At 38.5% G+C, this 57,671-nt stretch carries 53 protein-coding genes (1 of these 53 cut by a window edge); 24 read left to right on the top strand and 29 right to left on the bottom strand.

Annotation, left to right across the window (positions count from 1 at the left end):
• Positions 1 to 71: 71 nt before the first annotated feature.
• Positions 72 to 794, bottom strand: coding sequence for a class I SAM-dependent methyltransferase (locus ACQKL6_RS13905; protein WP_427651292.1), 723 nt, complete (start codon positions 792 to 794; stop codon positions 72 to 74).
• Between the two features lie 293 nt (positions 795 to 1,087).
• Here ACQKL6_RS13905 and ACQKL6_RS13900 point away from each other — a divergent pair, with 293 nt between their 5' ends.
• Positions 1,088 to 3,043 carry a GTP-binding protein gene (locus ACQKL6_RS13900; protein WP_403080086.1) on the top strand — a complete coding sequence of 652 codons (1,956 nt, stop codon included), beginning with the start codon at positions 1,088 to 1,090 and terminating at the stop codon, positions 3,041 to 3,043.
• A gap of 53 nt (positions 3,044 to 3,096) precedes the next feature.
• On the opposite strand, the gene ACQKL6_RS13895 is transcribed toward ACQKL6_RS13900, so the two are convergent.
• The gene (locus tag ACQKL6_RS13895) at positions 3,097 to 3,762 is read right to left on the bottom strand and encodes a lysozyme family protein (RefSeq protein ID WP_402872907.1); all 666 of its coding nucleotides are present in this window, start codon (positions 3,760 to 3,762) and stop codon (positions 3,097 to 3,099) included.
• A gap of 324 nt (positions 3,763 to 4,086) precedes the next feature.
• Between ACQKL6_RS13895 and map the strand changes: the two genes are divergently transcribed.
• From map to ACQKL6_RS13865, 6 genes are all read left to right on the top strand, one after another.
• The gene (gene map / locus ACQKL6_RS13890) at positions 4,087 to 4,833 is read left to right on the top strand and encodes a type I methionyl aminopeptidase (RefSeq protein ID WP_402872909.1); all 747 of its coding nucleotides are present in this window, start codon (positions 4,087 to 4,089) and stop codon (positions 4,831 to 4,833) included.
• A 244-nt stretch (positions 4,834 to 5,077) separates the two neighbouring features.
• On the top strand, positions 5,078 to 5,830 hold the full coding sequence (locus ACQKL6_RS13885) for a helix-turn-helix transcriptional regulator (RefSeq protein ID WP_402872911.1): 753 nt from the start codon (positions 5,078 to 5,080) through the stop codon (positions 5,828 to 5,830).
• A 141-nt stretch (positions 5,831 to 5,971) separates the two neighbouring features.
• The gene (locus tag ACQKL6_RS13880) at positions 5,972 to 7,219 is read left to right on the top strand and encodes a GTPase family protein (RefSeq protein ID WP_427651290.1); all 1,248 of its coding nucleotides are present in this window, start codon (positions 5,972 to 5,974) and stop codon (positions 7,217 to 7,219) included.
• 124 nt (positions 7,220 to 7,343) lie between these two features.
• Complete coding sequence (locus ACQKL6_RS13875) at positions 7,344 to 8,489, top strand: acyl-CoA dehydrogenase family protein (RefSeq protein WP_427651303.1); 1,146 nt, start codon at positions 7,344 to 7,346, stop codon at positions 8,487 to 8,489.
• Between the two features lie 389 nt (positions 8,490 to 8,878).
• Entirely contained in the window at positions 8,879 to 10,867 is a 1,989-nt protein-coding gene (locus tag ACQKL6_RS13870; RefSeq protein ID WP_427651289.1) for an acetoacetate--CoA ligase, read from the top strand.
• A gap of 471 nt (positions 10,868 to 11,338) precedes the next feature.
• Entirely contained in the window at positions 11,339 to 11,809 is a 471-nt protein-coding gene (locus ACQKL6_RS13865; RefSeq protein WP_427651288.1) for a hypothetical protein, read from the top strand.
• A gap of 122 nt (positions 11,810 to 11,931) precedes the next feature.
• On the opposite strand, the gene ACQKL6_RS13860 is transcribed toward ACQKL6_RS13865, so the two are convergent.
• Entirely contained in the window at positions 11,932 to 13,191 is a 1,260-nt protein-coding gene (locus ACQKL6_RS13860; RefSeq protein WP_427651287.1) for a cytochrome P450 family protein, read from the bottom strand.
• Between the two features lie 1,853 nt (positions 13,192 to 15,044).
• Here ACQKL6_RS13860 and ACQKL6_RS13855 point away from each other — a divergent pair.
• Both ACQKL6_RS13855 and ACQKL6_RS13850 read left to right on the top strand, forming a co-directional pair.
• Entirely contained in the window at positions 15,045 to 15,254 is a 210-nt protein-coding gene (locus tag ACQKL6_RS13855) for a hypothetical protein (protein ID WP_402991712.1), read from the top strand.
• A 122-nt stretch (positions 15,255 to 15,376) separates the two neighbouring features.
• Positions 15,377 to 15,511 (top strand): hypothetical protein, encoded by a 135-nt coding sequence (locus ACQKL6_RS13850; protein WP_427651286.1) that lies wholly within the window; start codon positions 15,377 to 15,379, stop codon positions 15,509 to 15,511.
• Positions 15,512 to 15,781: 270 nt separating this feature from the next.
• Here ACQKL6_RS13850 and ACQKL6_RS13845 read toward each other — a convergent pair whose 3' ends face one another.
• The 3 genes from ACQKL6_RS13845 to ACQKL6_RS13835 all read right to left on the bottom strand — a co-directional run bounded on the left by ACQKL6_RS13845 (position 15,782) and on the right by ACQKL6_RS13835 (position 18,907).
• Positions 15,782 to 16,039: a hypothetical protein gene (locus ACQKL6_RS13845; protein ID WP_402959434.1), complete on the bottom strand. Its 258-nt coding sequence runs from the start codon at positions 16,037 to 16,039 to the stop codon at positions 15,782 to 15,784.
• 497 nt (positions 16,040 to 16,536) lie between these two features.
• Complete coding sequence (locus tag ACQKL6_RS13840) at positions 16,537 to 17,514, bottom strand: bile acid:sodium symporter family protein (protein WP_402991718.1); 978 nt, start codon at positions 17,512 to 17,514, stop codon at positions 16,537 to 16,539.
• A gap of 4 nt (positions 17,515 to 17,518) precedes the next feature.
• The gene (locus ACQKL6_RS13835) at positions 17,519 to 18,907 is read right to left on the bottom strand and encodes an FAD-binding oxidoreductase (protein WP_427651285.1); all 1,389 of its coding nucleotides are present in this window, start codon (positions 18,905 to 18,907) and stop codon (positions 17,519 to 17,521) included.
• A gap of 396 nt (positions 18,908 to 19,303) precedes the next feature.
• Here ACQKL6_RS13835 and ACQKL6_RS13830 point away from each other — a divergent pair, with 396 nt between their 5' ends.
• Positions 19,304 to 20,056 (top strand): FadR/GntR family transcriptional regulator, encoded by a 753-nt coding sequence (locus ACQKL6_RS13830; protein ID WP_402991724.1) that lies wholly within the window; start codon positions 19,304 to 19,306, stop codon positions 20,054 to 20,056.
• Between the two features lie 85 nt (positions 20,057 to 20,141).
• Here ACQKL6_RS13830 and ACQKL6_RS13825 read toward each other — a convergent pair whose 3' ends face one another.
• Complete coding sequence (locus ACQKL6_RS13825) at positions 20,142 to 20,438, bottom strand: hypothetical protein (RefSeq protein ID WP_402991727.1); 297 nt, start codon at positions 20,436 to 20,438, stop codon at positions 20,142 to 20,144.
• 343 nt (positions 20,439 to 20,781) lie between these two features.
• Between ACQKL6_RS13825 and ACQKL6_RS13820 the strand changes: the two genes are divergently transcribed.
• The gene (locus ACQKL6_RS13820; protein WP_402991730.1) at positions 20,782 to 21,051 is read left to right on the top strand and encodes a Parvovirus coat protein VP1-like protein; all 270 of its coding nucleotides are present in this window, start codon (positions 20,782 to 20,784) and stop codon (positions 21,049 to 21,051) included.
• 460 nt (positions 21,052 to 21,511) lie between these two features.
• Here the strand turns inward: ACQKL6_RS13820 and ACQKL6_RS13815 are convergent, their stop codons facing one another.
• From ACQKL6_RS13815 to ACQKL6_RS13770, 10 genes are all read right to left on the bottom strand, one after another.
• Positions 21,512 to 21,982, bottom strand: a complete 471-nt coding sequence (locus tag ACQKL6_RS13815; protein WP_402872986.1) for a hypothetical protein — start codon at positions 21,980 to 21,982, stop codon at positions 21,512 to 21,514.
• 47 nt (positions 21,983 to 22,029) lie between these two features.
• Entirely contained in the window at positions 22,030 to 22,512 is a 483-nt protein-coding gene (locus tag ACQKL6_RS13810) for a (2Fe-2S)-binding protein (RefSeq protein WP_402872989.1), read from the bottom strand.
• Positions 22,505 to 23,347 (bottom strand): FAD binding domain-containing protein, encoded by an 843-nt coding sequence (locus ACQKL6_RS13805; RefSeq protein ID WP_402872992.1) that lies wholly within the window; start codon positions 23,345 to 23,347, stop codon positions 22,505 to 22,507. The genes ACQKL6_RS13810 and ACQKL6_RS13805 overlap by 8 nt, the downstream gene beginning before the upstream one ends.
• A complete protein-coding gene (locus ACQKL6_RS13800) occupies positions 23,347 to 25,671 on the bottom strand; it encodes a xanthine dehydrogenase family protein molybdopterin-binding subunit (RefSeq protein WP_402872995.1) in 2,325 nt (774 codons plus the stop codon). The genes ACQKL6_RS13805 and ACQKL6_RS13800 overlap by 1 nt, the downstream gene beginning before the upstream one ends.
• Before the next feature lie 13 nt (positions 25,672 to 25,684).
• Entirely contained in the window at positions 25,685 to 26,290 is a 606-nt protein-coding gene (locus ACQKL6_RS13795) for a nucleotidyltransferase family protein (protein ID WP_402872998.1), read from the bottom strand.
• Positions 26,287 to 27,210 (bottom strand): XdhC family protein, encoded by a 924-nt coding sequence (locus ACQKL6_RS13790; protein WP_402873224.1) that lies wholly within the window; start codon positions 27,208 to 27,210, stop codon positions 26,287 to 26,289. Before ACQKL6_RS13790 ends, ACQKL6_RS13795 begins: the two co-directional genes overlap by 4 nt.
• A gap of 289 nt (positions 27,211 to 27,499) precedes the next feature.
• Entirely contained in the window at positions 27,500 to 27,946 is a 447-nt protein-coding gene (locus ACQKL6_RS13785; RefSeq protein WP_402873001.1) for a HEAT repeat domain-containing protein, read from the bottom strand.
• 273 nt (positions 27,947 to 28,219) lie between these two features.
• Positions 28,220 to 29,950, bottom strand: a complete 1,731-nt coding sequence (locus tag ACQKL6_RS13780; RefSeq protein WP_427651284.1) for a glycine betaine ABC transporter substrate-binding protein — start codon at positions 29,948 to 29,950, stop codon at positions 28,220 to 28,222.
• Entirely contained in the window at positions 29,947 to 31,158 is a 1,212-nt protein-coding gene (locus ACQKL6_RS13775) for a quaternary amine ABC transporter ATP-binding protein (RefSeq protein WP_402873005.1), read from the bottom strand. The genes ACQKL6_RS13780 and ACQKL6_RS13775 overlap by 4 nt, the downstream gene beginning before the upstream one ends.
• Positions 31,159 to 31,412: 254 nt before the next feature.
• Positions 31,413 to 32,552, bottom strand: a complete 1,140-nt coding sequence (locus tag ACQKL6_RS13770; RefSeq protein WP_427651283.1) for a glycerate kinase — start codon at positions 32,550 to 32,552, stop codon at positions 31,413 to 31,415.
• A gap of 203 nt (positions 32,553 to 32,755) precedes the next feature.
• Here ACQKL6_RS13770 and ACQKL6_RS13765 point away from each other — a divergent pair, with 203 nt between their 5' ends.
• Positions 32,756 to 34,360 (top strand): FMN-binding glutamate synthase family protein, encoded by a 1,605-nt coding sequence (locus ACQKL6_RS13765; RefSeq protein WP_427651282.1) that lies wholly within the window; start codon positions 32,756 to 32,758, stop codon positions 34,358 to 34,360.
• 77 nt (positions 34,361 to 34,437) lie between these two features.
• On the opposite strand, the gene ACQKL6_RS13760 is transcribed toward ACQKL6_RS13765, so the two are convergent.
• The 4 genes from ACQKL6_RS13760 to ACQKL6_RS13745 form a co-directional block, all read right to left on the bottom strand.
• Positions 34,438 to 35,673 carry an MFS transporter gene (locus tag ACQKL6_RS13760; protein WP_427651281.1) on the bottom strand — a complete coding sequence of 412 codons (1,236 nt, stop codon included), beginning with the start codon at positions 35,671 to 35,673 and terminating at the stop codon, positions 34,438 to 34,440.
• A 172-nt stretch (positions 35,674 to 35,845) separates the two neighbouring features.
• Positions 35,846 to 36,118: a hypothetical protein gene (locus ACQKL6_RS13755; RefSeq protein WP_402873015.1), complete on the bottom strand. Its 273-nt coding sequence runs from the start codon at positions 36,116 to 36,118 to the stop codon at positions 35,846 to 35,848.
• Between the two features lie 177 nt (positions 36,119 to 36,295).
• Complete coding sequence (locus ACQKL6_RS13750) at positions 36,296 to 37,234, bottom strand: MBL fold metallo-hydrolase (protein ID WP_402959404.1); 939 nt, start codon at positions 37,232 to 37,234, stop codon at positions 36,296 to 36,298.
• Positions 37,235 to 37,422: 188 nt separating this feature from the next.
• Positions 37,423 to 38,016, bottom strand: coding sequence for a branched-chain amino acid aminotransferase (locus ACQKL6_RS13745; RefSeq protein ID WP_427651279.1), 594 nt, complete (start codon positions 38,014 to 38,016; stop codon positions 37,423 to 37,425).
• A gap of 176 nt (positions 38,017 to 38,192) precedes the next feature.
• On the opposite strand from ACQKL6_RS13745, the gene ACQKL6_RS13740 reads away from it, so the two are divergent.
• Positions 38,193 to 39,308: an NAD(P)/FAD-dependent oxidoreductase gene (locus tag ACQKL6_RS13740; protein WP_427651278.1), complete on the top strand. Its 1,116-nt coding sequence runs from the start codon at positions 38,193 to 38,195 to the stop codon at positions 39,306 to 39,308.
• Positions 39,309 to 39,472: 164 nt separating this feature from the next.
• Here ACQKL6_RS13740 and ACQKL6_RS13735 read toward each other — a convergent pair whose 3' ends face one another.
• The 3 genes from ACQKL6_RS13735 to ACQKL6_RS13725 form a co-directional block, all read right to left on the bottom strand.
• Complete coding sequence (locus ACQKL6_RS13735) at positions 39,473 to 40,831, bottom strand: IS1182 family transposase (protein ID WP_427651301.1); 1,359 nt, start codon at positions 40,829 to 40,831, stop codon at positions 39,473 to 39,475.
• A gap of 217 nt (positions 40,832 to 41,048) precedes the next feature.
• Positions 41,049 to 42,062, bottom strand: coding sequence for a FecCD family ABC transporter permease (locus ACQKL6_RS13730; protein WP_402872616.1), 1,014 nt, complete (start codon positions 42,060 to 42,062; stop codon positions 41,049 to 41,051).
• On the bottom strand, positions 42,062 to 43,102 hold the full coding sequence (locus ACQKL6_RS13725) for a FecCD family ABC transporter permease (RefSeq protein WP_402872618.1): 1,041 nt from the start codon (positions 43,100 to 43,102) through the stop codon (positions 42,062 to 42,064). The genes ACQKL6_RS13730 and ACQKL6_RS13725 overlap by 1 nt, the downstream gene beginning before the upstream one ends.
• Before the next feature lie 118 nt (positions 43,103 to 43,220).
• On the opposite strand from ACQKL6_RS13725, the gene ACQKL6_RS13720 reads away from it, so the two are divergent.
• The 6 genes from ACQKL6_RS13720 (at position 43,221) to ACQKL6_RS13695 (ending at position 49,611) form a co-directional block, all read left to right on the top strand.
• The gene (locus ACQKL6_RS13720; protein WP_402959140.1) at positions 43,221 to 44,213 is read left to right on the top strand and encodes an ABC transporter substrate-binding protein; all 993 of its coding nucleotides are present in this window, start codon (positions 43,221 to 43,223) and stop codon (positions 44,211 to 44,213) included.
• Between the two features lie 113 nt (positions 44,214 to 44,326).
• Positions 44,327 to 45,118 (top strand): ABC transporter ATP-binding protein, encoded by a 792-nt coding sequence (locus tag ACQKL6_RS13715; RefSeq protein WP_402873187.1) that lies wholly within the window; start codon positions 44,327 to 44,329, stop codon positions 45,116 to 45,118.
• 9 nt (positions 45,119 to 45,127) lie between these two features.
• A complete protein-coding gene (locus ACQKL6_RS13710) occupies positions 45,128 to 46,849 on the top strand; it encodes an ABC transporter ATP-binding protein (protein ID WP_402872621.1) in 1,722 nt (573 codons plus the stop codon).
• A gap of 235 nt (positions 46,850 to 47,084) precedes the next feature.
• A complete protein-coding gene (locus ACQKL6_RS13705) occupies positions 47,085 to 47,867 on the top strand; it encodes an ABC transporter ATP-binding protein (protein WP_402872623.1) in 783 nt (260 codons plus the stop codon).
• Between the two features lie 14 nt (positions 47,868 to 47,881).
• The gene (locus ACQKL6_RS13700) at positions 47,882 to 48,838 is read left to right on the top strand and encodes an ABC transporter substrate-binding protein (protein ID WP_402989515.1); all 957 of its coding nucleotides are present in this window, start codon (positions 47,882 to 47,884) and stop codon (positions 48,836 to 48,838) included.
• A gap of 8 nt (positions 48,839 to 48,846) precedes the next feature.
• Complete coding sequence (locus ACQKL6_RS13695) at positions 48,847 to 49,611, top strand: ABC transporter permease (protein WP_427651300.1); 765 nt, start codon at positions 48,847 to 48,849, stop codon at positions 49,609 to 49,611.
• An 81-nt stretch (positions 49,612 to 49,692) separates the two neighbouring features.
• Here ACQKL6_RS13695 and ACQKL6_RS13690 read toward each other — a convergent pair whose 3' ends face one another.
• Both ACQKL6_RS13690 and ACQKL6_RS13685 read right to left on the bottom strand, forming a co-directional pair.
• Positions 49,693 to 50,127, bottom strand: coding sequence for a hypothetical protein (locus ACQKL6_RS13690; protein ID WP_427651276.1), 435 nt, complete (start codon positions 50,125 to 50,127; stop codon positions 49,693 to 49,695).
• Between the two features lie 156 nt (positions 50,128 to 50,283).
• Positions 50,284 to 52,242, bottom strand: coding sequence for a primary-amine oxidase (locus tag ACQKL6_RS13685; RefSeq protein WP_402959134.1), 1,959 nt, complete (start codon positions 52,240 to 52,242; stop codon positions 50,284 to 50,286).
• Positions 52,243 to 52,419: 177 nt separating this feature from the next.
• On the opposite strand from ACQKL6_RS13685, the gene ACQKL6_RS13680 reads away from it, so the two are divergent.
• Positions 52,420 to 52,638, top strand: a complete 219-nt coding sequence (locus ACQKL6_RS13680) for a hypothetical protein (protein WP_427651275.1) — start codon at positions 52,420 to 52,422, stop codon at positions 52,636 to 52,638.
• Between the two features lie 817 nt (positions 52,639 to 53,455).
• Here the strand turns inward: ACQKL6_RS13680 and ACQKL6_RS13675 are convergent.
• Positions 53,456 to 53,896 (bottom strand): winged helix-turn-helix transcriptional regulator, encoded by a 441-nt coding sequence (locus ACQKL6_RS13675; RefSeq protein WP_402872632.1) that lies wholly within the window; start codon positions 53,894 to 53,896, stop codon positions 53,456 to 53,458.
• Positions 53,897 to 54,030: 134 nt separating this feature from the next.
• Here ACQKL6_RS13675 and ACQKL6_RS13670 point away from each other — a divergent pair, with 134 nt between their 5' ends.
• The 3 genes from ACQKL6_RS13670 to ACQKL6_RS13660 all read left to right on the top strand — a co-directional run bounded on the left by ACQKL6_RS13670 (position 54,031) and on the right by ACQKL6_RS13660 (position 56,862).
• Positions 54,031 to 54,567, top strand: a complete 537-nt coding sequence (locus ACQKL6_RS13670) for a DUF4242 domain-containing protein (RefSeq protein WP_402989506.1) — start codon at positions 54,031 to 54,033, stop codon at positions 54,565 to 54,567.
• A gap of 282 nt (positions 54,568 to 54,849) precedes the next feature.
• Complete coding sequence (locus ACQKL6_RS13665) at positions 54,850 to 55,908, top strand: acyl-CoA dehydrogenase family protein (protein ID WP_402872636.1); 1,059 nt, start codon at positions 54,850 to 54,852, stop codon at positions 55,906 to 55,908.
• 213 nt (positions 55,909 to 56,121) lie between these two features.
• Complete coding sequence (locus tag ACQKL6_RS13660; protein WP_402872638.1) at positions 56,122 to 56,862, top strand: hypothetical protein; 741 nt, start codon at positions 56,122 to 56,124, stop codon at positions 56,860 to 56,862.
• Positions 56,863 to 56,923: 61 nt separating this feature from the next.
• Here ACQKL6_RS13660 and ACQKL6_RS13655 read toward each other — a convergent pair whose 3' ends face one another.
• Entirely contained in the window at positions 56,924 to 57,061 is a 138-nt protein-coding gene (locus ACQKL6_RS13655; RefSeq protein ID WP_402872640.1) for a small acid-soluble spore protein P, read from the bottom strand.
• Positions 57,062 to 57,175: 114 nt separating this feature from the next.
• On the opposite strand from ACQKL6_RS13655, the gene ACQKL6_RS13650 reads away from it, so the two are divergent.
• Positions 57,176 to 57,439 (top strand): hypothetical protein, encoded by a 264-nt coding sequence (locus tag ACQKL6_RS13650; protein WP_402872642.1) that lies wholly within the window; start codon positions 57,176 to 57,178, stop codon positions 57,437 to 57,439.
• Between the two features lie 105 nt (positions 57,440 to 57,544).
• On the opposite strand, the gene sspO is transcribed toward ACQKL6_RS13650, so the two are convergent.
• A protein-coding gene (gene sspO / locus ACQKL6_RS13645) for a small acid-soluble spore protein O (protein ID WP_402872644.1) crosses the window boundary here: on the bottom strand, positions 57,545 to 57,671 show its 3' portion. 26 nt of this gene lie beyond the right edge of the window; 127 of the gene's 153 nt are visible here — the last part of the coding sequence; its start codon lies off the right edge, out of view; the stop codon is at positions 57,545 to 57,547.

Below are 57,671 nucleotides of genomic sequence, written 5' to 3'. Positions count from 1 at the left end.
GCCATTTCGCTAGAATTAGATGATGCGGCAATTTTTTGAAGGAGACAGAAACCATTGGAAAGGAAGACCTGCTATCCCTTGCTCACCCTAAACGCACGGTAACCAAGACTATTTCCATGAGTAAGCATAAGGCGATAATGCTCTTTGATGATATCATTTAATGTTCCTTTGAAAACCGTAGAGTCGCTCGAACGTTGGTTGGCAGCAGAGTATCTTTTTAACTCTTCTAAAACTGTACTGGAATGAAGGATTTCCGTATGTTTGAACCCTTGTTCTTTAAAGGCACGTACCCATTCCAATTCAGCCGGAATATTTTTAAGTTTATAGAAATTCATCAATTCAACTTTCAAATTGGCATGCAATGCAATTTCCGCAGTCATATCAATTGAAAGTAAAATTCCGCCAGGTTTTAATACTCTATAATATTCTGCAATGGACTTGTTGATTTCCGTAAAACCTGTGGTGGACTCAGCTACAATATAGTCAAATGAATCGTTGGGAAACGGTAATTCTTCTAAGGAACTCATATACACTCGAATAGGCAAATTGGCTTTTTGAAATCGCTGTGCTGCCTTTTTAACCATCTGTGGATGATTATCCACCGCATAAATGTGGCATTTAAAGGTTTCTGCCAAGAAATGTGATGTTTGCCCTATCCCGCATCCTGCGTCGAGTATTGTGGTATTCGCATCAATTTTCTCATTCATCATGATGTTTGATGTCAAATCGAAACCGCCTGGATGAGCACTTTCAATCCCGTAGAAGGCTAAGGCATCTAGATATGTGTGATACATAACTTTTATCTCCCTTGGTGTAGTCATATACATATTTTATGCTTTAGAATGAAAGGGTGACTAAAACATTCATGTCTTAGGTTGAATATTAGTGGACGTATTAGGAGTTGCCTCAGAAATAAGGGGCGGTTTGTATGTGGAATCGGTGTTATCAAGTTCATTCCGCGAGCTTGCACTAAGGAAATGATCATTAGTTCTAGAATATATACTCGTTGTTTAATTCAAAATCACAGATATTCTCTATCTTTAAAGGTAAGAAATTGGTGTGAAGGCACTTGAAAGAAGGAACATAAATGAATAAGACAATTGGAATAGTGGCACATGTGGACGCTGGGAAAACAACATTTTCCGAACAGCTTCTTTTTTATACGAATAGCATTAAACATAGGGGGCGTGTTGATCATCAGGACGCATTCCTCGATAGCCATGATATCGAGCGGCAACGAGGAATTACGGTCTTTGCAGATCAAGCCATGTTTTCTTACCGAGATTCGAACTATAATCTCATCGATACGCCGGGCCATGTTGACTTTTCACCGGAGATGGAGCGGAGTATTCAGGTGATGGATTATGCAATCATCATCGTCAGTGCAGTGGAAGGCATAGAAGGTCATACGGAAACCGTTTGGGGGCTTCTCCAGAAGTATCAAGTGCCCACTTTTTTCTTTATCAATAAAATTGACCGTGTAGGAGCAGATGTGGATGCTGTAATGAAAGATATACAGTTGAATTTAACCCAGGACGTCTGTAATATCACAGACTCTTTCACAGATGGAGTGATGAAAGAGGAGCTTGTGGAATTTGTCGCTGAACGTAATGAACTCTTACTGGATCATTATATGGATCAAGGTTATAACCAGGATTTGTGGTTTAAGACGATGAAAGATTTGTTTCATGATAATAAAGTATTCCCACTTGCATGTGGGTCAGCACTGCATGGTGTCGGAGTAGAGAGTTTTATGAAAAAGGTTGACCAGTTAACGGCCACGGATTATCGCAGCCAAGGACCATTTTCTGGGCGTGTGTATAAGATTCGTCATGATGGTAACGGAACGAGAATAACATTTATCAAAGCATTAAGTGGAACATTAAGAGTACGAGATGAAATCGAATATGGAAAACCAGAAGATTCCGTCTTCGAAAAAATCACATCCATTCGCATCTATAATGGTAGTACATTTAAAAACGTAAATCAGGTTGCGGCAGGGGAACTCTTTGCAGTCACCGGTTTATCCTTGGCATCAGTTGGGGATGGTCTAGGACTGATTAAAGAAAGTTCCGTTTTTGACATGATACCGACATTAAAGTCAAAAGTTACATTTGAACCTACTGTGAATATCAAAGAAGCATTACAGTATTTTAAAACTTTGAATGTTGAAGACCCCTCATTGGATGTGTCATGGGAAGAACGCTCTCAAGAAATACACGTTCATGTCATGGGGACCATACAGCTAGAAGTATTGGTGCAGTTGGTCAAGGACCGATTCCTATTAAATATCACTTTTGAAAAGCCTGAAATCCTCTATAAAGAAACAATCGGTACAGACGCTATTGGATATGGACATTTTGAGCCTTTAGGACATTATGCGGAAGTTCATCTTCAATTAGAGCCGGGAGAAAGAAATAGTGGGATTACGTTTGATAATAGATGTCATGCTGATGACCTTACTGTGGGAATACAGAACTTAATCCGCCATCATCTCTTTGAACGGGAACATCATGGCATACTTACAGGTTCTCCCCTTACGGATATACATGTAACACTACTTACTGGACGTGCTCACAATAAACATACATCAGGTGGGGACTTTAGAGAGGCTACATACCGGGCATTAAGGCAGGGATTGGAAAAGGCGGAAAATATCTTGCTTGAACCTGTTTACCTATTTAAGATCAGAGTAGACCTGGACCAGATGGGCCGTGTACTTTCTGATATTCAACAGGCACATGGGAGTTTCGATTCTCCAAAAACGGAAGGTGACAAAGCGATTTTAACGGGTCTCGTACCAGTTGCCACATTTATGGACTATAGTAGCCAACTGGCTTCTTTCACCCAAGGGAAAGGGGCCATAAACTTGACCTTCGCTGGATATGACTTGTGTCATAATCCCAAAGAGGTCATCGAACGGACCGAATATAATAAAAATGCTGATCCTGATTACACCTCATCCTCCATTTTCTGTTCCAAAGGGCAAGGGTATACAGTAACGTGGGAAGAGGCCGAGGGAAATATGCATGGACTTCAATAAGAAAAATCATATGGAATTATACAGTTAAAATAAAAAGAAACCAGATGTCGCAGCTAAAATGCTTCATCTGATTTCTCTTCAATGGCAATGGCAGGGGTGCTTTTTGTAAGTGTATCAAGAATCTTTTCTACTTTATCACTATAAGAAAAGTCCCCGTAACAATATGGATAACGGAAATTTTCCTCATTGCCGCCACAGTCGTAGAGTTCAGGGTTCTTTTCAACTTGCAGGGCAGAGAACTGTTTTGCTAGCTCCTCAGTATGTTTGCCGCCGGAATTTGCAACGTAATCAATATATCCAATCCCCATATTATAAGATTGGATGATGGTTGAGAAGTCAACGGCTTTTTCGTTCCCATATTCCATGATTCTCTGGAAATGTTTCACGCCATATTCGATGCTTTCATTAGGGTCGGTTATTGTATTGGGAGCGAGACCGGCGGATTCGGATGCTTGCATGGGATCTCCTCCTTTTCCTCGACTTTCTTGTTGCATCACGGCAATCAATGTTAGCGTTTGATCCTCAAGGCCATATTTCTTCAATTCAGATTGAATTTGGGTGCTATATTTTTCAACGATTGCAAACGAGTTCATCTTATTAAGCGGTGTTGATAGTTTTACTGAAAAAGGTGTCTGCAACACTTGTTTTATAAACAGAAATAAAAAAAGCATCATCGATATTATCAGAATGACCTTTGATTTTTTACGTAATCTTCTCATGTTTTCTCCCTATTATCACTTTATCTTCTCTTATTCTACCAAAAAGAATGAGTAATAACTATTTTAGTATTCTTTTAAACATCCACAGTATATAGAATGAGTCTAGTCGTAGAAAGTAACGTATCAGAATCTATTCGCCTTCAATTATTTTTTTAATTGAAGGGCACGAACGATTTATATTTACCGGATGAAAATATATGTTCATGAAATGAGTAAACCATTGTTTTTTACCGGTGTTTTGGTTGCTTTTTATGTAAAGGAAGGCATATGATAAATAAGGAGTCTCAACTAGAAAAGATAATTTAAGATGAAAGAGGATTTTAAATGATTACATTGAAAAGTGAACGAGAAATACATTTGATGCATGAAGCGGGCAAGCTTCTTGCTGAGACGCATAGAGAAATCGCAAAAATGATCAAGCCGGGCGTAACGACTTGGGAAATTGAAGAATTCGTTGAAAAGTTCTTGGCTGATCATGGTGCAACACCGGAACAAAAAGGCTACCAAGGTTATAAATACGCGACGTGCGCATCTGTTAATGATGTAATCTGTCACGGTTTCCCACAGAAGAAGCCATTGAACGAGGGAGATATCGTAACGATCGACATGGTTGTAAGGCTTAACGGAGGATTAGCTGATTCAGCTTGGACCTATAGTGTGGGTGAAGTTTCCGAGGAAGCACAACGCTTGATGGATGTAACGAAAAATGCTCTTTATAAAGGGATCGAGGCTGCACAAGTAGGCAATCGTCTTGGAGATATCGGGCACGCCATCCAATCGTATGCTGAAGGAGAAAAATTCTCTGTCGTACGTGATTTCACAGGACATGGTATCGGTAAAACGATGCATGAAGATCCAACCGTGTTACATTACGGTAAACCTGGTAAAGGCGCTCGTTTAAAAGAAGGCATGGTCATCACAATCGAACCTATGTTGAATGCCGGAACATGGCATATGAAAGTGGACAAGGATGGCTGGACAGCAAGAACAACAGACGGCAAACTTTCCGCCCAATATGAACATACGATAGTGATTACAAAAGAAGGACCAATCATTCTTACAGAACAATAAGAGATAACAAAAGCGATGACCTAATTTTATGGTCATCGCTTTTGTTGTATCCTCGGTGTAAATTTATTCCAGTAAATACCTCGTCAGAATACTATGAATGAATTTGACAACTAAAATGGACGGAATACATAGTTTAAGTACTAAGGTAATTAGGCACGAAACCCTTTACTAATTTGTGGGTGCGCAGGATAATAAGAAGAAGCTGAACTATTTTGTGACAAACAATATATAAGGGGGGTTGACAGTGAAGAAAGGGGAAAAACTATCTACAACGGTTGAGTCTGTTGGATTAAGCCAGAGAGAATTCTTAACGATTTTTTTACTGCATTCTTTGACGGATAAAGCTAACTATCCACGTGCCATTCATCAAGACCTGAAAAATATGTTTACAGGGAAAGTCCATAGTTATGACTACTTATGTAAAATTTCTAATAATCTCGTCGAATCCGGCCATTTATCATTATATACGAGTAAAGGAAGAAATTATTATCAAATAACAGAAAAAGGGAAAGACCTTTATACATGGTACCAAGAAAATTTCCTGGAACGTTTTTCTGAAGTGAAAAAGGTCATTGACAGGTTTATGTTCGATTTAAAAGGTTCTGGTACGAATCCTCCGGTTGTGAATGAACTACCAGAAGAATACCGCTCTTATTTCTCGAAAATCATTTCTGTGAAGGATCTAGTTCGTTACGTTACTTTGAAGGCCGCTTTCACTAAAAGACCGATTTATATGGGGGAAATTGCCGACTTGTTAAAAAATCAATTCGGCTGGATTGCCTCCAATGGATACTTATATGATTTATCACACGAAATGGAGGAGAATGGGTTACTTGTTGGTAGATGGGAAAGTGAAAAACGAACGAAGCGTTATTTACGGATTACAGATGAAGGACAGCATCACTATAAACAAATTGCTGATTCTGCGGCTTACCAAGTGCAGGAAATCCAAAAGTACCTGGCAAGCGTAGTGACCTTTCTCGAAGAAAAATCCTAACATCTTTCAATCTCCATTTACTTCGTTAAGAACAACTAATGCCTAGTGACTGAAAAGATCAATCATCTCATGTATATGCTTAAGACGAATCGTTCAGGGGTAAAGTTTAATAAAACTGTTCTTAATTAAGGGGGAATCACAATGAAAGAAAAGCGCGATGAAATGAATAGTATATATACATTGATTAAGAGCCAGGTCGATAAACTTCCTATTTCAGAATCTAAAAAGAATAAAATGCTGGACCAACTCTTAAAAGTAAAAACGATGACGGTTGATGCTAGGGAGCCACGGATTGCTCTTGTCGGAAGGCGTGGTTCAGGAAAGTCCTCTCTTATTAATTCGATGTTCGGAGAAAAACGGCAATATGTCAGTTCTGTTAAGTCTGGAACGGGTAAAGGCAAATGGCTGTGGTACCCTAGTGAAAACAATCCAAAAATCCGTTTGCTTGACTCTCGCGGTTTGGGAGAAAGTGAGGCGCCTACAGAGGCGTTTGAAGAAGAAACACCAATGGATGAGTTAATTAATGCGGTTACTGGGGAACAGCCGGATGTGTTTCTTTTCTTGATTAAAGCGAAAGAAACCGATTCACGGATTGAAGAAGATTTAAAAGAGCTAAATAAGCTACGGAAAATCGTGAAAAATAAACATCACTATGATGTACCAGTAATCTGTGTGGTTACCCAAGTCGATGAATTGGATCCACCTCATTATAAACAAGTGCCATTTGATGCCCACCCTAAGAAAAAACAGCATATAGATGAAGCAGTTTCGTTGATGGAAAAGCGATTTAAAGAAAGCGACATCCCACTTTTGAATATCATTCCGATTTGTTCTTATATTGATTTTGATGAAAATGGCAATATCGATTACGACATGAGATGGAACATCGATGAGTTATCTACCTACTTGATCGAGGCCTTACCCAGTGAAGCGAAATTAATGACGGCTAAGGCCATGCAAAGTCACTTCGTCAAGAAGAAATTCGCACGGACAATCGTCAGCACATTTACCGCTATTGCCAGTTTAATCGGCGCTGAACCCATCCCATTTGCTGATTTTCCAATATTGACCGGTATTCAAGGACTGATGATTGTAGTGATTGGATTTATCGCGGATAAAGAAATTAACACAAAAACAGCAAGTGAATTCATCGCCGCTCTAGGCATTAATGTCGGATTAGGCCTCCTTGTTAGGGAAGGCGTGCGTGCCGCAGTCCGTTTGATACCCGGCGCAGGTCTAGCTGTTTCGGGTGCTGTAGCGGGAGCCGTAACATATGGCATTGGTCAGGCTGCCATTACTTATTTCATTGAAGACAAAAGCATGGAGCAAGCGAAAGAAGCATATAAGCATGCTAATAATGTATATGAAAAAGAAGAAATTATCCCTTAATCAATTCGATTAAGGGAATTCTCGAATCATATATATGACTAAAGTGATAAGATATAGGTGAGTTATAGTGATGGATGATACTCGCGAATACTTGTAAGAGTATTTGGTTACATATCTAGAAGGGATGATCGACATGTTTTATCAAACAGACGCGCAAAAAAAATATATAGAAGAATTAGAGCGAGCGATACAGTCCTTCCCGGATCGTTCCGAATCACTTGATGAGTCTAAAGGTTTTCCTTTTGACAACATTCAAGAATTAAAAGCATTCGGTTATCCAACATTAACGTTGGCTAAAGAGTTTGGAGGACAGGGCGGTTCCTTATATGATTTTCTCTTAGCCCAGGAGAAAATTGCAGAATATTGTGGACCAACCGCTTTAGGAATTGGTTGGCATGTTGGGACGGTTTTATCTTTAACGGAGAAAAGGCCGTGGAAAAAAGAGGTCATGGACGAATTTTTCGAAGAAATATCTAGAGGAGCCCTTGTCAATACGGCTGCATCAGAAGCCGGAACGGGTAGTCCCACACGTGGAGGACGTCCTGAAACGACTGCACGTAAGAAAGGCGATAAATGGATACTTAGTGGCCGTAAAACGTTTACGACGCTTTCCCCAGTCCTTGATATCTTTCTTGTTACCGCCTGGGTAACGGAAGAAGAACAGATGGGTACTTTTTTCGTCCATCGAGACGTTCCAGGAGTATCGATAGAAGAAACATGGGATATGATTTCCATGCAGGGAACAGGTAGTCATGATCTTGTCTTAGATGACGTTATCATTCCAGAAAAGTACTATGTCATGCAAAAAAATCCCGGTAAAAGAATACCGGATGCTTGGCTACTGCATATACCAGCTTGTTATCTGGGAATTGCGACCGCAGCAAGAAATTATGCAGTCGAATTTGCAAAGACGTATTCCCCAAATAGTCTACCCGGACCCATCCGCGACCTTCCGAATGTGCAAAGAACAATTGGGGAAATTGAATTGGCATTAATGGAAGCGCGACATTTTCTCTTTTCCATTGCGGAAAAATGGGAAATGCAACCCGAAAATCATGACGAATTATCAAAAGAATTAGGAGCGGTTAAATTATCGGTCGTCAACAAATCCATAACCATTGTCGACAAGGCGATGAGAGTCGTTGGAGCGAAGAGTCTGCAACGGTCTAATCCGCTGCAACGATATTACCGCGATGTACGTGCAGGACTTCATAATCCACCCATGGATGATGTTACGATTACCACACTTGCGAAATCAGCCCTTTATTAAGAAAAAAGCTATTTAGACACTGAAATGGACCATTCGTTTCAGTGTTTTTTACGTTTAGTTATAGGGAAGCTTTAAATTTCTTTAAGACAAAACTTGTGAGGGATTCTCAGAAGAAGAACCTCATTCTTAGCTTTCATGGGTACAAATTAATGGAGATATTTATCACTTCGTTTTAAGTAAATATTCAATCTAGCTTTTATAGTACGTGAAGGTCTATAGGCGTGTTTGAAGGGAATTATCGAATAATTCAGCCTTCTTGACTGTATACGGATTGACGGTATTTCAACAATCCAGTATCATCAAGTTGAATTACCATTTATAGGATGTGTGCATTGATAAACAACTAGTAATAAACTGTTTGATTTTCGATAGCGAAGGGGGAAAATGATATGAAGTCACTTACAGAAGGACAAATCATTTGGGAACCGACACAAAAGCGGATTGAGCAAACGGGATTGACACACTATGCAAACTGGTTGAAAGAAAAGAAAGGCTTGGAATTTCAAGATTATCAACAACTATGGAAATGGTCAGTCGATGAACTCGAGGAATTTTGGGCATCTGTGTGGGAATTTTGCGAAGTGATTGCAACTAGACCATATGATAGGGTTTTAGCGGATCAGACGATGCCAGGTGCTAGGTGGTTTGAAGGCTCGCGGTTGAATTATGCGGAGAATGCCCTATCGAAAGAACAAGAAGGCAAGACGGCCATTTTCTTTCGTTCCGAGCATATAGTCAATCAAGAAATCAGCTGGAAAGCGCTAAAAGAAAAAGTTGCCTCTGTTTCTCACTCATTAAGAAAACTAGGGGTGAAATCGGGTGATCGAGTTGTTGCATACATGCCCAATATCCCTGAAACCGTCATTGCGTTCTTGGCTACGGCCAGTATAGGTGCCATTTGGTCAAGCTGCTCACCTGACTTTGGGGCAAAAAGCGTCATTGATCGCTTCAAACAGATAGAACCCGTTGTTTTATTTGCTGTTGATGGATATCACTATAATGGAAAGTCGTTCGATAAAACATCCGTAGTTGCCCAGTTACAAAAAGAATTGATTACAGTTAAACATACCGTACTAGTTCCTTACATAGATAAAGAGAATCTAGAGCAAAAAATAGAAAATATCATTCCATGGAAAACACTTTTAATAGAATCATCAGAGTTGTCCTTTGAAAGCGTTGCATTCGACCACCCACTTTGGATTCTTTATTCTTCAGGTACCACGGGCATGCCGAAACCGATTGTTCAAGGACATGGAGGAATCATTCTAGAGCATTTAAAAGCCACGCGCCTGCATCAAGATATGACATCTGAAGATACGGTTTTCTGGTTCACAACGACTGGCTGGATGATGTGGAACCTGTTGATGGCCGGACTACTCAATAGGGCGACCATTGTCCTTTATGATGGTAGTCCTTCCTATCCTGACATGGATACACTTTGGAAATTGGCAGAAGATGCAGGTGTGACTTCATTTGGTACTAGTGCTCCTTTTCTTACCAGCTCGATGAAACTAGGCATTAAACCAATCGAAACATATGATCTATCAAAATTAAAATCTCTTTTTTCTACGGGGGCCCCTTTATCAAGTGATGCTTATAAGTGGGTGTATGAACATGTTAAAAAGGATATTTGGCTTAGTTCATCCAGTGGAGGGACTGATGTATGCTCCGGCTTTGTGGGGGGTGTATCCATACTTCCCGTTAGGATTGGAGAAATACAGGGTCGCTCGTTAGGTGTCCATGTTGAAGCATTTGATGAACAAGGGAACTCACTAGTAAATGATGTCGGTGAACTAGTGATCACTAAACCGATGCCTTCCATGCCGCTATATTTTTGGAATGATCATGATGGTGCAAGATACTTCGATAGTTACTTCGATACGTATCCAGGCATCTGGAAGCATGGCGACTGGATTAAGATTGATGATAGAGGCAGCTGCATCATTTATGGACGTTCAGATTCTACCATCAACCGTTCAGGTGTACGCATGGGGACCAGCGATATTTACCGTGTCGTGGAAGCGATGGATGAAGTGATGGAGAGCCTGGTTATTGATAGGGAGGTACTTGGCCGAGGATCATCCTTGCTGCTATTCGTTGTCCTTAAGCAAGGGAACACTCTCGATTCGAATCTGATGACAAAAATCAAAAATGAAATTAGGGAACATGTTTCCCCACGCTTTATTCCAGATGAGATTTATCTCGTCAATCAAATACCAAAAACGTTGAATGGTAAGAAGATGGAAGTGCCAATACGTAAACTACTATTAGGATTCGAATTCGATAAAGTAGTAAATCCCGATTCTATGAGCAATCCTGAATCACTGTCGTTTTTCAAACAGTTGGCAATCGAGTTAAACGAGGAGAGAATCTTTTAAGAAAGATGGGCGGGGTTCAAAAACTCCGTCTTTTATTCGTTTTCTTAATGCTATTTTAATCTATCATTTTGTTAAGCTCATACTGTTGACTGGTAAGGCTTTGCAGACGTAAGGGGTTTAAGTAATATGTTGGGCTCAAATTAGAAGGAAAAATCAATGATAGTGGCTTTATGGCCATTAAAGACGTACCCATTCAAAGTAACGTACAAGTTTATTTAAACGATATTGGTATTGGAAGGTTCAGACTAGATTAAGAGTAAGGACATCTACTTTGGAGATATGAATACATAGGGAGAGGAGTTAAGTGGGTTTTGTAGAGTACATTCATGAATAATTGAACTCGTACCTGATAACACGGCGGACTTTCATAATCTGATGAAAAATTATTTATAGTTCTATACTTCATTAATGGAGAATTGGAGCAACTTTTCATATGAATTAACGTCTATGTAATTAAGGTGGGGATTCTATATGAAAAAATGGTTAGCATTATCATTCTTTGTGCTTAATCTAATGGGGTGTTCAAACAGTAATGAAATGGATGGGGAAAAGCCCCCAAAGGTTCAGATTGAACTGGCTAATGAAGCATATGAAACGAAACTAGGTACTTACTGTTGGAGGGATAGCAAAGTAAATACTTGTGTAGATATGGCAGGACCAGTGGAACTATTAGCGGATAAAAAGCCTATTGAGGCACTACCAGGTGAGAAGGTTACCATAAAGATGGATTATGAGCCTAAACCAAATGAAATGTATATAACACTGTTTAATGCGAATGAGAAAAATAAAGAAACAGATATTCATTTAAGGAATGATCAGTTTACTGTTCCTAAAGAAAAAGGCATTTACTATTATTCATATAGCGTGTGGTGGACGGATGGAGAGGATGCTACTGTGTCCAAAGGTGATGCTTTGTATGCATTTGTACTAAAAGTTAATTAGGAAGGGGATGTTGGTTGATGATACCTATATTCTAATAGTGAAAAACCCAAACCAATAAATACCTATTAGTGGTTTGGGTTTTTATTTTGGTAAGTATCAGAACTAGAAGAGTGAATACATTTCTAAAAAGAAACAGGAAGTGAATCAAGACTTTGGGATGAGAGTGAAAACTGCCACTCAACTTTCTCCTTAGGAATACTTAACCTTAAGTTGGGCATTCGTTTTAAAAGAGTAGTGAAGGCAATATCTCCTTCTATACGAGCAAGCGGAGACCCTAGACATACGTGTAGGCCATGTCCAAAGGCGAGGTGACGATCTATCTTACGTTTAATATCTAAATCTTCTGAGTCAGTAAAGACTTTCTCATCACGATTGGCGGCTTTCACCATCACAAGTAGTAAATCTCCTTTTTTGATTTGCTGCCCACCCAATCGTGTATCTTCTTTAGCAAAACGTGGTCCTACAATCGTTGATGGACCATTGAATCGCAATAGTTCTTCAACAGCTGAAGGAACTAAAGTTAAATCAGCCTTAAGCTTTTCTAGCTGTTCTGGATGTTCAAATAACATCATAGTCCCTGTTGCAATTAAGTTCGACGTTGTCTCATGACCTGCAAAAATAAGTAATGTGATCATCGAAATCAATTCTGACTTATCAAGACGCTCACCTTGTTCTTCAATGGCAATCAACTGGCTAATTAAGTCATCGGAAGGATTCTTCCTTTTTTCTTCAACTAACATTTCAGTATATTCCCCGAACGCTTGTAAGTGCTTCCCAACTGTCGGATCTTGTTTACCCAAACCTAGGCCATTAGCGATTGCGGTGGACCAAACTTTAAGCTTTTCACGATCTTCATGGGGCACACCTAACATTTCTGAAATTACGTTTATCGGTAAGGGGTAAGCATAGTCTTTAACAATGTCCATCTCACCTTGAGACTGAACTTGATCCAGTAATTCATCGGCGATTTCTTGAACGCGAGAACGTAACCCTTCCATGTATCGAGGTGTAAAGGCTTTTGAAACTAACATACGTAATCTTCTATGATCTACACCATCAGCAAAGAGCATGGATTTCCCAGTGAAAAAGGTATCGGGCGACGATGAATCTACATCATTAGCCATTTTATCCCTAAAGCTTTTGTCATTCTCAATCGTTTTTGGGTCTACAGTATATATAGCGTGCTGTTTCAAAACTTGAATCGCTTCATCCATATGTACAACTAGCCATGCTTTACTATCTGTTTGGCCAAAAGGGTTTGGAATAGAAATGACAGATCCCGCTTTACGTATTTGCGCGAATATAGAAAATGGATTCTCTTTATTTTCTCCACTTAATAGATTTAGAACTTGCTCTGGCATCATTTGATCTGACTTATTCATGTTCTATCATCCTTCCTAATAAATATTGGTTATTAGTTCATACTCGTGTAAGTTGTCGTAAAGCAAAACTATTTCATTCAAAGAATCCAAAATTATTAATTAATTTGCAGTTTAGTAATAAGTACATGTACTATGATTACTTATTTCACTAACCTCCTTAATTAGAACTTCATCTTACTCAAAACACATTACTTTAATTTGAGTAAGATATTATTAAAGGTTACAATTGATTTTTTTCTTAGTCAATGCGAGTAAAGTACTTTACTGATAGTAGGTATAATGGAGGAATGTTTAGAAATATAGTTTTAAATCTGTATAACTTTGCTTATAAAAGAAATCTATATCTAACTAATTAATTGACTAAAGTATGTATTCAATTAATTAGTTAGGAGTGACACTTGTCCATTTATACTCAGCGAACTTATTAGTGAACGTATTAACGGAATTGCTATCATTCGTAACAAAATCAGACTGGAGGGAAAACGGAAAGGAAACATAATTATCATTATCAGTTTAATTTATGGAAAGCGGCTACAGTTATATTTAACAATTGGGAAGGTTGTGATGTTGAAAAGAATTTATAGATATTATTAGTGTTAAAGTGGAAATCACTAATAAATTCGAATGAATTTATTATTCTGAAATACTTTTATTGAAGTGTTAACCCGTGATTTTTATCATTTTAGTTATATTTATATATATTGATATAGTAATGGGCGTTTTAAGAATATCTTGTTCATTCGTTATACTTTTGATTGATCGAAGCCAGTGAAGTAAACGGATTTTACTAATATATATAATACGAGATAGAAGGGGAAGGGCGGGTAATATTGATAGTGGGTTTAAAAACAATTCAAGTCAATACACATCCAAAATTGAGAGATATTACTCGTATGGTAAACCAAAGTTTACATAACAATAAAAAAGTATTTTGGATGTTGTTTCATTTAGAATTAAAGACTCTTGGCGGTTTGCTGTTATAACGTATGGTATGGGGATAATATACAGGCTTGATACAAAATGTGATACAAACGCTTGTTATTATCTGGTAAGTAATTTAAAGCGAGACTAATATTAATAATATAAGCAGGAGCTCATATGAATATATTTCTGTTATGGAAATAAAATAACACTGGAGTTTCCAGATTACATTTACTGTGAGTGCATTAAAATGAATGAAAATTGTAAGTGATCCTGATCAAAAATAATCAATAATAGTTTTATAAATTATTTACATTAAATCTTAAATCATTTAAATAGATGAAAACTTGTATGTGTTATAAAAATCATAGTTATGTTAGAGCTTTAAATAAAAACATAAATTTTGATTCGGTCTCACTTAGTTAAGTATTCTTATGATATGAGACACAGATTGATATTATTTTATAACTTCCTATAATATATATTATGTAAACTAGAATTATTCATTTTGCTCTGTGACAGACTTTCTTCCCTAACCTTTCATGTCTGTTATACTTTAATGTTGATTTCAAGCATAGCCACTTTTTGTGATTTTTTTATTAATCTAAAGCTCCATTAGTTCCCGTTGAAAATCAAAATAATTCTAAAGTAATTCCTGCATTTCATAACACTATGGTAGCTGGAACTTTGGACAGGTAATTAATGCTGTTCTTTCAGAATTGGGATCAATGTTACAAGGTTATGTATAAGCATATAATGAAAAAGCAGAATTAATTGCTGTTAAACGTTCAATTGGCTCATGAGAATAAAAAGCTCGGATAACCTTAAGCCCAACCCCTCCTTCTCTTTCTAATTTTGTATTATTTGCAAATCATGGATGTTATTATAATGAGAATACCAATACATACATAAATTAGGATTGGAGGATACCTATGAGTAATAATCAAAAGTTATATTTAATATTGACCTTGATACCTTTAGTGATCGCTCTTGTTATTGTATTTAATCCCGACTTTTTAATACCATTAGGGTATGAACTAGGTGTCAATGGTGTAGTCATTTCAAGAAATCTTTATGTCTTGTTTATCTTATACTTGATAACTAAGATCGGTTTTTATTTTGCAGAAAAGAAAAAGGATTAGCCATATAAAGCTAGTCCCTTTTACTTTATGTTTGACATCTTATTTTCCTCCCTTCCATAGAAAGGTAGCCATTTCCGGCTGTATTTTTTTATTTCTACATATCTACGAAAGAAGGAATACATATGGCTAAAACTAAAAAGAAAACAATTGGCGAACTAACAAATAGTAGAATGTGTTGGGCTTTCGACCCCTCCACTCGTGTAATCAAGAATAAGAAAGGAAAGAGTTCTTATAATCGTAAAAAGGTTTCCGTATAAAATGCTACACAGGTTTCGCTCTTTAATGCACCAAAAATTTTATAATGCACCAAAACGATTTAATGAGCGGAGCTGAGATAATAAATAAGAGCAGTCCATTTAAGGCGCTGCTCATTCCTATAATATCTATACTAGTGAAGTTTTCTTCTTCCAGTTCCTCATAATGACTTCTCCTTCTCAATGTCCGATAATCTCTCCTTTTAGTAAAAGGAAGTGCCCGACTCGTTATTGAACTAAAGCCCCTATTTGCTCAATAAGTGTATTACTTTTTTAGGATTTTCCATTATTCTTTGAATTCACAATACGTTCATTTCCTCTTTTAAAGTTCCCTGTGATCTTTGCCAATATCAGTTGCACTGCTTTTTCATTTTCAGCAATGTTAATCTTTTCTAAAATTTTTTCAGCATCTTTACCTTTTAATAATTTTACTTGTTTTCCCTTATAATCGATAAAAACAGTATTACTTTTGGTAATTCTGTAACTAAACGGAGCTTCATCTAATCGTTTTCTATTATCAATATTGCCCACTTATAAACCTCCCTAATAAACTCCGAATCTACATTCCATTTAATCTCATTCGATTCCCGCCCCGTGCTCAAAGGCAATTATTTTGCCCCATTTTCTTTTTCATAAGCATTTCACAGAAAAAGGCCAATCCTACTTGGTTCAGGAATCCTTCCAAAATCTTTTAATATGCAAATACCATTCGAAATATTTTACAGATTTCCTTTTATTGAACGACAATATATTGTTGCTGTCGAACGTAGTTCTGAATTTTTTCATTATATGTTCAAAGGATCTCCAAATAGAATGAAATTTTATTTGGAGACCAATAATAGATACTATTTCATATGATGTACATGATTATGTGAGACAAAGTGTTACTTTCACCTTGTCTGAATTCTTGTCTGATCCCAAAAACTCTACTGTTCGACGTTCTACTATTGGATCTAAATTCTTTGGACTTTTCAATTTCAGACAAAAAAAGAATCCCATGAAGAATGGAATTCTTAAATCATTCATATTTAAACCTTCGTCTCCATTGGCTGCACCGGTATTTCCTCGATCTCTTTATTACCAGCAGACTTTTTTGACCAGTATGTCGCAAGAATGGGTCCGGATATATTATGCCAAGCAGCCGCCAGAACGCTTGGGAGCGCTGCTAACGGTCCGAAATGAGCAGTTGCAAGGGCAACGCCTAATCCAGAGTTTTGCATGCCTACTTCAATTGAAATCGCCCTTCTATTCACTTCATCAAGCCCAAGCGCTTTTGCCGCAAAGTAACCAATCAGAAGTCCGAATCCATTGTGAAGCATGACTGCCGTGAAAATAAGGAACCCAGATGTAGCAATACTGGAGGCGTTTCCTGAAACTACTGCGCTTACAATCGTGATAATAGCTACAACGGATATAAGCGGTAATACGGTTAAGCTTTTCTCTACTATAACAGGGAAAAACTTTTTAATGATCAGACCTAAAACAATGGGAAGAATGATGACTTGAACGATGGACATGAACATTGATGAAAAATTAACCGGCATCCATTGGCCTGCCAGCAACAGCAGAAGCAATGGTGTCATAATTGGAGCCAGTAAGGTTGATACCGAAGTCATAGCAATTGACAAGGGAACATTCCCTTTTGCTAGATATACCATAACGTTCGAGGCGGTCCCGCCTGGTACACAGCCAAGTAACACCAACCCTGCAGCCAATTCAGGTGGTAAATTCATGACTTTCGCAATAAAGAATGCCACTAATGGCATGATGACAAACTGTGCGGCAACACCAATGATTACGGGCAGAGGTTTTGTAATGATGATTTTAAAATCAACTGCCTTTAACGTAAGACCCATTCCGAACATGACAACGCCTAACAATATCGTAATATATCCTCCAAGACCCAAAAAGGGATCTGGAAACATAAAGGCAATGACGGATATTAAGATAACCCAAACAGCAAAATATTTTCCGGCTAACGCACTGAGAGTTTCTAGAACTTTCATCTCGTCACTCTCCTTCTTGCATGAATATTTTACTTGGATTTAATAGATTGTCAGGATCAAGGGCTTTTTTTATTTTTTCCATCACCAAGAGTGACTCCCCATGTTCTTGTTTCTGATATTTTTGTTTACCGACTCCCACTCCATGCTCTCCCGTACATGTTCCGTTTCGTTCAAGGGCGTATAGAACAATTTGTTCATTTAATTGTTTAGCCCTTCCCACCTCTTCTTTATTTTCGTTATCGATCATTAAGAGGATATGATAGTTGCCATCGCCTACATGGCCAACGATTCCACCGGTCAGACCTAATGAATCCACCGTTTCCCTGGCGTGGTGAATGGCTCCAGATAGCTCCGATATCGGCAGGCAGACATCCGTTACCATCAGTTTTTTCCCAGGATGGCCGTGAATATAAGCATAGGCAAGATTATGGCGAGCTTCCCATAGGCGGTTCCTAGCAGCATTATCTGTTTCGAATTCAATATCGAGGCAATTATGTTCTGCTACTATTTCTTTTGTGAAAGCTACATCTTGTTTCAATCCAGCTTCATTCCCATGAAACTCCAAAAATAGCGTAGGGCCTTCGTTATAGCTTGTTTCGCTATGGAGATTCACCTGTTTCATGGATGGCTCATCCACTAGCTCTACCCTTGCGATTGGAATGCCAGCCTGTAATATAGATACTACGCCTTCAACTGCATCATTCAATGAAGGAAAGGATGCTCTTGCGGCCATAATATGCTCAGGAATTCCGTAAACTCTAAGGGTTAATTCAGTAAAACATCCTAGGGTCCCCTCAGAACCAACGAATAGGCCGTTTAGATGGTAACCTGATGATGATTTAGCGGCCAAATTACCGGTATGTATAATTGAACCATCCGCAAGAACCACTTCAAGATCACGGACCTGGTCTCGCATTACACCATATTTAACTGATGTAGTTCCACTAGCATTGGTAGCAGCCATTCCTCCTAGGGTAGCATCTGCTCCCGGATCGACGGAAAAGAATAAACCGTATTTTTTCAATTCTTTGTTCAGTTGAGAACGAGTCACGCCAGGCTGCACCTTTACAAGAAAATCATCACCACGTACTTCCAATACTTTATTCATTAGTGAAAAGTCAATGGTGATACCATGTTGGTATGGGATGACATGCCCTTCTAAGCTAGATCCCAATCCAAAAGGAACCACTGGAACTTTATGTATACTTGCTACCTTTACAACTTCGCTCACTTGCTGCGTTGTTTCCGGAAATACAACAATATCCGGAAGGCTTGTAGCATGATAGGATTCATCTCTGCCATGCAGTTCTCTTACTGTCAGGTTTTCGGTTACTTGACTTTCCGATAGAACTTCTTTTAAAGCCTTTACTAAACCTACGCTAGTTGCTTCCATCCCCATCTCCCACTTTCTACTCAAATATCTGATTGTAATAAAGTAAACGATTTCATAAACGAGTTATTTGTCCACGAATCATTATGAATATTAATAATTGGTCCAACCAGTTTTCATTATACTAAATATTTTGATTTTTTCAACAACTTTTCGTTTTCTTGAAATTAACGCTAATAAAACACATATTTATTAAAGATTAGTGGGTTCCGCCAATATCACCATGTATGAAATCTCTCTTTTATTTAGGGAGGAATTTATCAACATTGGTCTAACCAGTGTTAATACTCGTATTTATTATGTAAAGTGAAAATAACATTCCACTTATCCGCTTGCTACAATGAGAAATGCTTGTTAAAATGAGTCCACTTATAGTGGGATAAGGATGTGTAATGAGTAATGGATTCTATACCAGTTAAATCGCCAAAAGTATACGAAATAATCTTCAATCAAATTAAAGAATCTTTTATTACTGGGGAACTCAAACCTGGTGATAAATTACCCTCTGAGCGGGATCTATCCATACGGTTTAAGGTGAGTCGAACTTCAATCAGAGAAGCTCTTCGGGTATTGGAGATTAACGGAGTCATAGAGGTAAGACCAGGCGATGGGAGATTTATAAGACATTCTGAAGTTCAGTCACTGATCAATCAGTTATCTACCACCATCACTGATGCTGAGAATGATATGGTTTATGAAATGCTCGAAGTTCGTAGAGTAATTGAAACGGAGTGTGCATTTTTAGCTGCACAGAAAGCAACCTCGCTAGATTTACAAAAAATGCTTAAGGCTTTAGAAAATATGGCGAATTCAGAACACGATGATGAATTGGGTTTACAAGCAGATCTGTTGTTTCATAATAGCATTGCACAAGCTACAAACAATTCCATATTTGCAGGACTGGTACATACCCTTAGTGATCAAATGAAAGAAACGATTCAAGCGACTAGACAGCACCGTTTTTCAAAACCAGGTCACTTTCAAGAAACCCTTCAAGAACATAAAGATATCTATATTTCTATCGCATTAAAAGATGCCGACAAAGCCAAGCACCTCATGGATGTCCATATTAAACGTATTAGAGAACAAATGGCCACAGCTACACTTGATAGCATTGGAAATAACGGAGAAAATAAGCTTCCAATTGTTTAAAAGAATCGGAAAGGATATATTTTGTATTATCGTCCCCATTTTCGCTTCCTACTTCATTTCATATAGTTATTGGAAGATCAACTATCTACTTTTTTTGTTTAATTTTGGAACCAGTAATATCAATTTCATTATATTTACTCTTGTAATATACTTTGTCCCCTTTATAATAGATGTTCTTTTGTTCAGTAGTCATCACATTACCATCAGGCAATTCAATTATTAACATTTGATCACTTTCATTTGAACTTCCCCCAGCTGGAACGAAAGTATTCTTCTTATTGGCTACCTGATTCCATGTGCCGAGAAAAAGGATAAGAGTAAAGATTACTATGGCTATATATAAAGTCCATTGACGCTTTTTTAATCTATCACTTCTGTTCAATTTAGTTCTCCTTTAGTAAGTTTTTCATAAGTCACAAAATAATGTACTCCTTAAAAGGAACGAGTTCAAGAGAAAGGGTTTGGAACTTATAACCAACCTCCGAAATCAGGAAGCTATTACCCTTTTAAAACCTCATAGTATCAGTAATCAAACGATATCTATCCATATAGAATAACGTTTTGAAAATAGGATAGCGTGCTTTGTCTTCATTTCATTTTCTCATTTCCAAAGCCAATGCCCTTTTCCTATATATTTTATGACAGTCTGCAAAAAGCCCTACCGCTTCCAGGTATTCCTACATAAAGTATTATAGCTAATCCCTCTTAGGAAAGAAGGCGGTATTTTGAACAGAAGTAAACGATTAAATCGAGGTTTTTGTGTACCAGGGTATAGATGGTGTGGTCCGGGTTGTTCGGGACCTGGTGCACCTACTAACGCGGTCGATTCGTGCTGCAAATCACATGATATTTGTTATGAAAAATATGGACCTTCAAAACACTGTGATCGAATCTTCCAGAATTGTCTTCGTCCATACATGAATACACGTAACAAAATGGGTAGGGATGCTTCCTTATTTTATGGAATTACGAGATTAAATAATAAATTCAGGTGAAGGCACGGCTCACCTTATGATGTAATTAATATAGGGAAAAATCTATTTTATAACCCATGTTTTTTCACTATTTGTCTTACCTGTCGCTCTCTACCTATTATGCTTAGGTTATGAAAGAAAGGGATGGCTCACTTGTCACCTAGAAATAATGCTCTCTAATCAGGAACTCTGGTTAAGCAGGGCTGTATTTAGTGGATACCTTCTGATCACGTGTCTGTCACTTAATTGCTCTTCCATTGAAGAGTCCAATATTACCTGTCACTTTGGTCCATGAAGTGTATGAAATAAGAAAGGTAAAGCCATTTGATATGCTTTACCTCTAAATTTCTATAAAATGATGACAATTCCTTTTTTAGTTTATTGGTCCGTGGTTTTTTGTTGAGTGAAGAAAAAAATGAAAAAAATTATTGGAAGAACTATTAGAAATACATTGTACCTCGAATTTTTTACGGTAGGTATATCAGTTAATGACATTATACTCATTCCCTCTTAATTTAGTTACCATTTCTGGAGGAACGTTGTAATGTTTACTTACGATTTTATTGAAAAAGTCATAATCTTCAAAGGGCAGTGCGGGGACAACTTCTGGGTAACCAAAAATGGGGCCTGAAACATTAATGGAGAAGTCACCGGATGAAACGAATGTGCCCGTAACATGTATGACGTTATTGATGAGTAATATAGCTAAAATAATATCAAGTATATCGATGAAAAGATTTCCCACTTCCTCATGATTCTTTCCCTCTAAACGATGCCCTCCAAAAAGTGGCCCACCTAAAGAGAGGCTAAATCTACCCGGTCTTACAAACACGCCAATAATTGTGATTTGTCCGGTCAATAATAGGATGGCTGTCGTAATTTCAATACTACGCTGAAAGGAGTGAATTATTGTTAAATTGGTATCCTTCTCACAGGATTCATTCAATATCATCACTCCCCATGTAGGCATTTTATTCAGGTAAACAGAAATCTGTCACTTCATTCAATGAATTTTATATTGTGTATGGCTGAATGTATCGCTTCTTCAATTTCTTTGTACCCGGTGCATCGACAAATATTAGAAGAAAGCCATGTTTTGATTTTCTCAGGGGTTGGGTCGTCGTCATTAAGAAGTAAAGCCGTAGCATTCATGATAAATCCAGGTGTACAGTACCCGCATTGAAAAGCAAAATGCTCAACGAATGCCTGTTGTATGGGGGTTTTGTGAAGACCTTCAATAGTAATGATTTCTGTATCATTGGCTTCAATCGCTAATACTAAACATGATTTCATTGGCTGTTTACCCATGATTACCGTGCATGCCCCGCAATCACCATTTAAGCATCCTGGCTTGGCTCCCGTGAATCCTATTTTTCGCAATACATCTAGTAATAGATCTGAGGCCAGTATCTCTCTCTCGTACCTCTCCTGATTAATTTTTAAGCGAATTGTTGTATTTTGATTCCCCAAATTCCTATTCATATTCTTCATCACCCAACTTAGACAAAATAGAAGTTAGCGTATTTTCCAATACAAATAGTCGATATTCATTAGATCCTTCAATGTCATTTAAAATTGAATTAGGCAAGTATTCAAAAGATGCCAAAACTCGGTCTTTATAGGATAAATTCTGGTCATTGAGGGTTTCTTCCATTGGGATCGAACGAAAGGGAAATGGACAAACTCCGCTAAATGCAAAACGTACATAACCGTCTTTTTTCAGGGAAGCCACGGTCAAAAGTGGATATCCCGTATCCCATTGTTGCCGTTTCTTAATACTCAGATGGGGAGCAGGAAGATACTCTTTTTCTGTAAGGATTTGCACTAGAAATTCACCTTCTTCCAGTTGTAATTCTTTATGAAAAACTTTGCTTAATAATAATTTTCTTATTCCTTTAGGTCCTGCAATAATTACAGCACTATCCGCTAATAAGAATGGCAGAACAGACTCCCTATAAAAAATGTTCCCACATATATTCCCACCAATGGTAATCTTATTTCTTGAAGTATAATCTGCAACTTCCTTTGAAGTCTTCGTTAATAAAGGGAAAAGCATTTTCTCTTCAAAAGCGCTTAGGCTCACTGTAGAACCAATAATGAGTTCATTATTTTGGAATTCAAATATATTACATTCGTAAATCCCTTTTAAATCAATAATAGCATCGGCATATACAAGATTCAGTCGTCCTAATGTTATAATCTCTGTTCCTCCACCATAGTACAAAGGAGTCTTCCCTAGACCTTTTAATGTTTGAAAAAGGTCTAGAGCTTCTTGTATGGATTCTGGTTTATAATAATCAAAATGGAAGGGTAACATCAGTGATGCCTCCCTTCTTTCTTCCCTTCCCAAATTAGTTCGGGAAGTAAGGGTAAGTGATTTAAAGGTATACCCGCAGCAAGGGATAAACAGTTACCTAATGCAGCTGGCATTCCTAACAGGCCATGTTCACCGAGACCTCTTGCCCCATATGGTGCTTCTAGATGCGGTGTCTCTAAAAACTCACAAATGTATTCGGGATTTTCACCATATCTTAAGGGTCGGTACGTCCGGAATTGCGGGTTAAGGACCCTGCCTGCATGGTCGAAATAGAACGTTTCACGACCAGCAAAGGCTAAGCCCATACTCATTGCCCCCATTATTTGACCTTCTGCCGTTTTTTGGTTCAGCACTTTCCCTGCATCGATGACGGATATGGCTCTTACTACCTTATAGGTATATTCATGGGTATCATATTCTACTTCAACCCCTTGTACGCCTACTGTCCATTCAGGTCCTGGGTTCCCTGCTCCCGTTTCGGAATCTAATTTGGAAATATGGGGAGTTATATAATGTCCTCTACCGATGATTTGTCCTCCAATGGCATTTCCGTTTGGATAAGTATATCCATAAACTAGCTCCTTGAAAGGAATGCGTATTGTTGGATCACCCTTGAGATATACAATTTCCTGACCGATTTCAATGTCTTCCAGGGGAACTCCTAATACAACCGAAGCAAGTTTCTTGATTTGAAAGATAGCATCTTCAGCAGCTTGGATCGCTGCTCTTCCAGCCATGAACGTTCCACGACTAGCGACCGTCTTCCAATGCTCAGGAGTACTTAGCGTATGGACTCCCATCTGAACATTCACACGATCGACTTCTATCTTCAATTTATCTGATACAATTTGTGCCAACACCGTTTTCGTACCTGTGCCGATTTCCACTACTCCTGATATAAGGTTAACACTCCCATCAGGATTGAATGTTAAAATCACACCGGACCCTGCGTTTGTATCAATGGTGGAATTTTTCCATACGCAAGCTATCCCCTTCGCCAATACTGTTTTGTCACTTTTTCTAATGAACTGTCCTTCTTCCCAATTCATTTTTTTCTTGAGGACATGTATACATTCAGGAAGATTCCCTACGGTACTTGAATTCAACGTAACTTGAGTTGGAGTAGAATGTCCAGGAAGTATCGCATTCCGTTCACGAAGTTCAAGTGGATCCATGCCAAGTTTTTTTGAAAGAGAATCCATGGTCCTCTCAAAAGCAAACAAAACCTCTGCATGGGCAAACCCTCGATATGGAGAGGCGTATGGATGATTTGTATACATACAAAAAGAATCACACCAAACATTTTCAATGTGGTAGGGTCCCGTGCAATCCACTGCTCCAGCACGACTAAGGTCTGTAGCCTTGTCAGCATACGCTCCCCCATCCCAGAGATAAGTCAATTCAGCTACCTTAAGGACCCCAGACTGTGTGCATCCCAGTTTCACTGTTGCATCTAAACCTATATGGCAAGGGGATGTAATAATATCCTCTTCACGACTATTTTCCACCTTAACCAACTTTCCACCGACCGCTTTAGAAGCGATATAGGCTAATAGCTCAAGTTGTACTGAGGCTTTACCGCCGAATCCCCCTCCAACCAAAGGAGTGTTTACGACGACTTTTCCGATTTCAACGCCAAAGTAATCGCTTATCAGCCGCTTGATCATGAAAGGAGCTTGCGAAGAAGAAGTGATAAAGACTTTTTGATCTGCATGTATTTCTGCCAATGAACATCTTGTTTCCATAGCAACATGATCAGAAGGAGAAAAGGAAAACTTTTCTTCAACGATTATATCGCTCTCTTGCCATCCAATTTCTTTATCACCTTTTCGGATTTTCGAATGATTTGCTATATTCGTACCTGGTTCAGGATATACCTCGGATATTTTTGTATATGTACCTAAATGGGAATGGAGTAGAGGGGATGAAGGGTCTATGCTTTCAGTCGGAGAATTGACAACAGGCAAAGGTTCATAAACAACTTTTACCTGGTCAGCAGCCATTCTTGCTTGTTTAGGCGTGTCCGCGACTACAAGTGCGACAACTTCACCGTGATAACGGACTTTGTCTTGAGCTATGGGATAACGATCTCTAATCTCTTCTCCTGTTAACGGTAAATTTCCACCTGTTATGATTGCACGGACCCCACCGATTTTTTCAGCTTTCGATATATCAATCTTTCTAATTAGTGCATGAGCATAAGGACTGATTACCTTTTTAACGGAAAGGATATTTGCATGATGATGATCTCCTGTATACCTGGCTTGACCGGTCACCTTATCCCACGCATCTTTACGAATCACACCTTTTCCAATGATATCCATAGAAATCCCCTCATTATCTGTTTGATTCTACGTGTTTTTTCCAAAACAAGTACTCTTTCATACAATCAATGTCAGTAAACAGTTGTTCGTCATTAAAGGGTAAAAGAATTCCTTGCTCCATTTGCTCCTTCAATATCTTTTTTGCACCTTGATCTCCTGTTAAGTGAAGTATCTTGGAAAAAAGCTGGTTATCTAAAAGAATGGGTGGCTGGATAATATCAAGAAAACTAGAGGCAACAAAGGAGGTCGTAGGTTTTTGTTTATATATTTTAATGAGTTGATTTATCATATCTGTCGTAATAAAAGGTTGATCGGCAAGTAAAATGATGACTGCATCCGAATGTAAGATGTTCGCTTGTTCTATACCGACTTTAAGTGAGTGAGATTGTCCCGCATTAGATTTGGTAACTTCTACTTCCATTACTTTTTGGGTGCATAATCCAGATAAGTCTAGTCGATTTTGGTGTTGAGAAATGAGGATAATATCATCCAGATTTGAATCGAGGGCCTTTTCTAAACCCCATCTACCTATTTCTTTATTACCTAATGTTAAGGTTAATTTATTTGTTCCCATACGATAACTATTACCAGCAGCCAAGTATATACCGGAAATTCTCATTGACCGGTCTTCCTTGTTTTTATTTGAATTAGTTCAGCTATGATACTTACTGCAATCTCATATGGTCCTACAGCTCCGATCGATAAACCAATGGGTGCATGTATATTCTTAGGAATTTCATCATCAAATAGACTTGCCGTTCGCTTTCTTGAACCTAAAATGCCTAAATAGAATAATGACTCATCTTTAACAAAAGAAAGGATTTCCTTATCTCTTTTAAAGTTATGGGTCATTATAATGACATAATCGTCTTTTTTGAAGGAAATTTGTTTCTCGATTTCTTTTGGGAAGCCAATTATATACTTATCCGCTTCAGGTATATTATGTTCGTTACAAAGTGATTCTCTCCAATCACAAACTGTAACCGAGAATCCGGTTTGGGAAGCTAAAGAAACAACTGGATGTGCATCTGCTCCAGCACCAAAGATAATTAATCGAGGTTTTGGCGAGAACTTTTGAGTAAATACATAATTGGATGTTTGACTATATCTAAGCGATTCGTCTTTGAATGAATCTTCTGGTGAAAAATAGGATTCTGATAAGTTCCATTCATTACTTAGTACTCTTTGATAAATGCTATCCTTGCCCTTGGTGATTGTGTCGTTGATACATAAAAGATTTTCTTTTAACTTATGATCTACATATTCAAGTAAAATATATAAGATTCCATTACAACCTGTAGATACTCCCCAATCCAAATCTTCATTATTTTCCATGTTATAGACGACGGTTTCCGCTTTTTTACTTTCAAATATTCTTTGAGAATGATGCAATAAATCGGTTTCCAAACAACCAGCACTAATAATGCCTGTGAATGTGCCATCTTTTTTTATGAGCATCGAGGTACCTTCACGCAAGTATGCCGAACCCTCCACCTGAATAATTGTTGCTAAGACACACTCCATAGAAGTGTTTTGCACTTCTTCCAAGATTTCGAATAGTTGATTCATGATCCTCCCCCGGTCATGTATGAATTCAAATAGGGTATTACTATCATTATGTTGAGTTATGAAAAAAATGAATCTTAGTGGAGAAAGTAGGATTACTTCTTTTTATGATTCGATTTACAAGCTCTAGGAGGTTAGGCCTTTCAATGGTTTATGAATGTTTAGAATATGTGACGAGATGCATAATCAAACTAATATGTATGCATAAGAAAAAGGAGCAAAATGATTGCTCCTTTTCTCTATGCTATGAAACTAAATCGAATTACTTTTTCGATAACCCTTCCCAGGTAGACTGAAGCCACTTATCGAAGTCGGCTCCCTTTTCGCCTTCGTAGGCATCATATATATCAATTCTCATCTTTTTGAACTTCTCTTTGAACTCGTTATACGCATGGCCTTCAGGCAAGCTCTTTTTAATTCTTACCAAGACTTTGGTTACCCCTTTAAACAATTCACCTTTTTTCTTTGCAGGTAACTGGACATCTTCGCCTAAACCTTTTAATTGACGGTAGGCTGCCTCTTGTACTTTATATACAGCATCGTTATTCATAATATGTGTTAGAATATCAATTACTTGTTGGTTTTTCAGCTGTCCTAACTCTTCGATAGCATCTAACCGTTCTCGCCAGTTCGCAGTACGGTGTGCCGATTTTTTTAATTCCTCATAATTTGCTGGTAATTCGATTGCTTTTGCTTCTTTATTATTCAAACGTATCAATTCTCCTTCTGTCTGTATGTAAGAATCAAGTTCTGACTAAATGAAACCATTCTTACATGTGTTACTAAGAATATATATATTCTTATCTATCTAGTATACCCTTTTCTTTATGTTAATATAGGAAAATTTTATAGACTGCCTAAGTAAATGTCCTAATCTGCACAAAAGTATAAACAATATTCACCATTTTGGTTTTGTTACCTTACATTCTGCTTCAAATAGTCTAATGCAAAAAGGGATCCCCAAAATGAGAATCCCTTTTCTTTAGTCATTTAATTCTTCAATAGAATCGATATCCATATAGGTTGGTACCACTAACCCGAGTTTCGTACCTTTCAAGTTTGGCCCAAGATCTACAATATCTCCTTTGTATTCTTCGTAATATTCAGCTGAAGTGGTTGGTAGCCAGGCGGCAACCATAGCATCAGCGCTACCATTTGCGATTCCTGCGAACATAGGACCTATCTCTACTTGCTGTAAAGTAACCTTGAACCCTTGTTGTTCCAGAACCTTTCCAATTACATGGGTGCTAGCGATTTCTGATTCCCATGCTACGTAAACTAGACTGATACTTTCTCCATTTCCTTTTTGTGCCCCGTCTGTCCACTCTGCTACTTGTTTTGGATGTGCCGCTATCCATTTTTCTGCAGCTTCTTCGGGTTCGATTCCAGTTGCTGTATCTGCCATCACTTCTTCCATATCACTCGATTTCCAGAAGAATTGATCCAGTACGGTATGGGCTCCTTTCGCATCCTTTTCAAGGCCTTTTCTAGTAATGGTATGAATGTCTTCATCTTTACCATAGGAGTTTTTGGGGTCTTCAAGATATTTCAAGTCGAATGATTGAAACATCCAGTGCGGTGTCCAGCCAGTTACAATGATGGGTTCTTTATTGCCATAAGCTTTTTTCAATTCCGCGGTCATGGCAGCTGATGATCCTTCAACAAGGGTCCAATCATCCAGGTTATAATCTTCCATAGCCTTTTTGGTGGATTTCATGATTCCTGCTCCTGGGTCAATACCGATAATTTCATAATCGGTCAGACTGCCTACACTACCTGAATTCTCCTCGGAAGGGTTCTCTCCTTGTAAAGAAGCAAAAATACAGGCACCTAGAAACAAGACACCAAAAACTGAGAAGACGATTCGTTTACTCAAAAAATTCGTATAGGCAGGATTTCGTAGGTTTTGTGTAATTCGGTCTAGGATAACGGCGATTATGACAATAGACAAACCCGCTTCAAACCCTTGTCCTACTTTGATCTGAGCTACAGCACGATAAACTTCTGCACCTAGACCTGGTGCTCCTACCAAGGAAGCTATAACAACCATGGAGAGAGCTAACATAATGCTTTGATTAATGCCGGCAAAAATGGTTGGCGCAGCCAATGGTAATTGAACTTTGAGTAATTTTTGATTATTTGTTGAACCGAACGCATCAGAAGCTTCAATTAATTCTTTCGGAACTTCCTGTATGCCAAGATTGGTTAAGCGAATTGTCGGTGCAACTGCAAAGATAATCGAAGCGAAAATACCAGGAACAACCCCAATTCCAAAAAATAAGATGGCTGGAATCAAATATACGAAAGCTGGCATTGTCTGCATGAAATCCAGAGTTGGAATGATGATTTTTCTCGCAGTAGGACTTTGGGCAGCCCAAATCCCTATCGGAATACCAATCGCAATCGTTAAGATCGCCGATGAAAGAACGAGGGCCAAAGTTTGGACACTAGCTTCCCAATAACCCAGATTATCGATTAACAGGAGGGCTAATACTGTAAAAAGGCCTAACTTCCATTTACTCGTATAGGCAACTAAAAGCGTCAAAAATATAATTAAAACCAGTGGTGGCCCTATACTCAAAGCATCAACAAGGATATTTAAAATCCCTTCGATTAATCGTGTTAGAAAAGAGAATAAACCAGCGAATGTGATGGTGATCCAATCAACGATTTTATCAACCCAATTGCCTAATGGGATTCTTGTGATATTCATGTATTCACTTCCATCTCGTTCAAGGAATCTTTATTACCAGCCAAAGCACCAATGACGGCTCCACGGATAATGACTCCTTTCAATCTTTTCTCTTCATCGACTACAGATATCGGAAGTGTTGAAGTGGACATCACATCTAGTATTTCAATGAGTAATTGGTCTTCCTTAGCTAGCGGTATATCAGTTGTCATGACCTCTGATATAGGTTGATGGCTGTCTATAGCTTTAAGGGCCTGCTCAGCTGTAATGGCGCCCAATAACCTTAGCCTTCGATCTACTACAAAGATACTTGAATATCCTTGCTTCCGCATAATTTCCAATGCAACCCTTGGACCACGGTCCACACTGATTTTCTCTGCTCTTTTCATAACATGGGAAGCGGTTAATACCTTCGATAAATCTACATCTTCAACGAATTTCTCAACGTATTCATTTGCAGGGTTCATCATGATCTGTTCAGGTGTCCCGAGCTGGATGACGCTTCCATCCTTCATCAATGCGATTCTATCACCAATCCGTAAAGCTTCATCCAAATCATGTGTGATGAAAATGATGGTTTTCTTAAATTGGTCTTGTATCTCAAGTAATTCATCTTGCATATCTTTTCGAATTAGCGGGTCAAGCGCACTGAATGCTTCATCCATTAAGATGATATCAGTATGGCTAGCAAGTGCCCGGGCTAAGCCGACACGTTGCTGCATCCCACCGCTCAATTGGGAGGGTACCTGATTTTCATACCCTTTTAGTCCCACAACCTCTAGGGATTGCATCGCCCTTTTTTCTCGTTCTTCTACCGGCACTTTTTGTATTTCTAATCCAAACTCGGTGTTTTCCAAGATCGTTTTATGAGGGAATAAAGCAAAGTTTTGAAACACCATACTAATTTTTTTTCGTCTAACTTCCCTTAAACGAGAAGCATTCATTTTAACAATGTCTTCATTATTGATGAGGATTTCTCCCCTAGTAGGTGAAATTAAACGATTGAACATTCGAATTAAGGTGGACTTCCCGCTTCCAGATAGCCCCATGATCACGAAGATTTCACCCGGATAGATTTCGAAGTTCACTTTATTGACACCAACTGTTTGACCAGTTTCTTTTAAAATTTCCTTTTTGGATTTCCCTTTCTCCAATAAATCGATGGCTGCTTTTGGAGACTTACCGAAGATCTTTGATACATTCCTAACCGTTACAATTGGTTCTTCCATCAACTCACCTCTTCATTCATCATGTGTTCTTAACGAGTTATGTATAGAATGTGCTTCCAAACCAAATACATTCGTATGCAACTAAGTATGTACAATCATCCCATCGAGGATTCAGGAACTTTTTAGACCCACCGGATGTGAAAAGGAATGTTCTATAAGGCTATGTTCTTATCTGGCATACGATAAAAAAACACAGCAAGTACACTGTGTTTAAGAAATTTCCACTATATTTTCTCAATCCCTCATGTTAATAATTACTGTCCAGAAGAAGCAATAAAGGTACGCAGAACTTGTTCAGTCAGCATCTCTAACAGTTCAGCTCCACGTTCCATAGCTTCTTGTAGTGACATAGGTTCGTTGACAAGGCTATGCACACTTGTAAATCCATGTTGATATAAAGCATCAACTCCTTTGCCTATTGAGCCTGCTAGGGCAAATACAGGGATTCTTAGTTTCTTCGCTTCTTCAGCCACTCCCATTGGCGTCTTCCCTGATGTCGTTTGAACATCGATTTGTCCCTCTCCAGTAAAAACACATTGTGCTCCCGATAACTTTTCTATAAGACTTGAATATTCCATGACGATATCGACGCCTCTTCTCGTTTTAGAAGGAAAGAAAGCTTGAAAGGCACCACCAATCCCACCCGCTGCACCAGCCCCTGCTTTATGGTGTAATTGGACACCTGTCTTGATTTCCACCAGATCCGCCCAGGTCGATAAAGCCTCTTCCAACATTTCAACCATGTCTGGGGTTGCCCCTTTTTGCGGACCGAATACTTTAGTTGCCCCATCGGCTCCAATCAACGGATTTTGGACATCTGTAGCAATGATGAATTCACATTCAGCTATTCTTGGATCGAAATCATGCATCTCAATCGCTGTAATGCGTGATAGTTCCGCTCCTCCATATCCGATTTCTACCCCTTCTTTATCTAAAACCTTCAGCCCTAACGCTTGGAGCATACCGACACCAGCATCATTTGTGGCGCTACCACCGATGGCTAATATGAATTTTCGATACCCGTCATTTAGCGCTTGATGAATAAGCTCACCCGTTCCATAAGTCGTCGCAATTAAAGGATTCAGCTTATTGGGTTCAACTAGACATATACCGGATGCAGTAGCCATTTCGACTACACAGGTTTCTTCATCTCCTAAAACCCCATAGGCAGCTTGTACTTTGTTTAATAGTGGTCCATTTACTAGTACGTCAACTCTTTGACCATGTGTCGCAGCTATTAGACTTTCCATCGTTCCCTCACCGCCATCAGCCATGGGGACTACTACTGTTTCTGCCGCAGGCAAAACCCTTTTAACGCCACGCTCCATTGCCTGTGCCACCTCAGGGGCCGTCAAACTTCCTTTAAAGGAATCTGGTGCAAGAACGATTTTCATAATTCCATCTCCTTCCTAAGCGGTTTATATATACAGTTAATTATAAACTTAATAGACGGATTATTCCTTCTTCTATTGAATCACGCAGTAAACGGGGACCATGAGGAAAAAATGAAGCGCATGTGCCCCCATTGGATAATTGTATAAATGCAGGAAGGACCGCGTAGATTAAACGATATAGTTCTGCATATAGGAGGGGTAAAATGGATGTCATAGCCAATCTTTTGATTATCTTGGGATTCGCTCTTGTCTTTATCATTATAATTATGGCTGTCCTGATGTTGATTTACATGATTTTCTTTGACCGAAACCAGAAGCATCATGCAATACTTAGAAACTATCCCGTACTCGGAAGGGTTCGCTATTTCTTGGAAAAAATCGGACCAGAAATGCGGCAATATTGGTTTAACAGTGATAATGAAGGGAAACCTTTTTCCCGTGATGAATACGAGCATATGGTTAAAGGTTCTAAATATTTAAGAGATGTGGTAGGGTTTGGTTCAAAACGTGATTTTGATGAGGAAGGTCTTTTTGTTCGAAATAGTATGTTCCCAAAACTAGCCGAAGAAGAGAAATACGATAGGGAAACAAAAGTGAAAACCAAAAGGTATATCCTCCTAAAAGATCCTCTCTTTTCGCAAAGAGAGGAAAAATGGGAAGATGAAGAATCACTTGCCTTTTTATTGCACGACAATGATACGGTAGTTATAGGCCCAAACGTAAAATACCCATTTAAATTAAAAGGTCTTATCGGAATGTCTGCGATGAGCTATGGATCTCTGGGTAAGAATGCTATTACAGCTTTGTCTGAAGGGTTAGGCATGGCTAAAGGTACTTGGATGAACACGGGTGAAGGTGGTTTGTCTCCTTATCATTTAGAAGGTGGAGTGGATATCATCATGCAAATCGGCCCCGCAATGTTTGGCGTACGGGATAAGTTTGGTGAGATGGATTGGGATGAACTGAAAAGGAAAAGCGAAATTCCACAAATCAAGGCATTTGAAATAAAATTAGCTCAAGGAGCTAAAACTCGCGGAGGACATATCGATGCAGAAAAGGTAAATCTTGAAATTGCCGAAATACGAAAAGTTGAGCCTTATAAATCGATAGATAGCCCGAATCGTTTTCATCAATTTAGTGATGTAGGTACTTTATGTGAATTCATTGAAAAAATCAGGAATCATACAGGGATACCAGTAGGAATCAAGATGGTCATCGGGGGAAATGATAGTGTCGAGGAATTGGCTAAATATATGAAAGATACTGGAAAAGGGCCTGATTTCATTTCATTGGATGGTGGGGAAGGCGGTACGGGAGCTTCATATCAGGAATTGATTGATAGCGTAGGATTGCCTATTAAATCGGCGTTACCCATTCTTGTATCAACCCTTGAGAAATATGGAGTAAGGAATCAGGTTAAAATCATTGCCTCAGGAAAATTATTCACCCCGGATCGGATAGCAATTGCTTTAGCCATGGGAGCTGATTTGGTCAATATTGCCCGGGGATTCATGATAGCGATTGGTTGTATACAGACAATGAAATGTCAATCCAACGCATGTCCAGTCGGAGTAGCGACAACTGACCCAGACTTGCAAAAGGCACTGGTCATTGACGAAAAGAAGTACCGGGTCGTTAACTTTCTTGTCACTTTACGAAAAGGTCTTTTTCGTATATCGGCTGCTGCTGGTTTAGATTCACCTGTCGATTTTCAACCAAAGCATATTAGCTATAAAGATGAAAAAGGCATCGTAACTTCATTGGAAAATATCATGCACGAAGTAAAAGAAAAAATAGCCACACAATAACGTCTACTCCTACACTTTATTTTCATAAAAGAAAAGGGCCTCCCGACGAGAGACCCTTTTCATATATATATCAAGAATTAGGCATTTAAACGAAAATCCACTTTTTCCTCTTCAGGTTTCTTGTTCTTGTCTACCAACTGACCATGGCGATAATAGACATACACCGCAGAAATAAAACCTATTATTGAGAGAAAAGCATCGAAAATGAATATGATAGATATATTCCCACTTTTCGACATCATCCCTGTGATAAGCGGCATGACAATTGATGCCAATCCAGCTGCGGTTGCAACAAATCCTGTAACGGTCCCTTTTTTCTCCCAAAAGAATTCAGTCATAATTGTAATGGCTAATTGGAAAACGCCTGCAGTAGAAAGGCCAATAAAAAAGGCTGTAATGGACACGATGATAGGTATCTTAACTAAAAGGATCGTCAAAATAGAAATAAAGGTAATAATCGGATAAACCATGATGACGGTAATTGGTTGTAAAAATTTCTTTAGCAATACAGATAGAACCAAAACGGAAATGAGAGCACCCAAACTATAATAACTTAATAGTTTTATTGAATTGGCCATACTCATGCCTACCGTTTCCTGTCCATATGATGGAAGCCATATTTGGGAAACGGTGAACAAGCCAGTCGATGTAAACCCAATTAAAATAAGGGCAAATCCCTCTTTCCTCAACACCGGTTTCCCTTTGAACTTGCTCTTCTTTGTATTATTCTCGGAAATGCTGGCATTACCTTTTGGGTTACTCGGGAAAGATACAGTAAATAAAAATAGCATATTGATTAAATAAATAGCAGCAGGTATAAAGAAGGCGTATCCGTAAAACATATCATGATCTGAGATAAATAGAATCATGAAAGGAAGAAGGAATGCTCCTGCAGACATAAAGGCTTTAACTAAAACACTAGCAGAGCCAGCTGAATTAGGAAAAATCTCGATCAGACCCGGATATGAACCGGCATCCATCGATGAATTGGCAACACCTGCGAGTATTGCAAAAACAAAAGCCAATTGATAACTCGGGGACAGGGGAATCCCGATTAGAAAAATGCCCATACCGAATGCAGAGGCATAGACTAGCGGTTTCCGCCCGATTTTATCTGATAAATAACCAGTATAGGCATATGTAAGCAATTTCCCTACTCCGATAGCAGCAATAATATAACTAATACCAGCACTATCCGTATCCCATTGCTCCGATAAATAAGACATATTCGATGCCAGCATGATATTCACCATACCAAGCAAGAAATAATTCATATAAACTCCTGTTGCGGTATTCAAATGCCTGTTCTTCATTCTCAAAACTCCCAACTAATTAGTGACAGAGAATCAACTTTAAATTTTCTGAATAATATAATTATATAACACTTTCCATCATATTACGATACCCCGTCATGTAAATAACGCCATATTTCATATTTTTAATGAGTATGAATAATCTCCATCTCTTTAGTGCTGTCCTATTTTCCTAACTTAAAGAATTATACGTATCGATCAGCAGATTAAGTTGTTTAATATCCTCTCTTCCTCTGATTCCTCTGCAAAGATCCGCCATCTTTTGTAACATGATTATTTGTTGTTCATATTTAAAAGCTTTATTATTGCTCTCCACTCTACTAGTCTTTTTATCGACATTCGAAATTATTAATCCTAAAAGCCGGTTTTTAATTTTCATTTGATTAGTAAGCTCTTTAACGAAATGTTCTTTCTTTGCTTTATCCCAAAATAATACTTTGTCCACGGAGTACCCTCTTCCTTTCACTTGATTATTAGTATAAACTTCGAAACAAAAAAAGAATAATGGTAAATCTCAACTTCAATTGTAAGATTACAATGGGATAGAACAATGTTGGCAGTTTTTTAATATTGAATATATTGGGTCAAAACGATAAAAAAGCTCATAAAATGAGCTTAATCATTAAATCGATTGGTAATACCAAATCCCATCTCTTTTATATTTTCGGCATTTTCCTTTGGAATGGAGATACTCTAGGTGAGCCAATGTCTCCCCAATTGCAAACCGAGATTCGTGAGTCGATAGGTGTTTGAACAGAATCTTACAAGCAGCTTGTATAGTGGTCGGTTCTTTCATATTTTCATAGGCTACATGTAACCGTTCTTGGTGGTGATCTAATAATTCCGTAATTCTTTTATTTGCGTCTTTGAAGGGCTTTCCATGTGAAGGAATCACATAGTCTACATGTAACTTCTGAATTTTCTTTAAGGAAGTAAAAAAAGCCTCCAACGGATTGCTGATTCCTTGAAACCAATAAGATATGTTTGGAGAGATTCTCGGCAATATATGGTCAGTAGAAAAAAGAATGCTGTTTTCCTTATTGTATAAAGTAATTAACCCGTCTGAATGTCCTGGTGTAAAAATCACCTCATACTCTAGCTTGCCAAATAAAATCTTCATTCCTTCCTCAAGATGATGGTTAACCGTGGGATAGGGCTTTACCTTTGGAATAAAGCTGCTTTCATCACTAGATAAGGCTTGGGCTAAATCCTCTTCCATACCGCATGATTCATAATTAGATTTCAGGAAATCGAGTGTTTCAGGTTCCCAATAGGTAGTGCCTGCTTTTTCATCCACTTCCGTCATCCACACATCAGCACCTGTTAACCGTTGTAAATGACCTGCATACCCAAAGTGGTCGGGATGATAATGAGTAAGGATAATATCCCCTATTTCATGTTTTTCGATTATCGGTTTCCATATATCACGTGCTGTTTGGTTGTTTAATCCTGCATCGATAATTGTCCACCCATTCGCTCCTTCGGCTAAAAAACAATGCACGTGATCTAACCTAAAAGGCAATGGAATCGTCACTTGTGTAACTCCCAATTCATTCAGCAAATATAATTACGCTCCTTCTAATTCCGGATTTTTTATATTAAATAAAAAGAGTACTAAATAAAATTTCAATGTTATTTACTAATTCGGCACTTTTTCAATAGTTCCTTTAATTTGGTTATGACAAACAAAAAGAAAAGGATGCACATGAATGACCCCCATCATTGTTTGATGGGGGTCATTCACCTATTTTATTGTTCTTCTTCGATTGTTTCATTGAGGTTAAAGAGAAAATGGTAAGTTAGTTGGAACGCCTCGCCTAACGTCATCTCATCCTTAAATCCTTGTACAGCATTCAAGGCGAAATTAACATCCCATAGGCCGTCACCTTGGTTAAACATCATGCTGAATGTCCCAATATCTCCTTGAAGTTCTTGATTGAAATAGGCTTTAAGTGCATCTCCCATTTTTTTCTGGAATTTCAAACCGAACATGGCGTTATAAGTGCCGAATACATCATCTACTTCCAAAGAAAGTGCCTCAACTCCAATTAAATCAAACCAAGATGATTCAAAGTAAAGGAATTCATTTTTATTCATTTTTAAGTATTCAAGAGGCTGAGTTAGAAATGCAGTGGTTTCTTCCTTAATCAATTCTTCGGTTTCTTTATCACTGAGTTCGATATACGCATCAGTAAAGCGGGCTGTGCTATCGATATCTACTATAGTTATATCATCAGCGACTAACTGATGCTTTTTTACATATGCCTTTTCTTCTGTATATAACTCAATCGTATCTCCATTCAAAGTCTTCGATATGTATGTTTCCATTTGTTTTCTTAACATCGGTATTCGTCCTCCTAATATCTTTTCAAGCCTTTTCCTCTTAATCATAGCATAACTTATAGAGATAAAATAACTGTGTGAATAATCAAATACCATTCAAGATGTAGCAATCGGATAGTGACTTCGCTATAGTTATAGAAGAACGTTTACACATATGAAAGAAATGGGATGTTTATATGCAAAAAATCATTATAGTAGGGGCGGGGATTTTAGGAGCATCCACTGCCTACCAGCTTGTGAAAAAAGGCGCTGAAGTAGTCATTATAGATCGTCAAGATAATGGGCAAGCCACCGCTGCTGCGGCAGGTATCGTTTGTCCTTGGATATCGCAGAGACGTAATAAAGCATGGTACCATCTTGCTAAAAATGGGGCCCGCTTTTATCCAAGTTTAATTAAAGAGCTTGAAAATGATGGGGAAACAGAGACAGGCTACGCTAAAGTAGGGGCCATCAGCTTACATACTGATGAAGAAAAACTGATGGGCATGCAAAAAAGAGCGACAAAGCGTAAGGAAGACGCTCCTGAAATTGGTGATATCACTATGCTCAGTGTGGAAGAAACACGTGCTCTCTTCCCACCACTTTCGGATGAGTATGCTGCGGTTCATATAAGTGGTGCGGCACGGGTTGATGGTCGCGCGTTACGAGATAGTCTATTGCGTGCGGCACAAAAAAATGGAGCGACATTGATTCATGGTGATGCTTCACTGAACTTCGAAGAAAATTCTGTAACTGGTGTAATGGTTGAAGGCAATAGCATGGTTGCGGATAAAGTAATTGTCTGTGCAGGTGCATGGGCGTCTCATTTACTTGAACCATTAGGAGTAAACTTTCAAGTTAGCTTCCAAAAGGCGCAGATTATCCATCTAGCATTACCAAATAGCAACACAAATAACTGGCCTGTCGTAATGCCCCCTAGCGATCAATACATATTAGCTTTCAATGAAAATAAAATTGTAGCAGGAGCCACTCATGAAAATATGGAGGAATTTGATTACCGAATGACGGCAGGAGGTATGCAGGAGGTTTTTGATAAAGCTTTACATACTGCGCCAGGTTTAGCCGAGAGTACATTTACTGAAGCAAGAGTCGGCTTCCGTCCCTTTACCCCTGGCTTCCTTCCGGTCATTGGCCCCCTTCCTGATTGGGATGGCATCATCGTAGCCAATGGACTTGGTGCTTCTGGTTTAACAATGGGACCTTATATTGGATCTCAACTGGCGAACCTTGCTCTTGACAGGGAATTAGACATTGATTTAGAAAACTATGACGTAAAGGGTGCAATAATGTAAATCTTCATTTCGACTTAAGTAGAACAAAAAGACCAAGGAATAGATTAATTCCTTGCAGTTTGTAGACAAAAGGGGTTCGGAATGGTTTCATTCCGAATCCCTTTTGATATTTTCTTGGAATTTTGCTCAAGATTAAGAGCTTGGGTCTCTACGAGCCCACTATATTAGGCCATTTTTGAATCTCGCCATGTCCAATTGGCCATCTTCTTTAAATTCATGGCAGCGAAAGTAAGCATCGCCTGCATCGACAATTTTTTAAGTCCCCTTAAAGTAGTCCAACGCATACCATGCTTTTCTTTTGCATCTGCGAATACACGCTCAATCGTTTCCTTGCGTTTCGCATAGATAGGTTTTACATCTTGATGATGACGCAGGTGATCTGCTTCTTCCATATTTTCTTGCCAAATATGGCGCGTCACCACTTTTTGATGGTCTTTGCTTTCTGTACACTGTGATAAAAATGAGCATGTCTTACAAATGTGTTTGGGAGATTTATACTCGCGATATCCCTCTTTATTTGTTGTTGAGTACCTTAAAACCTCGCCCGATGGGCAAAGGTAACAGTCAAAATGTTCATCATATACATACTCATGTTTGCGGAAGAATCCTTCTTTTGTCCGTGGTCGTGTATAGGGTAAAGCCGGCGTGATTTCTTTGCCAAAAAGATAGCTTGTAATGGCTGGTGTTTTATAAGCTGCATCTGCGGCAACGGCTTCAGGTTTTCCAACTTTCTCAATCACTTGTTCAACCAGTGGCTCTAACATATGGCTATCATGCGTATTTCCAGGTGTTACAATTGTCCCTAACACAAAACCATTACGGTCTGCAGCCGTGTGAAATGAATAGGCAAACTGTTTTGTACGTTCATCTTTCACGTAGTAACCACTCTCAGGATCTGTTGTACTTTCTTTTATTTCTTTGGTTTCTTCCTTATCAAATTTATCTGGTGGAAAAGGTTTCTTTCCGTGATCTTCACGATCCTGATTTATTTCTTCTTGAAGGCGTTCTTGATATGCTCGTGTTTCCTTGCGAACGACTTTCTTTGCAAACTTTCGTTTATTTGCACTGGCTTTCACATGAGTGGAATCAACGAATACATGCTCTGCACTTATTAACTTTCTTTGGGCAGCTGTCATTAAAATGCGATAGAAAATCTGTTCAAACAAGTCAGTATCTTTAAAGCGTCGCTCATAATTTTTCCCGAACGTTGAGAAGTGAGGTACTTTATCGTGGAAACCGTAACCTAAGAACCAACGGTAAGCCATATTTGTTTCAACTTCTTCAATTGTTTTACGCATAGAACGAATACCGAAGGTATATTGAATGAATGCAAGTTTAACCAAAATAACTGGATCGATACTTGGGCGACCTACCTCAGAATACATATCTTTCACCAAATCATAAATGAAAGAGAAATCAATGGCCGCCTCAATTTTACGAACCAAATGGTTCGCTGGCACCAGTTGATCCAATGTAATCATTTCAAGTTGATCTCGTTGAATAGAATTATGTTTCGAAAGCATCCTCATCACTCCAAGTTTTAATACTTCTATTTTAAAACAAAAAAAACTGTAGGCAAAGTCGATTTTCATCGAGTTTGTCTACAGTCTGAACCCTAGGCCTAGCCTAGGGTTTTCTTTTCTACAAAAGAAAAGCTGTCGAGATTTTCTCGACAGCCTGACGAACTTGCTGGCATAGAAGTTCGTTTTTCTATTTAATGGAGTTATGATCCTGTTATTGTTACATGCTTTTAACTAGTAAATAAATAAAATAAGGTGCTCCCAAAATGGAGACAACGATACCTACTGGAAGTTCCATAGGGGCCAGGATGACTCTGCCTATCGTATCAGCGGATAACAGAAGAAGACCGCCCAATGCTGCCGTCATTGGCAGTAATCTCGTATGCCTTGGTCCCACTAATTTTCGGGCTATGTGTGGAGCAATCAAGCCTAAGAAAGTAATACCGCCACCAACGGATACACACGCGCCTGCTAAGGCCACTGAAATAAGCAATAATAGTCTGCGTTCTTTTTCGATAGGGAGACCAACCCCTATGGCAATTTGGTCACCTAATCCCATAACATCAAGTATTCTTGATTTATAGAAGGTTATCGGAATCAGGATGAGCAACCATGGTAATAAAGCCCAAACAAATGTCCAGTTCGTCCCCCAAATGGTCCCTGCCAGCCAAACGATGGTCTTCATGAAATCATTTGGCTCCATTTTCATCTGAAAAATGACCAAGCCTGCCCCAAATGCTGCATTTATACCGATACCGACCAACAATAACCTTACAGGTGTCACTCTTCCATTTTTCCACGATAGTACATAGATTAAGAAAGCGGCAAGAAATGCACCAAGTAAAGCGGTGAAAGGCATGATGAATATGGATGCCCAGCCCGTTAAGAAAGTAGTTCCCCGAAAGAAGAACATATACAATACAACGGCAAACCCTGCGCCTGAATTGATTCCGATAATCCCGGGGTCTGCTAAGGGATTTTGGGAAAGTCCTTGTAAAATGGCCCCTGAAATGGCAATTCCCATTCCGACAAGTATTGCCATGACTATACGCGGCAAACGAAATTCAAAAATGGTTAACTCGTTCTGAGGGGTGCCATCGCCCAATAGAGTTTTGATAACATCCCCTAAAGGAATTTTTATGTAGCCTGCATTAATGCTGATGAAAAAAACAAGTACGATTAAAAGGATGCTTGTAATAAGCAAAGACTTAAAGTGATTCCCCTTTTTGTACATTACATTCCGCTCCCTTCTTTACGAGCTAAATATAGGAAGAAAGGGACACCTATGATGGCCGTTATGGCTCCAACAGGTGTTTCAAACGGCGGGTTAACCAAGCGTCCTAAGATATCCGAAATTAGCAATAAGGTTCCGCCCAAAACAGCAGAGCAAGGAATGATCAAACGATAATCATTTCCTACTAAAAATCGCACAATATGCGGGATGACCAATCCAATAAAGCCGATCATTCCGGCAATCGATACTGCTGCACCTGTTAATAATAACACCACAATCGTACCAATGAACTTTATCAGGGGAATGTTTTGCCCAAGCCCTCGTGCCACTTCCTCACCCAGGCTAAGGATGGATATGGAACGTGAAAGGAATAAAGCCAACAAAAGCCCTCCCAGAATAAAGGGTAGAGCAAATGAAATGTGCTGTGGTTGGACGCTCGAGATGCTCCCTACAAACCAAAAGCTAATATCTTTTGAGACGTTAAATTTGATACCAATCGCTGTGGAAAGGGAACTTAGTAAGGAAGCAATGGCTGAACCGGCCAACGCCAACTTGACTGGAGTACTTCCACCCCTGGAAAGCGATGTGATTCCGAAGACAATGGCAGCACCCAATCCTGCACCAGCAAAAGAAAACATCATTAAACCTATATAGGTCATGCCAGGCAGAAAAGCGAGGGCAATCGCTATTAAAAAGGAAGATCCTGCGGTTACTCCCATAATGGAAGGATCGGCCAATGGATTTCTTGTCATACCCTGCATAATGGCTCCAGATACGGCTAAGGCAGCTCCTACGCATACTGCAGCAATGGCCCGGGGAAATCTTAATTCTCTAATGATGACATGAGATGAATTATTCTGATCAAATTCAAATAAGGCATTAAACACATCGCGATAATTTAAATCTGCAGCTCCAAAATTAACGGACAAGATAATGGAAATGACCATACCGCCCAAACCTACTAGTAAGATAACCATACTCACAAAGAGATTCTTATTCGTATGAAGCAATGTGGTGTGTTCCTTTAGTTTTGAATCCATATTAACAACTACTCTCTAAAAAATGATTGACAATATTACCTTTCTATAATTAAATTAGTTGATAACAATTATCATTACCAAACAAATAATAGTCTATCATATCTCTAGGGGGATTCAAATGTATAATGTCATGAGTAAGAAAAAAATCATTCAATTACTAGGCGCCGGCCTATTAGCAATATCTTTAGCTGCATGTGGTGACGATGATGCAACTAAAGACGATGTTTCGACAAGTCAAACAGATGAAACATCAAGTAAAGAAGCAGTTAAATCAAAAACACTGACGGATGCCATGGGAAATGAAGTGGTCATTCCAGCTAATCCGAAACGTATCATCGCTTCATATCTTGAAGATAATTTGGTGGCTCTTGGTATCAAGCCAGCCGCTCAATGGAGTGTAAGTGATGGAGCAGAAGTTCAAGGATATCTACAAAGTGAACTAGAGGACGTTCCAACCATTCCATATGATCTTCCATTTGAATCCGTACAAAAAGTGGAACCGGATTTAATCATTATGGATTCTGCCACCATGGTTGAAGGCGGTAAATATGACCAATATAATAAAATTGCACCTACATATGTAATCGGAAACGAAGTTAATAATGACTGGCGAGATGAATTGAAACGCGTCGGGGAAGTATTCGGCAAAGAGAACGAAGCCAAAAAGGTTTTGACGGATTATGATAAAAAAGCAAAAGAAGCAAAGGGAACCCTTGAGGAAAAAGTGGGGAATCCTTCTGTAGCTGCAGTTTGGTTAGTTGGCGGGAAATTCTTCATTGTCAGCGATAACCTTTCAAGTGGAGCTGTCATGTACGGTGACTTAGGGTTAAAAGAACCGGATGTTGTGAAGGAAATCTCCGCTAACGCAACTGGGAACTGGAGTGAAATTTCTTTAGAGAAACTAGTTGAGTTGGATGCTGAACACCTATTTTTGATCAATAGTGATGATTCCGCTGGTTCAAAAGCTTTAAGCGATACGTTATGGAAAAGCGTACCTGCTGTCAAGGCTGGGAATGTTCATGAGTTCTCTCCTAATGAAAGCTGGTTGTATACAGGTGCCATTGCTAACGGGCAAATCATTGATAATATTTTAAAAAGTTTAGTAAAATAGTATAGTGTAATAAAGGCTATCACTTTTGCGAGGATAGCCTTTATTTTTTGCGGAAGTGTGTAATTGCTCTTCCTGTTTTTGTGAGTGAATATCTACTGAAAGAAGGTCATGATATGGGCCACTTATTAACAAAAGATTTGTATGTAGGCTACCAAGATCACATCATCGTCGATAATATGAATCTTCAATTCAAGAGTAACGAAATCACTACTATAATTGGGCCGAATGGATGCGGAAAATCTACATTGCTTAAGGCTATCACTAGAATCATTCCTCATATGAGAGGAAGTGTGTTGCTAGATGGTCAGTCGATAGCAAAGGAAAATACTAAAGAATTGGCAAGGAAAATGGCCATCCTGCCGCAAACCCAAGATGCTCCTGTTGGTTTAACTGTCCAGGAGCTCGTTTCTTACGGGCGTTTTCCATACCAAAAAGGGTTTGGTAAATTATCTTTAAGAGATTATGAAATAATAGATTGGGCCCTGGAGGCCACGAATACGGCAGAATTCAAATTTCGCCCCGTCGATTCTCTTTCCGGTGGACAGAGGCAACGTGTCTGGATTGCGATGGCATTAGCTCAGGAAACGGAAATCATCTTTTTGGATGAGCCGACAACATATTTGGATATGGCACATCAACTTGAGGTACTCGAGCTGTTGAAAGATTTGAATGAAAAGCAAAATCGGACGATTATAATGGTACTGCACGATCTAAACCATGCCTCGCGATTTTCACACAACATGATTGCATTAAAAGATGGTGTCCTTGTAAAAGAAGGGCTGAGTGAAGAAGTGATGAAAAAAGAAATATTGAAAGAAGTTTTCAATATTGATGCGGAGATCGTAGAGGATCCTCGTACAGGAAAACCATTATGCATGACGTATGATTTAATTCGGAATAAATGAGGTGATAGCATGTTTTTGGTCATCAAGCGTTTTTTTGCTTATTATAAACCCTATAAAGGACTATTCATCATTGACTTTTCAAGTGCCGTTTTCATCGCCCTTTTGGAATTGATATTCCCTTTGGCCGTAAACCAGGTTATTGATGAATTACTACCGAGCAATAACTGGAGGATCATCATCCTATCTTGTGTAGGGCTCCTTGGTATCTACTTGTTGAGTACAGGGTTGCACTATGTCGTAACATATTACGGACATAAACTTGGAATTAATATCGAAACGGACCTTCGGAAAAATTTATTTTCAAAACTTCAAAAACAATCTTTCACATTCTTTGATAATAATAAAACGGGTCATTTAGTTTCTAGGATGACGAGTGATTTAATGGATATAGGAGAAGTTGCCCATCATGGTCCTGAAGATTTATTCATTGCATTCATGACCATTTTTGGTGCATTCTTCGTCATGTTTCAAATCAATTGGCAGCTAGCGGTCATCGTATTTGCCGTTGTTCCTTTTTTAATCGTTTTGTCGGTATACTTCAGCCGTAAGATGACTAAGGCGTTCCATTCCATGTTTGGTGACATTGCAAATTACAATGCCCGTATTGAAAATAATATTAGTGGCATTCGTGTTGTTCAGTCTTTCACCAAGGAATCTCACGAAATAGAGTTATTTAACCGCTCAAACTCAGAATTCCGTCATACAAAATTGTTAGCCTATAAAATCATGTCATGGAGTACCTCGATAAATTTCCTTCTGATGAAATTGGTCGCCCTAACAGTATTGGGCTGTGGTGCGTGGTATGTGATTCACGGGAAAATGACGTACGGTGAATTTGTAGCCTTTATTATGTTATCCAATATTTTCGTAGCGCCGATTCAACAAATAAGCGCCATTATTGAAACGTTACCAAAGGGGTATGCAGGGTTCAAGAGGTACCTCGAATTGGTTGATATGCTGCCGGACATCCAAGACAGGGATGGGGCAGTAACCATCGAGGGGGTTAAAGGTGATGTGACATTTGAAAATGTTTCTTTTGGGTATGACTCAAATAGAAACATCCTAAACGATATTACCTTCAGTGTGCCAGCTGGGGAGACGATTGCCATGGTAGGACCATCTGGTGGTGGAAAGACCACGATAAGCAGTTTATTGCCTCGCTTCTATGATATTCAATCAGGTAGCATAAAAATTGATGGCATGGATATCAGGGATTTCACATTAAGTTCTTTACGAAAGCATATCGGAATCGTACAGCAAGATGTATTCCTTTTTGAAGGAACGATTCGTGAGAACATCATGTATGGGAACACGAATGCTACAGACAAACAATTGAACAAGGCAATCGAGGATGCTCAATTAATGAGTGTGATTGATAATTTGCCTGAGGGGTTGGATACGCTAATCGGGGAGCGCGGTGTGAAATTGTCAGGTGGGCAAAAGCAAAGGGTTTCAATAGCCCGTATCTTCCTGAAAAATCCTCCCATTTTAATACTTGATGAAGCCACCTCGGCATTGGATACCGAAACAGAGAAGGCCGTTCAAGAGGCATTGGAGCGTCTTTCTATAAATCGAACGACCATTATCATTGCACATAGGCTAGCGACGATTAAGCATGCTGATCGGATAATCGTCGTCCAAAACGGCCAAATAAAAGAACAAGGAACTCATGAAAAATTAATTCATCACGAAGGAGCATATAAGAAATTGATTCTTGCTCAAACCGTATAATATAGCGCTCTAAAAAAGGGTTCACCAGGATATTGGTGAATCCTTTTTTTTTGATTGCAAAGAAAAAGCATTTTGTAGTAGAACATTTAAATGGGAATCACTTTGATTCCTATTAAATATGCGGATTATTGAAAATAAACAGAAATTAAGGTTGTAATTTTGAATGCAGTATAATAAAATAACTTAAAACCAACTAAACTAATTGGAATATTTATATATTTTAGGAGGATAGCTCTTGCAACAGCAAATCATTGAAGTAACCAATGTAAATAAATCGTTTTTAACTGATAAACAAACAATTCATGTTCTTGATCAAGTCTCTTTCCATGTGGAAAAAGGGGAAATCGTCACGTTACTCGGAAAAAGCGGATGTGGAAAAAGTACACTTCTCAATATGGTTGGAGGCTTTGAAAAGCCGGATGAAGGAAGCGTGATTCTAGATGGTAAATCTATAAATCGCCCAACTAAAAAGTGTGTCATGCTGTTTCAACAAATCAATCTCCTTCCATGGCGTTCGGTTCTGAAAAATGTCGAGCTTGGTCTTACTGGAGAAAAGCTATCTAATGAGGAAAAAAACGAACGGGTGATGGAAGCATTGAAGTTAGTAGGGCTTGAAGCACATCTGCATCAGTTTCCACATCAATTATCTGGCGGGATGCAACAGCGTGTTGCGATTGCACGTGCACTTTCCATTGCACCTGATGTCATTTTAATGGATGAGCCTTTCGCGGCACTGGACACATTCAACCGGTATCATTTACAAGACGAACTTCTTCGAATACAAGAAAAGAAGAAGACGACGATTTTACTTGTTACTCATGATATAGATGAAGCTGTCTATTTGTCGGACAGAATATTGATCATGGAGTCACACCCAGGGAGAATATTTAAAGATATTCCTATTAAGCTTGTAAAACCACGTGATCGGGCACATGGGGATTTTCATTATTATCGAAAGAAGATTCTAGAAGAATTCAAGTTGAGTGGTAATCAATTCGTTCCGGAGTATAACATCTGAGAGGGAGTGGGGTTTTGAGCAAGAAAAGGTGGGGTGCTTCGATACTAATGGCTTTCATTTTGCTGTTTACGACTTCATGTGCACAGCCTACACAGCAACCAGCAGGCAAACCAACTATTAAAATTGGCTATCTTCCCATTACTCATGCTGGTGTTCTCTATATGGATAACCACCTGTATGGTGGGGAGTTTGCAGAGTACAATATCGAGCTTGTTAAGTTCAGCTCCTGGCCCGATTTAATGGATGCCTTAAATACGGGTCGGGTGGAAGGTGCCTCTGTTTTAGTGGAGCTAGCTATGAAGGCGAAAGTGAAAGGTATTGATTTAAAAGCTGTTGCACTCGGTCATAAAGATGGGAATGTTATCATTTCATCGAAGGAGATTGAAAGTACAAAAGATTTAATAGGTAAAACATTTGCGATTCCTCATAAATACTCGACTCAGAATATTTTGTTGAATAAAATGCTTAAAAAAGAAGGATTGAACTATGAGGATGTGGACGTTGTCGAGATGCCTCCTGCTGAGATGCCGGCAGCACTGTCCGAAAATCGAATTTCGGGTTATGCAGTAGCCGAGCCGTTTGGAGCGATGGCCGTTCAACTTGATAAAGGGAAAGTGCTACACCAATCGGATGAAATATGGCCTAATTCGTATTGTTGTGTACTTGTTTTGAGGAATGACTTTATTCAATCCAACCAAACCGCCACCCAATCACTGGTGACACAATACGTAAAAACCAGTGAACAGGCAGAACATAAAGATAAAGATTTATTTAATTCATTTGATCAATATATGAAGGTAGAGAAAGAAGTACTCGACTTATCACTTGAATGGATATCATTTGATGGATTACGCATTGAAAAAGATGAATACAATAAGCTCCGCAATTCAGTGATCGAGATGGATTTATTTGAAAACCCGCCATCTTTTGAAGAATTCGTGGACAATACATATATTGATAAAGCGATGTGATTATGATGATGGAACTATTAAAAAAACTAATGGATTTTTTTATCGGAATGGTTGTATTAGTTCTACTATGGCAATTGATCATTTGGATAGGGGGGTATGAAGAAGCCCTCTTACCTACACCTTTAAGTGTTGGTAAAGCGATCGTTGCTCTCATAGTTAATGGAACGTTATTTGTCCACCTAAAAGTGAGCCTCGGGAGGTTTATTGCAGGTTATTTATTGGCGGTCATTCCAGCGGTTCTTTTAGGAATGTTCCTAGGTAGATCTCCTCGTCTCTGGAATATAGTGGATCCCATCGTACAAGTGCTGAGGCCGGTTTCACCGGTAGCCTGGTCCCCATTTATCGTCCTATGGTTTGGCATCGGAAACATGCCAGCAATTGCGATCATTTTCATAGCAGCGTTTTATCCTGTACTATTAACGACTGTAGCGGGGGTCAAGAAAATTGATCGTTCTTATTTGAAAATCGCGGAAAACCTAGAAATCAAGAAGCTGCAATTAATGATGAAGATTATTTTTCCAGCGGCTTTTCCTTCCGTCGTGAGTGGTCTTCACCTTGCGCTTGGTACGGCCTGGATTTTCTTGGTTGCAGGTGAAATGGTAGGTGCCCAATCAGGTCTTGGTTATTTAATCGTGGATGCAAGGAATACATTAAATCTTGATTATGTATTGGCTGGAATTGTCTTCATCGGTGTTTGCGGCTTTCTATTGGATCGATTGATTGGTTTGTTTGAGCGCTGGGTAGGCAAGCACTGGGGAAGCTTTTCAAATTAAACAGTGATTATAGTTCAAAAACTGAAAGAAACGCTAGCCCAGTGCTAAGCCTTTCTTTCAGTTTTTTCGTCTATGATATTCTTAGTGATGGTGCTGCTCAATCTTTTCCTTTTCGTCAGACGTACCTAAAGTTGTAGCTACTGTGGATACGCCTAGTATTAATACAGCCAACGACACGGTCACAATAATTGTGGAAGGAATGGCTTTCCTGAAAATGGGGTATTCTTCTTTATTCCATAGCCCGATTGCCATGATTACGCTCGCAATATAGATTGTTGTAAAAAATACAATACTTAGTTCTAGATAATTTGTTGTCATAAAGCTAAGCATTGCTCCCATCATCGCTCCCATAAATAGTGCCCCTAGGCTTTCGATGAATATTTTTACAGGCAACTTATAGGTTAATGCTATAACTAAAACCAAGCTTCCTATCATAGCGATTATGGTGGATAGCACCATGTCTGGAATCCATATAGCTACTAAAATTCCGATAATTGTACTCATGGTCATTGTCACAAACATAGCTAAACAACTAGCCATATGATTTTGTTTATAATGTTGTCGAAAGGTGAAGCCAGTTAACACCGTTAAAATTACAACAATACTAAGACTGACTAGTCCTATCATAAACTTCCTCCATTCAGTTTGTGTAAGAAGTGAAATAATGGTTTCTTAATGTGAACAGGTTGAAGAAGTATTCTTGACGGAACATGAATTTTGTTTTGCGGCACGCGGTACATCAAGCGCGGGGTTACGATCAAAGAAGCCAACAGGTTTCAATTGGAAATTTATATAGGCAGTAGGCATAACCGGCCAGTCTTCCGGACGTGTAATATGATGATGTCCCATTGTATACCATACAACGATATCCTCATTATCGATCGATCGATTTGCTTGAATATATTTGGGGAGCCCGTCTCCACCTTTATGTTGATTGGGGTAATTTCCTGTTGCATACAATTCATTACGGTTAAATTGTGTTACATGTAAATGATTTTTGATAAATCCTGCGCGCTTGATGACGCTTGCGCTTTCATGCGCAAATGGAAGGCAGTTCTCACCAGCCATAATTTTATAACCAACCGGCTGATTAACGACATTCTTTGAGTTTTTATTGATGATTTTCCATGTTCGCTGGGTTGGCATATCTAAAATACGTACAGCTTCTTTTTCATGTTGGAATGTACGTGATACTGGATAAAATGCATTTGAATATGGATTGTTCGGACCTTCTGGTTCAGCAAGTGTTTCGGTTTCCACCACTGAATTTTTCACACCATCGAGCAATGTATCCAACCGGAAGTTAAAGAAATGTTGATGATGTACAGCGTTTAAGCCAGGGGCAATTTCCGTACCGTATTTTGATTGCCCGGTTTCGTTAAATGTACCGGTATTTAATATACCTGTTAGCTTAACTTCAACCTCAATCGTACCATCTTGATAGAAGCTCCAATAGAAACCATAATCATAATTTCCTACTGTACAGAAGAATGAAATGACTAAGCGCCGTGAGCGACGTACCTCTACATGGTCAGTACGCCAGTCTGTATGTTTCCATCCGATTCCATAATCTTCTTCGTGTAGGCAAATTGCATTTTTAATCGTACGAGGACTGCCAGCCCCATCCGTTAATACCGCGTCGAAATAATGAATGTGTCCTAAACAATCACAACCTAGCTCAAGCGAATTAGCTAATTGACCCATTCCATATTCTCCGGCATCAAAAGCATTTTGTGTGTTATGTGCAAAGGATGCATCTCCATAAGGAACGACCATTTCAGACAATGCTCCGCGATATAGGATGGGCCGGTCCTTTCCTTTATCATTGTAATTCACAGTGTAAAGCACAAGTCCTTCGCGAGGGGTAAACCCGTATCGGAAACTCCATTTTTGCCATTTGATTAAATTTCCTTCTACCGTAAAACTTGCACCTTCTGGCTGAATGATCTCTAGTGGCTTCAGGTCCGTTCTAAACTCTATTGAATCACTTGTTTCAGGATAATAGTTAGCATCAACAGTAGGTATCTCACGTACACCGTAGTCTTCGATACGATCAACTTCCATTTTATTCAAATCAACGTACGCGACAATTCCTGTTAATGGATAAGCGTACCCATTATCATCCGCGAATTTTTTCTGCCAACAGATAGCACGAGCGATCCGTTTACCCTCATTTTCAGGAATATTAAAGTATCCTGCCGACCATGGGTCTACCATGATTAAATCTGGGTTATCAATTCCCCGTTTAGATAAAGCTACTTTAAAGTCAGGGTCTGCCTTAACCAAATTCTCGCATTCTAAGAACTCATCAAGCATTATTCCCGGCTGTACACCTGGGATTTCTTCAAATCGAACAATGGACGATGTATTTAATGAGACAACGACTTCAAACGTTGTCTTTAATTCGTTATCTAGTAATACTATAAAAACTTCTCGTTCGAAGTCATCTCCATCAGTGTAATTTAATACTACTTCTTTTAAAGGCTCATGTAATGTTACTGTTGGGAAGCGCACCTTTTCGCTTAAATTCTTCTCGATTTTCACTATGCTCACAGCTTTTTGAATCTCTTCAACGGTAAGTGGTGCTAACGGGTGATTTACCTTTAAAGTTTTTTCTTTTAAAATATCCACATGTAACATCTCCTTTCGTATATAAATTTATTATATAGTCAGAATATTTAGTTTACAATGTAAAAAACGGAACTAATAGTATCTAATAGTAGATTGAAAATCCCAAAGAAAATAGTCAGTATTTTTGACATGAATATAAAATTTCCTTAAAAATATATTTCTAGAGGGGTATAACCTATGGATACAGTATTTAAGCCTATTCAACCTGAGTGGAATCAAAGATTACAACATATCAACTTGCTCGAACCTACATTATTTTTAAAAAGTTCTGTTGCATATGTATACCAATTTAAAGTGTCATCAAATGTAGACCAACCGTTTTATTACCCGGAATACCTGATGGGTGTGTCGATATTATCTTTAATATGGAGGGGGATCAGGGCGATTGTTTCTTGATTCCAAGTCCCAAAATAAGGCAGGCCTATAGCTTTAAAACAAACACGACATACTTTGGCATTCGTTCACTTCCACTCCAGACATTGTTTTCTTTTGTATTATCTATGAAAGAAATCAACCAGTATATTCAGTTAGCCTTATTTGAGGTTGCCCCTTCCTTTTCCGTACTTTATAATCAACTCCTAGAAATTTCTACATTAAAGGAAAAACTACACACACTCGAATCATTTCTTCTAAGTAACTGTACTTCCCATTCACCTAATAGTGCTATTGTGAAATGTTGCATGGACATTAGCATACGTTCGAAAGGTAATATACACGTCAAGGATTTTGAAGCGCATACAGGGTACTCTGAGCGTTATTTGCGTACGCTTTTTCAAAATGAGGTCGGGATCCACCAAAACTTTTTTTGGAACTGTTGAATTTCCAATACACGCTTCAAGAAATCTATAGTGGCACATTTAATCTAGAAACGCATATTGCCGAAAGCGGTTCCTATGATACTTCTCATTTCTATAAGAAATTTAAAAAATTCACCCAAATGACGCCTTTCGAATATAGAAAGCTACTAAAAGAAGTTATTTCTTAAAGTGGTTCTTTCAAAGTGTTCTATTATTCTTTTTTTATGTAAATGAAGTCTAGCGTGTTATACAGCACTTAAGTGTTGTAGAAGAAAGATAAATTGAATGTATAGCGGGAAAATAAAGGTTGGATTAAGCCAACGAGAGATTGGCTATTTGGGGAAGATAAAAAGAGAACGTCCTGATACTTTTCAAGTGTTAGGACGTTCTCTTTTTTTATGGTGATGGATAAGTGCTTACCTTTGAAATTCTTTCTCTACTGGAACAACTTTTATGTCCTGAACTAGTTCTCCCGTTTTTTTAGAATAATAGCCTATGCTCACTTCGTCGCCTGTTACAGGGTCGATTAGTTGTTTATAGCATTTTTGCAGATGGTGGCTTCCCCAAATGATAAGTGAATTGAAGACATCTTCTAACTCTTCGCCACTTTTAGTCAATGTATAACGGTAACGAGGAGGGTGGTCCGTATAAAGTTCTGCTGTAACGAGACCTTCCTTTTCTAAGTACTTCAACCGTTCTGATAAAAGATTGGAAGAAATTCCATTTAGCGCTTTTTTTATTTCGTTAAACATGGTATGCCCGTTTAGTATTTCATGTACTACCAATAAGGTCCATCGATCACCGATGATATTAAGTGACTGTGCGATATTACAAGGCAAATCGTACCTAGTTTTCATAAGTATCCCTCCAATGTTTGATTTGATTTTACCATAGTTAGTTAAAAAACAACAAAGTTGCTTTTTTTAACTAAGTATAATAAAATAACCTTATAAAGATTTCCACTTAAAAAATACAAAGCGAGGGTTTTATCATGGGACTATTTTTAATTGAATCATCATTGAAAGATATCGTGTCAAGTAAAGAAGAACTGGATCAAAAGGTGTCAAAACTTCAAGCGGATTTAAAGGAGAGAAACGCTTCATTAGTGGAGCTTCAACTATCGAAAGATTTCTCCCGTTCATTCTTCATTATTGAAGGGGAAGACCAAAATGCTGCAACTGAGACATTAAAAGGTTCAAGTATTCCTGTGGAACTTGTGAAAGAAGTTCGCCTAGTTGGTAAGGAATTAGAAGATGTGAAGAAAAACAATGAAGTCGTCAATTATTTAGTTGAATGGAATATCCCGGAAAATCTTACGATGGATCAATACTTGGCAAGAAAGAAAAAGAATTCCGTACATTATCAAGAGGTGCCTGAAGTGGCATTCTCAAGAACGTATGTGTGTGAAGATATGACTAAATGTCTTTGCTTCTATGATGCACCTGATGAAGCTGCAATTAAGCGTGCTCGTGAAGCAGTACAAACACCCATTACTTCCATTACCGAAATTCATACAGAAACTAAATAATTTTTATTTGAGAAACGAGGGACGCCTAAACTTTAAGTTTGGGTGTCCTTTTTTACTTAAAATTATAATCTGAAAATTTTGATTGGATGGTTGCAATTTTATATACAGTATAATAAAATAACCTTAAACCGACTAAACTAATATGAATAAGTGTTTTTCCAAAGCATTTAAAAAATACAGGTTAATATAGTCGTCCGATCCTATACATAAAAGAACCATCATTAAAGTCATTACTTTTAAGGTTTTATACAAAGGCGGAATGAAAATAGGGGAGTTGTGGTCATGGAATCATGCGTAGTGGATAAAAAACCTATGATCGAACAATTAATTGAAAAGGAGTTAAGACCATTCGTAAAGAAAATAGATGCTGAGGCTTTTTATGCTGAAGGATTTTTGAAAAAGCTCGGTGAGGCCGGTCTGTTTTCTTCCACTAATAAAACGGAAAAAGAAATTTTATTAGATGAAATGTATGTAGTTAAAGAAACAGCTAAAGTATGCATGACAACAGCGTTTTGTCTCTGGTGTCATTTGGCTGCCTTAACCTATATCCGAAAAACCGATAATGTAGAAATGAAAACTAGGTTATTATCAGCTTTTGAAAACGGTGAAGTCCTAGGGGCAACAGGTTTATCCAATCCAATGAAGTATTACGCGGGGCTAGAAAAACTGAATTTGAGCGCGAAACCGACTGAAGGTGGCTATATTGTTAATGGTGTATTGGCGTCCGTTTCCAATCTTGGAGAGAACCATTGGTTTGGATTAATCGCAGGTGTTAGCGAAAATGAACGAATAATGGCCGTGGTTCCTTGTAAATTAGACGGCCTAAAGCTAAAAGAAAAGGTAGATTACCTGGGGATTAACGGGAGTTCTACATATGCATGTTCCTTTAATGATGTATTTATACCTAAAGAATGGGTATTGTCTGAAAATGCCGATTTGTTCGTGGGAAAAATTCGTCCGGCATTTATTGCCTATCAAATTCCTCTCGGCCTGGGCGTCACCCAATCATCTATCATGGCGATTGAAAAGGTATGTCAAAAGCAGAATGGCTGTAATCAATTCTTGAGAACCCAATCAAATGAACTGCAAGAAGAAGAGCGACACATACAGGAAAAGATTTTAACCTTATTCAATAATGATTCACTTGACTGGAAAGAGATTGCAGATATTCGCCTTAAAACCGCTTACCTAACCCTTAAGGCTGTTCAAACGAATATGCTTCATAATGGGAGTGCCGGTTATCTGAAAGACAGCGCACCATCGAGGAAACTTAGGGAAGCGTATTTCTTTGCAAACTTGACACCGACAGTTAAACATTTGGAAAAAGTCCTTACTGTATAACCTAACCCTCATGAGATTTTCTACTCATGGGGGTTTTTAGTGAAGAAAACAACTCTATTACATCTTAAATGGGTATAAAGGCCCGGCATTTTTAAAAAAGATAAAGGATCAGAACTAAAATAGTACAAGAAGATTAGTGTGGTAAATGGGAAAATGGGTTATTTTAATTTTGGGAATATTATCTAATTTATTCCCGAAAAGGGGGATGTTTCATTGAAAAAGTATTGGAAAAGTATATTTTGTGCGTTAGCCGTCCTTGTGCTATCGCTAACGAGTTTGCAACCTGCTTTAGCAGCGACGGATTTGAAAAAAGCGAAGACGATAAGCCTTGACAAAAACTATACGGGACAGCTATCTATTACTAATTATGAACAGGTTTTCAAAGTCAAACTCAAGAAAAATGGAAATTTGAAAGTTTTTGTTAAAACGTATAAAAGTAGAAGTTGGTATGTTGAAGTCTTGGACAGCGAGGGCAGCCGACTTGATGACTATTACACAAAAACAACCAATGGTACCGAAACCAACGAAATCGGATTAAAGAAGGGTACATACTATATTGTCATCTCCGGAAATAAAGATAAGCCTTACAAGGTGCAAGCTAAGTTCAAAGCAAGCGAGTATTATGAAAGGGAAAGTAACAATACAGTAAAAACAGCAAACACGATAAAAACAGGTAAAAACTATTATGGTGCCCTACAAGAATTTACGGATAAAGATTATTTGAAGTTCACCGTGAAGAATAAAAGGAAAGTGTCAATCACTTATAACAATACACCCAAAGAACAAAGAGATATCTTGATAGTGAATGCGAAGGGGAAGGTCTATAAAACGGTACACACCGACTATCATGTTAAAAAACCTAGTACTAGTTCATTCAGCTTGTCTTTACCAAAGGGGAGTTATCATGTTCTGATTCAATATGGGAGCGGAGCATATAAAATAAAGGTGAAGTAAACAAACAAAAAAACGGTGCAGTCCAGCTAGTGGCTGCACCGTTTTTTCTTAAAACGGGTGTTTACATATCGTGACTACTGTTATGTTTTTGTCGAGAGTGCTGTCTGTTTTTCACTTTGTGAGAACCACTTAGAGGTTCAGGCTGACCTGATTTTTTTCCTTGATTCTTTTGCATGCCTTTTCCATCATTTTTAGTCATATGATATCCCCTCCTACTTATTAAGATAATCAGTTCGTTGAAAGTTATTCACAAGCATATTTATAAAAGCATCGTACATCCTAAAGATGAAAACTTATTGAGGAGCTGAATTTGATGCAGGACAAACAAGATAAGCGGAGATCTTTTCAAGAAGCCCAGCAAAGCTACAAACAAGTAAATGATGCCTATTCTTCGATTGAAAAGACGGCACCGAATTATGGAACGGAACTGAAACATGTGAAACAGGAAGTGAATGAAGCTTATCAGCAAATTCAATCTGCTTTAGTCAACGCATCTGAACACCAGCGTGAACAATTGAAGCAGTATGAACAGGATATACAGGAAATCGTGAACGAAGTCAATTCAGATGACTATTGAAAAAGGAATCCTATAGGCCCAGATTTAGATGTGCGTTTACCTAATAAAATGGGCTTTTTGAAGATTAGCACCTTCAAAAAGCCTCTTTTATGGATTCCTTCTTATTTATTGATTCTTCTTGCGCTTTTTATTGTTTTGCCTTTGTACCTCGGTTAAGGGTGGTTCATTACCTAATTCATCATTGTAGCCCACGCCATTGCCTTGTGCTTTTGCTGCGTTCATTCCCGGTATT

This window comes from Peribacillus sp. NPDC097197 (assembly GCF_050278025.1).
GTDB lineage: Bacteria > Bacillota > Bacilli > Bacillales > DSM-1321 > Peribacillus.
Note: the sequence above shows the minus strand (reverse complement) of the source record. Positions and strands in the feature narration are given on the sequence as shown.

Bases quoted from the DNA above. Each gene is read 5' to 3' on its own strand.
- ACQKL6_RS13905 (WP_427651292.1), bottom strand. From the start codon at position 794: ATGTATCACACATATCTAGATGCCTTAGCCTTCTACGGGATTGAAAGT.
- ACQKL6_RS13900 (WP_403080086.1), top strand. From the start codon at position 1,088: ATGAATAAGACAATTGGAATAGTGGCACATGTGGACGCTGGGAAAACA.
- ACQKL6_RS13895 (WP_402872907.1), bottom strand. From the start codon at position 3,762: ATGAGAAGATTACGTAAAAAATCAAAGGTCATTCTGATAATATCGATG.
- map (WP_402872909.1), top strand. From the start codon at position 4,087: ATGATTACATTGAAAAGTGAACGAGAAATACATTTGATGCATGAAGCG.
- ACQKL6_RS13880 (WP_427651290.1), top strand. From the start codon at position 5,972: ATGAAAGAAAAGCGCGATGAAATGAATAGTATATATACATTGATTAAG.
- ACQKL6_RS13875 (WP_427651303.1), top strand. From the start codon at position 7,344: ATGATCGACATGTTTTATCAAACAGACGCGCAAAAAAAATATATAGAA.
- ACQKL6_RS13870 (WP_427651289.1), top strand. From the start codon at position 8,879: ATGAAGTCACTTACAGAAGGACAAATCATTTGGGAACCGACACAAAAG.
- ACQKL6_RS13865 (WP_427651288.1), top strand. From the start codon at position 11,339: ATGAAAAAATGGTTAGCATTATCATTCTTTGTGCTTAATCTAATGGGG.
- ACQKL6_RS13860 (WP_427651287.1), bottom strand. From the start codon at position 13,191: ATGAATAAGTCAGATCAAATGATGCCAGAGCAAGTTCTAAATCTATTA.
- ACQKL6_RS13855 (WP_402991712.1), top strand. From the start codon at position 15,045: ATGAGTAATAATCAAAAGTTATATTTAATATTGACCTTGATACCTTTA.
- ACQKL6_RS13850 (WP_427651286.1), top strand. From the start codon at position 15,377: ATGGCTAAAACTAAAAAGAAAACAATTGGCGAACTAACAAATAGTAGA.
- ACQKL6_RS13840 (WP_402991718.1), bottom strand. From the start codon at position 17,514: ATGAAAGTTCTAGAAACTCTCAGTGCGTTAGCCGGAAAATATTTTGCT.
- ACQKL6_RS13835 (WP_427651285.1), bottom strand. From the start codon at position 18,907: ATGGAAGCAACTAGCGTAGGTTTAGTAAAGGCTTTAAAAGAAGTTCTA.
- ACQKL6_RS13830 (WP_402991724.1), top strand. From the start codon at position 19,304: ATGGATTCTATACCAGTTAAATCGCCAAAAGTATACGAAATAATCTTC.
- ACQKL6_RS13815 (WP_402872986.1), bottom strand. From the start codon at position 21,982: ATGATATTGAATGAATCCTGTGAGAAGGATACCAATTTAACAATAATT.
- ACQKL6_RS13810 (WP_402872989.1), bottom strand. From the start codon at position 22,512: ATGAATAGGAATTTGGGGAATCAAAATACAACAATTCGCTTAAAAATT.
- ACQKL6_RS13805 (WP_402872992.1), bottom strand. From the start codon at position 23,347: ATGTTACCCTTCCATTTTGATTATTATAAACCAGAATCCATACAAGAA.
- ACQKL6_RS13800 (WP_402872995.1), bottom strand. From the start codon at position 25,671: ATGGATATCATTGGAAAAGGTGTGATTCGTAAAGATGCGTGGGATAAG.
- ACQKL6_RS13795 (WP_402872998.1), bottom strand. From the start codon at position 26,290: ATGAGAATTTCCGGTATATACTTGGCTGCTGGTAATAGTTATCGTATG.
- ACQKL6_RS13780 (WP_427651284.1), bottom strand. From the start codon at position 29,950: ATGAATATCACAAGAATCCCATTAGGCAATTGGGTTGATAAAATCGTT.
- ACQKL6_RS13775 (WP_402873005.1), bottom strand. From the start codon at position 31,158: ATGGAAGAACCAATTGTAACGGTTAGGAATGTATCAAAGATCTTCGGT.
- ACQKL6_RS13770 (WP_427651283.1), bottom strand. From the start codon at position 32,552: ATGAAAATCGTTCTTGCACCAGATTCCTTTAAAGGAAGTTTGACGGCC.
- ACQKL6_RS13765 (WP_427651282.1), top strand. From the start codon at position 32,756: ATGGATGTCATAGCCAATCTTTTGATTATCTTGGGATTCGCTCTTGTC.
- ACQKL6_RS13760 (WP_427651281.1), bottom strand. From the start codon at position 35,673: ATGAAGAACAGGCATTTGAATACCGCAACAGGAGTTTATATGAATTAT.
- ACQKL6_RS13745 (WP_427651279.1), bottom strand. From the start codon at position 38,016: ATGTTAAGAAAACAAATGGAAACATACATATCGAAGACTTTGAATGGA.
- ACQKL6_RS13740 (WP_427651278.1), top strand. From the start codon at position 38,193: ATGCAAAAAATCATTATAGTAGGGGCGGGGATTTTAGGAGCATCCACT.
- ACQKL6_RS13735 (WP_427651301.1), bottom strand. From the start codon at position 40,831: ATGCTTTCGAAACATAATTCTATTCAACGAGATCAACTTGAAATGATT.
- ACQKL6_RS13730 (WP_402872616.1), bottom strand. From the start codon at position 42,062: ATGTACAAAAAGGGGAATCACTTTAAGTCTTTGCTTATTACAAGCATC.
- ACQKL6_RS13725 (WP_402872618.1), bottom strand. From the start codon at position 43,102: ATGGATTCAAAACTAAAGGAACACACCACATTGCTTCATACGAATAAG.
- ACQKL6_RS13720 (WP_402959140.1), top strand. From the start codon at position 43,221: ATGTATAATGTCATGAGTAAGAAAAAAATCATTCAATTACTAGGCGCC.
- ACQKL6_RS13715 (WP_402873187.1), top strand. From the start codon at position 44,327: ATGGGCCACTTATTAACAAAAGATTTGTATGTAGGCTACCAAGATCAC.
- ACQKL6_RS13710 (WP_402872621.1), top strand. From the start codon at position 45,128: ATGTTTTTGGTCATCAAGCGTTTTTTTGCTTATTATAAACCCTATAAA.
- ACQKL6_RS13695 (WP_427651300.1), top strand. From the start codon at position 48,847: ATGGAACTATTAAAAAAACTAATGGATTTTTTTATCGGAATGGTTGTA.
- ACQKL6_RS13680 (WP_427651275.1), top strand. From the start codon at position 52,420: ATGGATACAGTATTTAAGCCTATTCAACCTGAGTGGAATCAAAGATTA.
- ACQKL6_RS13675 (WP_402872632.1), bottom strand. From the start codon at position 53,896: ATGAAAACTAGGTACGATTTGCCTTGTAATATCGCACAGTCACTTAAT.
- ACQKL6_RS13670 (WP_402989506.1), top strand. From the start codon at position 54,031: ATGGGACTATTTTTAATTGAATCATCATTGAAAGATATCGTGTCAAGT.
- ACQKL6_RS13665 (WP_402872636.1), top strand. From the start codon at position 54,850: ATGGAATCATGCGTAGTGGATAAAAAACCTATGATCGAACAATTAATT.
- ACQKL6_RS13655 (WP_402872640.1), bottom strand. From the start codon at position 57,061: ATGACTAAAAATGATGGAAAAGGCATGCAAAAGAATCAAGGAAAAAAA.
- ACQKL6_RS13650 (WP_402872642.1), top strand. From the start codon at position 57,176: ATGCAGGACAAACAAGATAAGCGGAGATCTTTTCAAGAAGCCCAGCAA.